Below are 55,981 nucleotides of genomic sequence, written 5' to 3'. Positions count from 1 at the left end.
TGCTCCAGCGACACGCCGGCGTCCCGGCCCCATTGCGCGTTGTACCACTGTGCCAGCTGCAGCCTTTCCGGCGCGTCAGCGGGTAGCACCCTGAATTCCATGGCGAAGCCTCAGTTCCGTTGTTGACCAAGGGGATCACGTACGGCGCCCGAAGGGAAGGAGCCGAGCATGGGACCGGATCTACGCCTGCGCGAAATCCTTCAGGATCTCGCCGACACCGCTGGGCGAGATCTCGAAGCCCAGCGTGGTGCCCGGGTTGATCACCACGCCGTAACCGCCCGGCACACGACGCAGCACATCCAGCATCAGCCAGCGGACCTGGTGTTCGGCCTGCTGGCTGTAGATGCCCACCCGCGCCGGATCGGTGAACACGGCCACGTGCAGGGTGCCCTGCTTGTCGAACAGCAGCGGGTCGAAGCCGCTGCCATCGGGGGTGACCAGGCTGCCGGTCAGCAGCACCACCTCGGAGGCGACGAAGGCCTCCATGAACGCGCGGATCGGCACTGTTCCATCCATCGCGGCCTTGAGCAGGGTTTCGATCGGGGTCTGCGGGGCAAGGTCGGTCATGGCGGTGCGGGCGCGGCGTCAGGGGTGCCCATTGTAGAGCCGAGCCCACGCTCGGCTGCCACCATCTGCAGTCCGGGGAAGCGCAGCCGAGCGCAGGTTCGGCTCTACAGCCGCCCGGCCCGGGTCTCCCAGCGCCCCAGACGCTGGTCCCGTGCCCGCTGATCGGCCACCGCCTTGTCCAGTTCAGCCTGCAGGGCCGGCTGCTGCACCGGTGCATCCAGCACGTACACCTTCACGCCGTGCGCCGGCACCTCCACCTTCAGCGCGCGCTTCACTTTCAGCTCGGCGCCGCCCAGCGCATCACGCCAGGTGCCCGCCTGCAGGTACCGGTCCACCTCGATGCTGCGCACAGTATCACCCTTGTTCAACAGCACCAGCGCAGTCTGCGCGACGTCGGCGTGCTGCAGCACGCGGAAAAACACCGCTTCGTCGCCCTGCAGTCGTTCGTTCACCTGCAGGCCACGCTGCAGCGCCGGCGTCGCTTCACGCAGCTTGGCGATGCGTTGCAGCGGCGCGAAGATCGGGCTCTGCGGGGCAGCATCCACCCGTGGCTGGCCGAAGTAGGCGCGGTTGCCGGCATGCTCCGCGCGGCCGCGCATGAAGCCGGTTTCCGAGCCGTAATAGACCACCGGAATGCCACGTGCGGTGAACAGCCAGTTGTGCGCGTCGATGAAGCCGTTGTCGCTGGCCTGCAGGCGCGGCATGTCATGGTTGTCGTAGAAGCTCATCAGCTCGTACGGGTTGGCGTACGGGCCACCGGTCAGGTGCAGCGGCTCAGCCAGGGTTTCAAACCCCTTGCCGGCAGTGCCGAAGGTCTGCTCCAGCGCACCGCGCAGCGGGAAGTCGAGCACGCTGACATTGGCATTGGCCGGCCAGGTATGTTCGGCGATGCTGGCGGCGTTGTAGTCGAACGCCTCGCCGAACATGAACATGCCCGGGTGCTGCGCGCGGATGCGGTTGACGAACGCGTGCCACCACGGATGCGGCAGCCAGCCGATGGTGTCGATGCGCAGCGCGTCCACGCCCTGCGCGGTCCACTGCAGGTAGGCCCCCACCAGGTAGTCCATCACTGCCGGGTTGTCCTGGTTGAAGTCGCTCAGCTCGGCCAGGTTGCCGTCGAAGATCGAGCCGTCCTTGCTGTCGACCGGGCCGATGTTGTTGTAGAACGCGTGCAGCGGATTGTGCTTCGGGTCCAGCTTCTGCGGCGGCAGGTTCTGGTGGTCGGCGATCAGCGTGCCGTCCTTGTCGAAGATCTGGCCGAACTGCGGCTGCCGCTTCGGCATGGTCCATGCGGGCGACCCGTGGTTGCCGACGATGTCCAGCACCACCTTCAGGCCTGCGCCGTGCAGGCCCTTGGTCAACCCGGCAAAGTCCAGGTCCCTGCTCGGCAGGTGTTCATCGAGTTTGTAGAAGTTGATGCCCCAGTAGCCGTGGTAGCCGGTCTTGCCACGGTCGGTCAGGGTGCTCGTGCAGCTGATCGGCTTGCTGCCGGTGAAGGCTTCATCCGGATTGTCGACGATGGGCGTGATCCACACCGCGCCGAAACCGAGGTTGCGGATGTAATCGGCGTTGTCGAGCACCCCGCGGAAATCACCACCGAGGTAGCCGATGTTGCCGTCCACCTTGTCCGGGCATGGCACCGGGATATCGAACGTACGGTGCTTGCCGCCCTGGTCGCGATGGTCGTTGGACGGATCACCGTTGACGAAGCGGTCGGTGACCACGAAGTACACCGCGTCGCTGGCGAACGGCTCGGTGGTGCCGACATAGGCCGGGCGTGGCGCAGCCGCAGCATGGCCAGCGAACAACACAAGGGATACAGCAACAGACAGAGCACCACGCATCACACCACCTCCGGACGGGACGGGACCCGCAACACGCACAGGCCGGCGGTCAACAGACTGCAGCCACCCAGCACCAGTACATGCATCGGCTGGCCCCCCAGCCATGCGCGCAGGGCGAAACCGAGTGCGCTGGCCGCGACCAGCTGCGGGATCACGATGAAGAAATTGAAGATGCCCATGTACACGCCCATCTTCGCCGCCGGCACGCTGTCCGACAGCAGCGCATAGGGCAACGACAGGATCGAGGCCCAGGCAAAACCCACGCCGACCATCGACAGCAGCAGCCACTGCGGATCGTCGATGAACATCATCGAGATCAGCCCTGCCCCGCCCAGCCACAGGTTGACCAGGTGGCTCCAGCGCAGGCCGATCGCCCGCACCATCGGCGGGATCAGCAGCGCGGCCAGTGCGGCGAAGCCGTTGTAGGCACCAAACAGCACGCCCACCCAGTTGGCGCCTTCGTTGTAGGCCGCCGATTCGACGTCGGTGGAACCGAAGTGCATGCCGGCCACCGCACGCGTGGTGAAGATCCACATCGCGAACAGGGCGAACCACGAGAAGAACTGCACCCAGGCCAGACGGCGCATGGTGATCGGCATCGCGCGCAGGTCACCGACGATGGCGGCCAGCATGTGCGTGCCCGGCAGTACCCGCGCCGCCGCGAGCAGTGCGCCATAGCCCGCGCACAGGCCGGCCAGCACGTACAGCATCTTGTCGCCCTGGCGCCACGCGATCAGCGCCGCCAGCAGCACGCCGAGACCGAGCCACAGCGCAACCTGCATCCACGGCGCTGGGCCAGTGACCGCAGTGCCGGCGTGGTGCGCCGGAGGTTCGGCGTCATCGAAGCTGGCCAGCTCGTCGGGCGAATACTCACGTGTGCTGACCACCGTCCAGGTAATCGCTGCCAGCAGCACCACCGCGCCGAAGTAGAACGCATAGCGCACGGTATCGGGCACCTCGCCCGCCGCTGCCGTGTTGGCAACGCCGAAGTGGGCCAGGATGAAGGGCAGGAAGCTGGCAACGATCGCGCCGACGCCGATGAAGAAGCTCTGCATCGCATAGCCGGCCGGCCGCTGACGCGGGGCCAGCTGATCGCCGACGAAGGCGCGGAACGGCTCCATCGATACGTTGATCGAGGCGTCCAGCACCCACAGCGTGCCGGCCGCGATCCACAGCGTCGGCGAGTTCGGCATCACCAGCAGGGCCAGCGTGGTCAGCACCGCGCCGATCATGAAGAACGGGCGGCGCCGTCCCCAGCGCGTCCAGGTGCGGTCGGACAGGTAGCCGATCACCGGCTGCACCAGCAGGCCGGTCAGCGGCGCGGCGATCCACAGTCCTGGCACCGCCTCCATGTCCGCACCCAGCGTTTCGAAGATGCGGCTGGCGTTGGCATTCTGCAGGGCGAAACCAAACTGGATGCCAAGGAAGCCGAAACACATGTTCCAGATCTGCCAGAACGACAACTGCGGCTTTGCAGGACGGCTCATCGTGCGTCCTCTGCTGCCGCCACCGGTGCGACCTTCAGCGCCTGTACCTGGGCCTGGTTGAGCACGCCGTCGCGCCCGCCCTTGCCGCCGGTGTAGTGCGCGAAGTGCTGCAGCGCGCTCATGTTGAAGCCCTCTTCCAAGGTGACCGTGCAGCGGCCCTTGGGCACCGCGAAGGTTGCAGCGGTCGAATCCTGAGCCGCCACGCTGTGCGGCAGAGTCACCGTGTGCCGCTGCGGCGGCTGGCCCTTGCACTGCACGGCCAGCTGTTTCACCGCCGCGGTCACACCGGTGTTGATGGGACCGTTCGGGTTGCTGTACTGCAGACGCAGGCGCACGTGGCCCGCCTTGGCGGCGTTGAACTGCCACTGCCGGCTGCCACGCAGCACCTGCTGCGGGCCGACGCAGACCATCGGACTGTGCAGCGATTCCAGCGAACCTTCGCGACGGGTCAGGCTCAGGCAGTGCTGTAGGCCATCATCACCGATGCGCACCATGCCCTTTGCGGCAGTGGCCGCGACACCGTCCTGCCACAGCACCTGGCCGGCGGCGACCGCGACGGTCCAGCCCTTGCCGCTGCGCTTTGCCTGCGGCGCCAGCGGCGTGGCCGGCGCACGCGCATTGGCATCCGCGCGCAGCGCATCACGGCTGGCTGCAGCTGGCGCGGCGACCAGCTGCACGGTCGTCGTGGCACCGCGCGTGCGCGTCTTTCCCGCGACCAGCAAGCCAGCGCCCACTTGCTTCGGGCGCTCCAGCACATAGCGCTTGCCGCCCGACTCCAGACTGATCCGCTTCTGCTTTCCGAACAGCTCCGGCACCAGTTCGGCCGGCAGCTTGGGCTGCACGCGACCGTCGTCCTGCACGCCGAACACACCCTCGGTCACCATCGACAGATAGCCGGCCACCGACCACAACTGGCGCTCGGAATTGACCACCGGGCCGCTCAAGGCACCTTCGTCCACGTGCACGGCCTGGGTGACCAGCTCGTAGTTCTCCATGTTGGAACCGGCCAACGCCGCCCCTTGCATCAACGAGCGGATCTCCGCGGCGATGCGTGGCGCGTCGTCCATCTTGCGCGCCGCGCGCAGCGAGTAGGCGCTGACGAACGGCCAGATCGCGCGGTTGTGGTAGATCGGCTGCTGCGCTTCCTGCGGCCACACTACCGGGCTGCCGGCAGCGCCTATCGGATAGCCCGCCAGTGCCCGCCGCGCGCGCTCGGCAGGCAGCACGTCGGCAAGGATGCCCAGCGACAGGCCAAGCAGATCGATCTTGGCGTACGGCACCGGGTGCGCCGCTTCGCCGATGTAACTCATGTACTGGCCCATGTCTTCACGCCAGAACCGTGCGTCGATCTGCACCGCCAGTGCGTCGGCCCAGGCCTTGTACTGTTCGCTGCGTTCGTCGCCCAGCTGCGCGGCCATCTGCTGCGCCAGGCGCAGCGCCCGGTAATGCAGCACGTTGGTGGACAGTGCATAGGAGTCGCCGATGAAGCGCACGTCCTCTCGTGTCCAGTCGGGATAAGTCTGCTCGCGCCAGTCGAGGAACGAGGTCTCGCCGCGATACAGGCCGATCTGCGCGTCGAACACCATCGCTCGATCCTGCGCCAGCGTGCCCTGCAGCGCCTGCCATACCTGCTCGGCAAACGCCGGATCATCCAGCAGGTGGCGTGCGGCCAGGAACCACACCACGCGGTCGCTGCTGATCGGCCAGCTGCCGCCGGAGCCGGTGTCCTGGGCCACGAACAGGCCAGGCGTATGCCCGTCGCGCGCCGCCGACAACTTGAACTGCAGCGACTGACGGGTGCGCTTCGGGTCCAGCTTGGCCAGCGCCAGGTCGGCAGCGAAGCTGACATCACGCGTCCACACGTACGGCCAGCGCGCGCCAGTCTGGAAGCACTCGCAGGGTACCGGACGGCCTTCATCGAAGGCCGGATCACGGATGGCATCCACCCGGTCCTGGTCCATTTCCTGCTGGGCCAATGCGAACAGCGCGTCGAACATCACGCTGCCGGTCTGGCTGCGCATGGGCGCAGCGGCGATACGTACCTCGCCCGTGGGGGCATGCAGGATGTAGCTGCCCTTGGCAGCGGCTTCGGCGCGCGCCTGGCGGCCGTCGAATGTCAGGTCGGCCGCGTGCGCGGTCGTCCCCAGCGCTGCCCCCAGGGCAGCGGTCAGGCAAATGATCTTCAGCATCGAAGCGGCAGACCGGCTTGCGCCCGTCGACCTCCCTCCCTCTCTGCACCGTTGTGGGTCCGCACTGCCGTTGCCGGCGTGCGGGCGCGGCACCTCCCTCAAGGTGCCCTGGCCCCATGGTAGACGCGGGGCTGTCGGCTGCGTCCAGCTGCATACGTATTCATGGCGTGCGGCACCGGCACGCCAGCCGCGCTGGCTTATGGTCCGGGTCTGTCAACGGCACCTTGGGAGGGGAAATGCCGACGTCACCCGCAAACGTGCGCGCAGTGATCGCGCACGCCTTCGGCCTGGCTCTGCTGGGATTGGCCACGCTTGCACAGGCGGCGGCACCGCAGATCGCCAGCGTCGAATCACCGGACAAGGTATTGAAGGTCAGCCTGGTGCTGGACGGTGGCACCGCGCGCTACCGCGTCGAGCGCCTCGGCCAGACCGTGGTGGCCGATTCGAAACTGGGTTTCGAACTGCGCGATGGTCGTCTCGACCGCGACTTCAGCCTGCTGGCGCAGGAAAGCCGCAGTGTCGACGACCGCTGGGAACAGCCCTGGGGCGAGCGCCGCCTCACCCGCAACCACTTCAACGAACTGACCGTGCACCTGGCTGAAACCACCGGCAGCAAACGCCGGCTGGACCTGGTGTTCCGCGTCTACGACGATGGCCTGGGCTTCCGCTACGTGTTCCCCGAGCAACCGAACCTGCGCGAAGCGATCATCGATGACGAACTGACCGAGTTCGCCATCGCGCCGGAGTCCACCGCATGGTGGATCCCCGCGGGCGAGCCGATCCACTACGAATACCTGTACCAGCGCACGCCACTGCGCGAAGTGCCGCTGGTACACACACCGATGACCCTGCGCAGCCACGACGGCCTGCACGTGGCCATCCATGAAGCGGCCCTGGTCGATTACGCGGGCATGTGGCTGCGCCGCACCGACGGTCAGCGCCTGCGCGCGCAGCTTTCGCCTTCGGCCGAAGGCTGGAAGGTACGCCGCGCCCTGCCCTTCGCCACACCATGGCGCACCCTGCAGATTGCCGACCGCGCCGGCGGGCTGGTCGAGTCCGATCTGATCCTCAACCTCAACGAGCCCAATGCGCTGGGCGATGTGAGCTGGGTGAAACCGGCCAAGTACCTGGGCGTGTGGTGGTCGATGCACCTGGATGAAGAGAGCTGGGCGACCGGCCCGAAGCATGCCGCCACAACCGCCAAGACGAAAAAGGTGATCGACTTCGCCGCCGCGCACGGATTCCGTGGCGTGCTGGTGGAAGGCTGGAATCCGGGCTGGGACGGCAACTGGGTCGGCAACGGTTACGACTTCGACTTCACCCGCGCCACGCCGGATTTCGACATCGAAGCACTGTCGGCGTACGGATTGAAGAAGGGCGTGCACCTGATCGGCCACCATGAAACCGGCTGCGCGATCGAACATTACGAAGACCAGCTGGATGCTGCGCTGGACCTGTATGCGCGGCTGGGCGTGGACCAGTTCAAGACCGGCTACGTCTGCGACGACGGCCAGGTCGATCGCCGCAATCCGGCCGGCGGCCCCCTGTGGCGCGAGTGGCACGACGGGCAGTTCATGGCCCGTCATCACCTGAAGGTGGTGCAGGAAGCCGCGCGCCGGCACCTGTCGGTGAATCCGCACGAGCCGATCAAGGACACCGGCCTGCGCCGCACCTACCCGAACTGGATCTCGCGCGAAGGCGCGCGCGGCATGGAGTACAACGCCTGGGGCCAGCCGCCGAACCCGCCCGAGCATGAGGTCAACCTGGTGTTCACCCGCATGCTGGCCGGGCCGATGGATTACACGCCAGGCATCCTCAGCCTGAAGGGCCGCCACGGCCAGGCCATTCCCAGCACGCTGGCCCGCCAGCTGGCCCTGTACGTGGTGCTGTACAGCCCGATCCAGATGGCCGCCGACCTGCCCGAGCACTACCTGCAGCACCGCGAAGCGTTCCGCTTCATCGAGGACGTGGCGGTGGACTGGGAGCAGAGCCGCGTGCTCGATGGCGAGATCGGCGACTACGTGACGATCGTGCGCCGCGACCGCAACAGCCGCGACTGGTTCCTCGGCAGCATCCCCGATGAGAACGGCCGCGTGCTGCCGGTGTCACTGGGCTTCCTGGAGCCGGGCGTGCGTTACCGCGCCGAGATGTACCGCGATGGCGACGGCGCGGATTTCCGCAGCAATCCCTTCGCCTTCAAGCGCGAAACCCGCGAGGTCAGCAGCACCGATTCACTCACCCTGGTGCTGGCGCCGGGTGGCGGCCAAGCCATCCGCTTCACACCGGTCGACTGAACGCTTGCCGGCCTGCGCGCCCCTGTAGCGCCCGAGCCCATGCTCGGGCGGCGGTGCGCAGCACCGGAACGCAGCCGAGCGTGGGCTCGGCTCTACGGAACAATGCACCTGAAAGCGATTACAACCCTGCAAACGCCATTGAATACGTATGCAGGGTGATTCCCACGAAGAACGCGCTGCCTACCATAGCGGCGACGACAGCGGCCACCGCGTCGCACGTCCTCGACAGCATCGGGACGACCACGAATCGCACTACAACATTGCCTGGGAGGGGAAAATGTTGAACCACAAGCGCAGTGCGCTGAGCATCGCGTTGGCCGTCGTGCTGACGCCGTCGCTGGCAGCAGCACAGTCCACGCAGACCACCACCACCCCGCCGACCGGCACCGCCGCCACCAACCTGGATACCGTGCAGGTCACCGGCATCCGTCGCGGCATCGAGAGCGCCATCGCGACCAAGCAGGACGCCACCTCGGTGGTCGAAGCCATCTCCGCCGAGGACATCGGCAAGCTGCCCGACGTCAGCATCGCCGAATCGATCTCGCGCCTGCCCGGCCTTGCCGCGCAGCGTGTGGCCGGTCGTGCGCAGGTGATCAGCGTGCGCGGCCTGTCGCCGGATTTCGCCACCACCCTGCTCAATGGGCGTGAAGTGGTCAGCACCGGCGACAACCGCGGCGTCGAGTTCGACCAGTACCCGTCCGAGCTGGTCAACGGCGTGACCGTGTACAAGACCCCGGATGCGGCACTGGTCGGCCAGGGCCTGTCGGGCACCATCGACATGCAGACCGCACGTCCGCTCAGCTTCCCCGACCGCGTCATCGCGATCAGCGGCCGCTACCAGAAGAGTTCGCTGGGCCGCGCCGCCGACACCGACCCGTACGGCAACCGCTTCAGCGCCAGCTACATCGATCAGTTCCTGGACAAGACCCTCGGCATCGCCATCGGCTACGCGCACAGCGACATGCCGATCCAGGAAAACCAGGTGGGCCTGTACGAACCGTGGACCACCGAGCACACCACCAACGGCAACCGCCCGGGCGTTGCCGCTGGCACCTACTTCACCGATGGCATCAAGGCGTTGCGCCGCACCGGCAACAACAAGCGCGACGGTGTGATGGCCACGATCCAGTTCCGGCCGAACAACAGCTGGACCAGCACCTTCGATGCGTTCCATACCGAAGCGGAGCAGATCGACACCGCCAACCAGTTCGAGCTCAACCTCAGCAACTACAACGGCAACTACACCCCGGGCCTGCTGGTCAGCAATCCGCAGGTCAATGCCAATGGCACCTTCACCGGTGGCACCGCCAGTGGCGTGTACCCGCTGGTGCGCGGCATGTACAACAAGCGCAAGGACAAGATCGATGCGTTCGGCTGGAACAACGAGTTCACCTTCGGCAGCGTCAAGCTGGTCGCCGACCTGAACTATTCCAAGGCCACCCGTGACGAGCTGAACCTGGAAAACAACCTGCAGCTGACCCCGATGCCGCAGCTGGATACGGTCGGTGTGCAGTTCCGCCAGGATGGCTTCTCGCAGATCAGCCCGGGCCTGAACTACTCCAATCCGGACGCGCTGTTCCTGACCAACACCATCTACGGTTCGGGTTACGGCAAGGTGCCGAAGGTGGAAGACCGCCTGAAGGGCGGCAAGCTGGCCGCGACCATCGCCCTGCCCGAAGCAATGGCGTCCTGGGCACCGGACCTCGACATCGGCGTGAACTATGCCGACCGCCGCAAGGTGAAGACGCAGTCTGAAGGCAACATCCTGCTGGGCGCGCAGGGCGATGCCAACATCGCGTCGGACCTGCAGTACCGCCCTGTCAACCTCGGCTTCGCCGGCCTGGGCACCATCCCGGCCTGGAACGTGCCGGGCGCAGTCGGTCGCTACATGACCTTCAATCCGGTCGACAACCTCGACTACCTGATTCCCAAGTCGTGGACGGTGCAGGAAAAGATCACCACCGCCTGGGCACGCCTGAACATCAACACCGACATCGGCGTGGTCGGCGTGCGCGGCAACATCGGCGTGCAGATGCAGCACACCGACCAGAGCTCGGACTCGCGTTACTGGGACAGCTCGCAGGCGGCCGGCAACAACATCCAGCCCTACTCCGATGGCCGCAAGTACAACGACTGGCTGCCGAGCTTGAACCTGGCCTTCATGTTCCCCCACGAACAGACCCTGCGTTTTGCCGCAGCCAAGCAGGTGGCACGCCCACGCGTGGACCAGATGCGGGCCGGCCTGGAGTTCGGCGTGGATACCGGCACCGGCCGCCCCGGTGGCAGTGGCGGCAATCCGCTGCTGGATCCGTGGCGCGCCACCGCGCTCGACCTGTCCTATGAGAAGTACTTCGGCGAAAAGGCCTACGTGGCCGCCGCGATCTTCTACAAGGACCTGAAGAGCTACGTCTACACCCAGTCGGTGGACAACTACGACTTCACCGGGCTGCTGGGCAACTATTTGCCGCCGCCGGGCATGGTGGTGCCGGTGCTGCCGACCGGCACGTTCTCGACCCCGGTCAACGGCAAGGGCGGTACGCTGAAGGGCCTGGAGCTGACCGCGTCGTTCCCGCTGGAGATGCTGACCGACAGCCTGCGTGGCTTCGGCGTGCAGGCCAGCGCGACCTTCAACAAGAGCGACATCCAGATCCTCGATCCGGAAAGCGCATCCAGCGTCGGCACCGATCCGATCAGCCTGCCCGGCCTGTCCAAGCGCGTGTACAACTTCACTGCCTATTACGAGCGTAGTGGCTTTGAAGCACGCGTCAGCCAGCGCCGTCGTTCGGACTTCATCGGCGAGATCGGCAACTTCAATGGCAACCGCACCCTGCGTTACGTAGTGGGCGAGAACGTGACCGATGCGCAGATCAGCTACACCTTCAGCGACAGCAGCAGCCTGCGCGGGCTGACCCTGCTGCTGCAGGGAAGCAACCTGACCAACGAGCCGTACCGCACCTACGCTGGCACCAAGGATCGCCCATTGGAGTACATCGAGTGGGGTCGCACCTACATGCTGGGCGTGAACTACAAGTTCTAGGATCAGGATCAGTAGTGCCAGGCCATGCCTGGCAACGACATCAATCGGCAGAACCGGAAACCCGCTGCACAGGCAGCGGGTTTTCCTTTGTGCGCACAACGCGCTGGCCAGTGAAGCGTGATCGGTACGGCCCCATCCACGCATGGCGTGGATCTACCACCGCATCGCATCCATGCATGACGGGGATCCTTTCGGCACACCCCAGGTAGATCCACGCCATGCGTGGATGCCCTGCACCGCAACCGCGCCCACAAAAAAGGGACGGGGCGCTTCGGCCCCGTCCCCGCAAGTACCGCCACCGGAGAAATCGGTCAGCTGCGTCGTGCGCAATACACCGCGCGCGGCGGCAGCTGGAGTTCATTGCCCTGTACCGTCCCCGCATCCGGGCCCGGTACGGTCACCTGCTGCCAGGTGCCCGCCGGCAGCGGATGGGTCACCGCCTCGGCCGACAGGTTGAAGGCCAGCAGGAGAGTTTCATCTGCAAGCATACGCTCGAACAGCAGCACTGGCTCGGCACTGTCCAGGAACCGGATGTCACCGTGCAGCAGGGCCGGCTGGGTACGGCGCCAGGCCAGGAAACCACGGAAGGCCGACAGCACCGACTGCGGATCCTGCGCCTGCACCGCCACGGCCGCCGCCTGGTGCTCGGCCGGGATCGGCAGCCACGGCTTGCCGGTGGTGAAGCCGGCCAACGGCGCGTCGATCCACGGCAGCGGCGTACGGCAGCCGTCACGCCCCTTGAAGTTCGGCCAGAAGGTGATGCCATACGGGTCCTGCAGCGCCTCGAACGGCACCTCGGCCTCGGCCAGGCCCAGCTCCTCGCCCTGGTACAGGCAGACCGAGCCGCGCAGTGAGCACAACAGCGCCACCAGCATCCGCGCCAGGCGCGGGTCGGCCGGATGGCCACCCCAGCGGCTGACCGCCCGCTCCACGTCGTGATTGGACACCGCCCAGCACGGCCAGCCCTGGGTCATCGCCGCTTCCAGGCGCGACACCGTGTCGCGGATGTAGGCCGCGCTGTAGTCGTTGACCAGCAGCTCGAAGCTGTAGCCCATGTGCAGGCGGCCATCCTGGGTGTATTCGGCGGTGGTCGCCAGCGAGTCCTCCGAAGAGATCTCGCCCAGGCTCACCGCCCCCGGGTACTCGTCCAGCAGGGCACGCAGCTGCTCGAGGAACGGCAGGTTCTCGGGCTGGGTGTTGTTGTAATAGTGGTACTGGTAGGCGTACGGGTTGTCCGCGCTGAAGCCGCGGCCGACGCGCTTGTCGGCCGGCTTGGGCGGGTTGTCGCGCAGCTGCGCGTCATGGAAGCAGAAGTTGATCGCATCCAGGCGGAAGCCATCCACGCCCCGGTCCAGCCAGAAGCGCACGTTGTCCAGGGTCGCCTGCTGCACCTCCGGATGGTGGAAATTCAGGTCCGGCTGGTCCACCAGGAAGTTGTGCAGGTAGTACTGCTCGCGGCGCGGTTCCCACTGCCAGGCGCCACCGCCGAACAGCGACAGCCAGTTGTTGGGCGGGGTGCCGTCCTCGCGCGGATCCACCCACACATACCAGTCCGCCTTCGGATTGCTGCGGTCCTGCCGGCTCTCGCGGAACCAGGCATGCTCGATCGAGGTATGGCTGAGCACCTGGTCGATCATCACCTTCAGGCCAAGACCATGCGCCTTGGCCAGCATCCGGTCGAAGTCGGCCAGGCTGCCGAACAGCGGATCGACATCGCGGTAGTCGGCGATGTCATAGCCGAAGTCGGCCATCGGCGAACGGAAGAACGGCGAGATCCAGATCGCATCCACGCCCAGCGCGGCGATGTGGTCCAGACGCTGGATGATGCCGGGCAGGTCGCCTACCCCGTCGCCGTTGGCGTCGAGGAAACTGCGCGGGTAGATCTGGTAGATGACGGCTCCGCGCCACCATGGATAGTGCGACATCGACAGCCCCCCTCCGGGCATGCGGGACCCGCTGCAAGCGGGCCGAAAACCAACTCCCGCAAGCTTAGCGGCGGCCCACGACGATGGCGCTGCCTGCATACGTATTCACGCCAGGCGCCGTGCTCGGCGGCACCCGCTGACGGCCTGGCACCCGGTTTCCTCCCCAATTCACAGGCAACGCCTATAATCAGGAATGAGCCTGAAAGCCTGATCGCATGACCATCACCGAAGACACCCGTCCCGCCCTGGGCCTGTCCCAGATCCAGTCGCTTGCCGCAGCCGACATGGCTGCCGTCGATGCCCTGATCCGCCGCCGGCTGTCCTCGGATGTGGTGCTGATCAACCAGATCGCCGACCACATCATTTCCGCGGGCGGCAAACGCCTGCGGCCGATGCTGGTGATGCTGGCCGGCCATGCCGTCGGCGGCGCCGGCCCCGAGCACCACCAGCTGGCCGCGATCATCGAGTTCATCCACACCTCCACCCTGCTGCACGACGACGTGGTGGACGAATCCAGCCTGCGCCGCGGCCGCAGCACCGCCAATGCGCTGTGGGGCAACGCGCCCAGCGTGCTGGTGGGCGACTTCCTGTACTCGCGCAGCTTCCAGTTGATGGTCGAGCTGGACCGGATGTCGGTGATGCAGATCCTGGCCGACACCACCAACCGCATCGCCGAAGGCGAAGTGCTGCAGCTGCTGCACGTGCACAACCCGGACACCGACGAAGCGGCCTACCTGCGTGTGATCGAGCGCAAGACCGCGGTGCTGTTCGCCGCCGGCACCCGCTTGGGCGCACTGGCCAGCGGCGTCGATGAAGCCACCCAGCAGGCCCTGTACGACTACGGCATGCACCTGGGCTACGCCTTCCAGATCGCCGATGACGTGCTGGATTACTCGGCCAACGCCGACGAGCTGGGCAAGAACCTCGGCGACGACCTGGCCGAGGGCAAGGCCACGCTGCCGTTGATCCACGCCATGGCCCATTCGGATGAAGCCACCCGCCAGCGCCTGCGCGAGATCGTGCAGAACGGTGACGCCTCGGCGATGCCGGAAGTGCTGGCCGCGATCCACGCCACCGGTGGCCTGGACTACAGCCGTCGCCGCGCCGAGGAATATGCCGAAGCCGCCGAACGCGCGCTCGACGGCCTGGCCGACAACGACGCCGTTGCCGCCCTGCGCGGCCTGGCCCGCTACGCGGTACAGCGTTCGCATTGACCGGTAGTGCCGACCAACGGTTGGCACCTACCAGGGCAGGTGGGCGCCGACCGTTGGTCGGCACGGAAACATCGGTGGGCGCCGACCGTTGGTCGGCACGGAAACATCGGTGGGTGCCGACCGTTGGTCGGCACGGAAACAACGGTGGGTGCCGACCGTTGGTCGGCACTACATGAAGCGCTCCTCGAAGAACTCATCCAGCGCCTTCCAGGCACGCTTCGCCGCACGCTCGTTGTACTGGCAGCCCGGCGGGCTGTTGGCATCGCGTTCGGCAAAGCAGTGCACCGCACCGCTGTAGTTGGTGAACTCCCAGTCCACCTTGGCCGCGTCCATTTCCTTCTGGAAGCTGCCGATATCCTCGGCGGTCACGCTCTTGTCGTCGGCGCCATTCAACACCAGCACCGAGGGATGGCTGCCGCCGGCCTGCGCCGGCAAGGGCGACCCGAGCCCGCCATGCAGGCTGACCACACCCGCCAGCGGCGCACCGGCACGGGCCAGTTCCAGCACCGTGGTGCCACCGAAGCAGAAGCCCACCGCGCCGATCCGGCTGGCGTCCAGCGGTGCCTTGCCCGCCTGCGCCTTCAGCACGTTGACCGCCTCCAGTGCCCGCGCCCGCAGCAGGGGGCGGTCGTTGCGCAGCTTGGTCGCCACCGGACCGGCCTCGGCATCGGTCTTCGGTCGCACGCCCTTGCCGTACACATCGGCCACCAGCACCACGTAGTCATCGCCAGCCAGCTGCTTGGCCTTCTCGATGGCCGACTCGTTCACGCCCTTCCAGTTCGGCACCATCACCAGGCCCGGGCGCTTGTCGTTGTCGCCATCGTCATAGACCAGCACGCCACTGAAGGTCGTGCCCTGGTGCTTCCACTCCACCGGCTGCGTCTTCATCGCCGCCCACGCTGGCATCGCCGCCAGCCCCAGTACCATCGCCACGCCGCAACGCCAACGGTTCATGCGCCTGCTCCAGAAAAAGGGGACGGAGGGGATTAAGCCGTAACTGCCCCTCCCGCATCGCATTCTGCATTGGCTGCGTGACGCAGGTATGGTTGGATACGACCTGATCCCCTCCGTCCCCTCTCTGCATGAATCTTGTTGATCGCTTTCTGTCTGGCCTGATCCCGCGCTTGCCCGAGGACGATGCCCCGCAATGGGCATGGACCGAAGGTGCCAGCGATGCCGATCTGCAACGCCTGCGCGCGCAGTGGCCGCAGGCTCCCGACAGCCTGGTGGAGCTGCTGTCGCGCGTGGATGGCACGCACTATCGCGAATACCCGAAAGGCAAGGTCTGTGTGCTGATGCTGGGTTCGGACGTGGGTGACTATCCGTACTACCTGCGCTCGGTGGCACAGATTTTCGAGGACCAGCAGCAGTGGGACGACAGCATCCGATCCATCTACGAAGAATGGCTGGATGACGAACCGGACATCCTCGGCGAAGGCATCGACGCCGACCTGCCGATGAATCGCCGCCTGTGCTTCTCGCACTGCATGAACAACGGCGGCACCTCGATGCTGTATCTGGATTTCGATCCTGCGCCGGGCGGCACCGTCGGCCAGGTGGTGCGCTATCTGCACGATCCGGACAGCTATGCAGTGATCGCACCCAGCTTCGATGCGTACCTGCAGCAGCTGATTGATCGCGATTACGCGTTCATCAACGAAGACGAATGAAGGCAGCCGAGCGTGGGCTCGGCTCTACAGTAGATCCACGCCTTGCGTGGATGGCGGTTTCACCCGCGCTCGATCCAATGCAACGTGCCCGGCGCGAACGCCAGCAGATCCTCCGCCTCCAGCTGATCCCGTGACCAATGACGTTCCGGCGGTTTCGGCTGCCGGGCGCCCACCGAACCGTCGTAGTCGCGTACCAGCAATCCAATGCGCGCGGCGCCGGACTGCAGCAGCGCGTCGATGCGCTGCAGCCATTGGCCGGCATCGCCCAGGGCTTCATCCCGGCGCCCCTGCTGATCCTGCTGATGCCGCGCCAGCTGCTCTGCCAGCGCGCGGTCGATCTTGGCCTCACTCCAGCCCTTTTTGCGCCAGCGTTCGGCATCGCCCTTCCACTCCGGTTCGGCCTGCGCCGAGGCCAGCGCCGTACCGCAATCGCAGTGGCCCGCGCTCAGCCAGGGCTGCCAGCCGGGGCCGACGGCCGCCCGCAGGCTGGGTGAATCCTGCACGAACAACCGCCGGCCGCTGCGTTCCATGATCGCGGCGGCATCAACGTGCGGCAACGAAGCAGGCAGGAACAGGGTAATGAAGGTGCACATGCGGTCCACCAAGCCAGTCCAGGAATCAACACATGGTAGATCCACGCCATGCCTGGATGGATGCATGCGGGGTCAATCCGGGGTCAGAGCCCTTTCCTGCGGAAAGGGATCCGACCCCGATCCCGCGGATCAGCCGATCCCGATCCCCGGGATCGCGCTGATCGTGTCCGGGTCGAACCCGGCCAGCTCGGCGAAATGCCGACCGCGCGCGACGTAATCGCGGTAGGCGCCATAGCTCGGCGCGCCCGGCGACAACAGCACCACCCCACCCTGCTCGCCCAGTGCGCGACGCGCCAGCGCCATCGCCTCGGGCAGATCGGCAGCGGCATGCAGGCCGAAACGGCCGGCGTCGGCCAACGGCTGCAGCATCGCGTGGATGCGCGGTCCGTTGCTGCCCATGGTCACGATCTCCACCGGCGGCACGTCGTGCGCCATGTGCTGCATGAAGTCGGTCCAGTCCAGGCCGCGATCATGCCCACCCACCAGCAGCGCGATGCGCTGGCCGGCGAAGCACTCCAGCGCGGCCAGGCTGGCATGCGGCGTGGTGCTGATCGAATCGTTGACGTAGGTGAGGCCATCGGCCTCGCCAATCCGCTGCAGGCGGTTCGGCAGTGGCCGGAAATCCTGCACGGCCGGCGCCAGCGCCACCGCATCCAGGCCCAGCGCCTCCAGCGCAGCCAGCACCGCGCACAGATTGCCGCGGTTGTGGCGGCCCGGCAGTGGCGTGTTACGGGTATCAAACACCGCCTGCTCACCGCGATGCACGACGTCGCCGCGCATGTGCCAGCCCTGCGGCTGGTTGAACCAGACCACCTCGCTGGCGGGCAGCGTCAGCGCGGCCAAGTGCGGGTCTGCGGCATTGAGCACGGCAACGCGCGGCGCGGCCCCGGTCACCAGCTGCAGCTTGTCTTCGATGTAGCGCTGCTCACTGCCGTGCCAGTCCAGGTGTTCCGGGAACAGGTTCAGCACCACGGCTACCTGTGGGTGCGCACCACTACGCGCAACCTCACTGGTCTGGTAGCTGGACAGCTCCACCGCCCAGTACGCGGGCGCCGGCTGCGGGTCCAGCACTTCCAGCAGCGGCAGGCCGATGTTGCCGACCAGGCCGGTGCGATGTCCGGCTGCCCGCAGCAGTTGCGCGACCAGCGCGGTGGTGGTGCTCTTGCCCTTGGTGCCGGTCACGCAGATCGTATCGCGCACGGTGCCATCGGCATCAGCATGTTCGGCGAACCACAACGCCGTGCCACCGATGAAGACGGTGCCCTGCCCGGCCGCCGCCAACGCGATCGGCAGATACGGGCTGATCCCTGGCGACTTGATCACCACCTCGAATGAAGCCAGTGCTTCGGCCGTGGGTTCGCCGCGCACGTCCAGCGCCCCCTTCGTTTCCGAACGCGCGGCCTCGACCTCGCTGGCCGGGCAGAACAGGCTCAGGCCAAGCGATGGCAGGCGCGCGCGCAGCACCGCAAACGCGGCACGCCCCTCACGTCCCCAGCCCCACAGCGCTATGCGCTTGCCTTCAAGCTGCGAAATCTTCACGCACCCGTTCCCACAGCGCCGCCGGAATACGATGTTCGCCCTGCAGCTGCATCAACGGTGCCAGCTCCAGCTCGGCCGCATCCAGCTGCGGCCGGATTTCATTGCAGAAGCGCTTCACCAGCACGTCTTCCTTCCACTCCGGGCGCTGCGCCAGGGTTGCCATCGCCGCACGCGATTCGCGGCCTTCGCCCACGCATTCGAAGGGTTTGTGGTCCTGGAATTCCAGCAGCGCGTCGAACCCACCGGCCTGCTCGATGTCGTCCAGCAGGTTGCGGCCGAAGATGCGCACCAGGCGGGTCTTCGGCATGAACGGGGCCAGCGCCAGGAACACGAAGTGGCACTTCGGGCAGACGCCGCACCAGCGGTTCACCGGGCGCTCGCCAAGGATGTGGAAATTGCGGTTGCAGCTGGAGAAATGCGCGTCGTAGAAATCGCTCTTGGCGAACTGGCGGGCCACCGCCAGCTCCGACATCGGCCGCAGCAGCGAGTAGTACTGCAGGTCGGCGGCCACGTACTTCCGCACATGGTTGCCGAAGGCCTGCTCGCAGGCCCAGCCCTTCGACCACTGGTGGTTGACCTCGCCGGTGCCCGGAATCTGGCTGCCGTAGCTGGCCGAGCGCTCGTTGGAGAACACCACCTGGTCCACACCGTGCAGCAGCGCCGCCAGCACCATGATCGCCGAGTTCACCACGGTGACCGGGATGTGGCCGTTCCAGGCGCCCTGGCGGTTGAGCTCGAACAGCTCCGGTGCCAGCGCGCGGCCGAGGTTCAGCGTAGGCAGGCCGGTGCGCTCGGCACAGGCCCGGATCAGCTGCGAACCGCCGATCCAGGTCACCGTCTCATCCACGCCGGCACGACGCAGCGCTTCGATGCTGACCAGCGAATCCTTGCCGCCGCCGATGGCGACCAGTGCATGTGATTGCAGGCCCAGCACCGGCGCCTGCACCGGCTGACCCTGCACCGGCAGGCGGAAGCGGCCGCGCAGGTTCAGGCCGTTGCGATAGGCGAATTCGCCCAGGCCGTTGAGGTAGATGGTTTCCACCAGCGCCGCGGTATCGGCATCGATGCTGTAGCTGTCGATGCTGACCGTATCGGGCACACCGGCCTTGTAGTAGCTCACACCGGCAATCAGGTGCAGCAGCCGCAGCGCGCGCTGCACAGCGTCGGCACGTGCCGGTTCCAGCACGAACGGGGCGCCGGGCACGGTCACGGTTTCCACCATCTCCGGGCCGTCATCGAAGGCGTAGACCAGCTTGGCCACGCCGGTGTCCGCGGCGAATTGGCAGCGGACGAAGCGGAAGCGGGAAACCTGGTGTTTATCGAAAGCAGTCATGGTGAATCCAGTTCAAGCACGGTCAGGCACGTGCCCGCGCGCAGGCGCGGGAGGTGTCGGTGGGCGGGTGCAGGGCGCGCAAGGCGGCAATCATTCGATCACGTCCTCGCGCGGCATCGCCCGCTGGTTGTAAGTGTTGGACATCACATAGCCGTACGCGCCGGCGTCGGCGATCAGCATCACATCATCCGGCGCGGTCGACACCGGCAGCTTGCGGCGCTTGCCGAACACATCGCTGGATTCGCAGATGGGACCGACCACATCGAACGCCGCTTCGGCGTAACCGCCCTGGCGGCTGAGGTTTTCGATGTCGTGCCAGGCGTCGTACAGTGCCGGGCGCATCAGCGTGTTCATACCGGCATCCAGGCCGACACGGCGTACGCCGTCCTTCTCCACCACCTGGGTGGCGTGGGTCAGCAGCACGCCCGATTCGGCCACCAGGAAGCGGCCCGGCTCGATCGCCAGGCGGAACGCCGGATGCAGCGCCTTGACCTCGGCCAGGCCCTCGGCCCAGGCCTCCAGGTCGAACGGTTCGTCTTCGTCGCTGTACGGGATCGGCAGGCCACCACCGATATCGATGGTGTGCACGCTGCCGATACGACGCGCAAAGCCCGCCAGCTCATCGCACATCAGGCGCCAGTGCTGGGCGGTTTCCACGCCGCTGCCCAGGTGCGCATGCAGACCGACCACGCGCGTGCCCAGCTCGGTGGCCGCGCGCACGAACTCGTCCACGCGCGCGATCGGCAGGCCGAACTTGGATTCCTTGCCACCGGTGCGGACCTTGGCGTGGTGGCCTTCGCCACGGCCCAGGTCCACGCGCAGCCACAGCTCGCGGTTGCGGAACAGGTCCGGCCAGCGCTGCAGGGCTTCGACGTTGTCGACAGTGACGGTCACGCCCAGCGCGAACGCCGCTTCGTACTCGCTGCGCGGGCAGAAGCTGGGAGTGAACAGCACGCGCTTGGGCGACAGTTCCGGAATAGCCTGGAACACATGCTTCAGCTCGCCGTGCGACACGCATTCCAGGCCGAAACCTTCGGCTTCCAGCAGCTGCAGGATGGCCGGATGGCTGTTGGCCTTGATCGCGTAGTAGCGCTGGTCGATCGGCTTGATCGCCGCCAGCGCACGGGCACGCGCCCGTACCGTCGGCAGGTGATAGACGTAGCGCGGCGTGCCGGCATCGGCCAGCTGCAGCAGGTGCGTACGCTGGCCGCGCCACCACGGCGTACCGCGCGGGCGCACGGTGCCGGCGATTTCGCGCCAGCGCGGGCCGAACACTTCGGTCTCTTCCACCGGCATCGCGCCGCTGTCGATCAGTTCGGCGTGCAGGATCGGCAGCAGGCCATCGGCATCGGCCTCGTCGATGACGAAGGTCAGGTTCAGGTCGTTGGACGACTGCGAGATCATGTGCACGCGCTCACGACCGAAGGTCGCCCACACATCCGACAGCTTGTGCAGCAGCGAGCGCATGCCCAGGCCGACCAGGGTGATCGCCGCGCACGGCACGATCACCTTGACCTTGCAGATCTGCGACAGGTCGGCCGACAGCGCGGCCAGCACATCGGTGTTGACCAGGTTCTCGGACGGATCCAGCGACACGGTGACGTTGGTCTCGGCCGAACCGATCAGGTCCACCGACAGGCCGTGCTTCTTGAACAGGCCGAATACATCGGCGAGGAAGCCGACCTGCTGCCACATGCCGATGCCTTCCATCGACACCAGCACGATGCCGTTGCGGCGGCTGATCGCCTTCACCCCCGGTACCGGCGCGGCGTTGCCGTCGATGCTGGTACCCGGCAGTTCCGGGCGCTCGGTATCGAGGATCGCCATCGGCACGCCGGCATCGCGGCACGGCTTGATCGAGCGCGGGTGCAGCACCTTGGCGCCGGTGGTGGCGATTTCCTGCGCTTCGTAATAATCCAGGCGGGTCAGCAGGCGCGCGTCCGGCACGTCCTTGGGATTGGCGCTGAACATGCCCGGCACATCGGTCCAGATCTCCACGCGGCTGGCGCCGAGCAGCGCACCGAAGTACGCCGCCGACGTATCCGAACCGCCGCGGCCGAGAATGGCCGTGCCACCGTCGGCATGACGCGAGATGAAACCCTGGGTGATCAGCAGGCGCGTGGGCTGCGCGCGGAAGCGCTGCGCCCACTCGGCATCGGCACGCCACTGGCAGTTCACCGACAGGCGCTGCGACCAGTCGCTCTGGTTCGGCTGCGGCGGCAGCGCGTCCAGCCACTGGCGCGCATCCATCCAGCCGAAATCCAGGCCGCTGGCACGCAGGTAAGCCGCGCCCAGGCTGGAAGACAGCAGTTCACCCTGGCCCAGCACTTCGGCCTGCCAGTCCAGCGGTCGGCTCGGCGCACGCGGGTCGTCAAGCAGGCCCTGCAGTGCGGCCAGGCGCTCGGCCAGCACTTCGGCGCCCAGGCCCAGTTCTTCCAGGAAGCCCTGGTGGCGCTCGACCAGCGCCGCCACGCGATCACGGCTGTCCGGCGCGCCATCGGCAATCGCGGTCAGTTCGTTGGTGACCCCGGACAGTGCCGAAACCACTACCAGCACGCGCGCGCCAGTCTCTTCCGACCGTTTTTTCGCCAGCTTCCCGATCGTGTCCCAGCGGTGGCGACGCGACACCGAGGTGCCGCCGAACTTCAGTACGATCCAACGATCGACAAGGGGGGAAGCTGACATGGATAGGCTATGTGTAATGTGGGGAAGCCGCCCTTGGGGGCGGAACCTTCGATTCTAAGCCCAATACACCCGTCAATGACCGCCTACCGCTACCTGCAGCTCGATGTCTTCGCCCATCACCCCGGTACCGGCAACCCGCTCGGTGTCGTGTTCGACGCGGATGGGCTGTCCACCGACCGCATGCAGGCCCTGGCTGCCTGGCTGAACCTGTCCGAGACCGTGTTCTTCCTGCGCCCCACCGCTGCCGGCGCCGACTACCACGTCCGCATCTTCACCCCCGCCAGCGAGCTGCCCTTCGCCGGCCATCCCAGCGTGGGCGCCGCCTGGGCCGCGGTCACCTGCGGCCTTGTGCAGCCACGCGACGGGACCCTGGTACAGCAGTGCGCGGCCGGCCTGCTGCCGGTGCAGGTCGCCGGCACGGCCAACGCGCCCACCATCCGCCTGGCCAGCCCAGCGGCGCGCCTGCTGCCGACAGCATCGGGTGCCGTCCCGGAAGCGCTGCGCGCCGTCATCGCCGAGGGCCAGGGCGCCGAACTCTGGGAAAACGGCCCGCGCTGGTGGCTGCTGCCGTTGCGCGATGCCGACGCCGTGCGCAAGCTGGTACCGGACATGGCGGCCCTGCGCGACTGGAGCATGGCCACCGATGCGCTCGGCGCAGCCGTGTTCGCGCTCGAACCCGGTGCCGACCATGATCTGGTGGTGCGTGCGTTCTGCCCTGCGGATGCGCCCAACGTGCCCGAGGATCCGGTGACCGGCAGCGTCAACGCGCTGATCGGCGCTTGGCTGCGGCAGCGCAATGCCCTGCCCGGCAAGAACGGGAGCTATGTAGCCAGCCAGGGCCGCGAGGTCGGTCGCGACGGCCGCGTCCAGGTCACCGTCGACGCGCAGGGCACGGTATGGATCGGTGGCCAGGTGCAGCCGGTGATCGACGGCCACATCCGCTGGTAGCGCCGGGCCACGCCCGCCGGCCTGCCGCGCTGCGCGCTCGCGGGGCATGGCCCCGCGCTACCCTATGCGGCCTGTTTCCTGGAGTTCCCGCCTGATGTCCGCACGCCGTTTCCTGCAGCTGGATGTGTTTTCCCCGCGCCCGGGCGCTGGCAATCCGCTGGCTGTCGTGCTTGATGCCGAAGGCCTGGACGATGCAGCGATGCAGGCCATCGCCCGCTGGACCCGCCTGCCCGAAACTACTTTCGTGTTCCCGGCACAGACGGCCGGCAGCAGCTATCGACTGCGCATGTTCAGCCCGCAGAAGGAAGTGCCGTTCGCGGGCCATCCCAGCGTCGGCACTGCCCATGCGGTGCTGCAGGCAGGCATCGCCGTGCCGGTTGACGGAGTACTGGTGCAGGACGGCATCGCCGGGGCGATGCCACTGCGCGTGACCGGCGAAGGCGCCCAGCAGCGCATCGCCATCCGTACGCCGCGTGCACAGCTGGCCGAGACCGCGGCAGCCGACGATCCGCGCCTGCAGCCTGCCTTGCAGGGCTGGCCGCTGGGTGCGCTGCCGCCGGCGCGCATGCAGGGCGGCCGCAGCTGGTGGGTCGTGCAGGTGGCGGACGAGGCCGCGTTGCGCGCCCTGCGCCCGGAGTGGGATGCGATCGCCACACTGGCTGAATCGACCGACAGCATGGGCGTGTTCGCCTACGCCTTTGCCGATGGCAGCGAAGGCTACGACCTGGCCGTGCGCGCCTTCGTTGGCAACGGACGCCGCTTCGAGGATGCGGCTTCCGGTGCCGCCAACGCCGTGCTGGCGGCCTGGCTGGACCTGCGCGATGCCCTGCCGCGCGGCCGCACGCCCTTCGAAGTCAGCCAAGGCCGCGAGGTCGGCCACGATGCGCGCCTGACCCTGCTCGTCGACGAAGACGGCGAAGTCTGGTCCGGTGGCCAGGTGCAGACGGTGATCACCGGCACCATCGACTGGTGATTGCCCGCACGCGGGGTAGCGCCGGGCCATGCCCGGCGCTAGCGCCTTCTCAGCCCAGCTCGGCTTCCAGGCTGATCGGCACTGCGCTCAGCGCCTTGGAAACCGGGCAGTTCTGCTTGGCGTCATCGGCGATCGCGCGGAACTGGGTCGCATCGATTCCCGGCACCACCGCCTTCACTTTCAGCCGGATCTGCGACAGCTGCGGGCCGCCTTCCATCGACAGATCGACCTTGGCTTCGGTATCCAGCGAGGTCGGGGTGAACCCGGCTTCGCCGAGCTTGGCCGACAGCGCCATGGTGAAACAACCGGCGTGCGCGGCGGCGATCAGTTCCTCGGGGTTGGTGCCCTTTTCATCACCGAAACGGCTGTTGAAACCGTAGCGGGTCTTGTCCAGCAGGCCGCTCTGTGGCGTGCTCAACTGGCCTTTGCCCGACTTCAGGTCGCCTTCCCAATGCGCGGTTGCGTGTCGCGAGATTCCCATGTCCTGCTCCGTTGTGGCTGCGATGAACCAATACCCTGGCACGCACCGCGTTAGCCCTGCGTCGCTCCGCCGCATGCGCCGCGCCTGTCCCGAGCCAGCGAGTGGACACTTCTTCGCCATCACCCCGGCGATTTCCCCCTTGTTTTCAGTCATTTCGCCAACCCGACCGAAAACAACAACAGCGCAATGCAGTGCACCACGGCCCCCGCTTCCCCCACTGCCAGCCATGTACTGAATCGGCCTGGATATGAAAAAACATGCACTTTCAGCGCTCCAGGCTATTGGCGGCGCCCAAGAGTTGCCCTACATTGCGCTTGCCGACGGGGTTCGGCGCCGACCAAACAACCAACCGTTCACGGAACAGGAAACCATGGCAAAGACCGCTAAGAAGGCTGCCCCGAAGAAGGCAGTGAAGAAAGTCGCGACGAAGGCTGCCGCCGCCAAGCCGGCCGCTCCGAAGCCGATCAAGGAAGTGCTGACCAAGTCGGGCCTGGTTGCACACATCGCTGAAGTCTCCGGCGTTGTCGCCAAGGACGTCCGCGCTGTGCTGGCCTCGCTGGAAGGCGCTGTCGCCGCTTCGGTGCACAAGAAGGGCGCCGGCTCGTTCACCCTGCCGGGCCTGCTGAAGATCAGCACCGTCAATGTGGCAGCCAAGCCGAAGCGCAAGGGCATCAACCCGTTCACCAAGGAAGAGCAGTGGTTCGCCGCCAAGCCGGCCACCACCAAGCTCAAGGTTCGCCCGCTGAAGAAGCTCAAGGACGCTGCGCTCTAAGCGCGCGCCCTGCAGCGGATACCTGGCGGGACGGCCTTGGCCGTCCCGTTTTTTTTTGCCCGCTCTCCAGTGAATCCACGCCACGCGTGGATGCCGCCCCCTGCGACCCCGCAACACAGCGTTTCCCGCGCCCGCGCAATCACCCGCACAGGCCCGCCGCCCATGGCCGCGCCGCTGTTTTTCCAGTGCAGGAACGAACCGGGTGGAACACTGCGTGCAGCCCCGGCCATCGCCGCCGACCGATGCCTTGCCTATGGTGGAGCCATTCCTCCCCACCAGTGCGAGCACCCCTCATGGCCAGCCCCTCCACCCGCTACCGGATCTCGGTGACCCCGATCGAAAAAGACGGGCACCAGTGCACCGGGCGCTGCACCATCGAACTGGAACACCGCGCCAGCCGCGACCTGATGCGCCTGCTGGAATCGGCACCGCGCACGGCCGGGCTGAGCGGCGACGACCGTGCCACCCTGGTGGTGGCGACCCAGCTGCTGCGTGACATCGTGCAGCGCCATGCGGACACCGACGGCCATGCACTGGCCGCGATCGCCGCACAGGTGCTGCCGGCGCTGGATGCGCTGGAGCAGCTTCCCTCTTCGCGCTGAGCCGGCCCCGGCCGCTACACTGCCGCCTTCCAGGTCGCCTCGGGGAGGAGGCAGACATGCGCGGTTCTCTTTGCTTGTTGATCCCGTTGCTTGTGGTGGGGTGTTCCAACCCGATGCCTCCAGCCGAGTCCAGCTCGTCGGAGCCAACCTCAACCGCAACTTCCCCTTCCGTGCCATCGACGAATACGGCACCGGAATCAGCTGCCCTCGACGCCGTCACCGTCGACCCGCTGTATGGCGCCGTTGCCAACGGCAGCGAAACGCCCGCAGCGATGCTCAACCGCTACATGCTCGATCTGCTCAACCAGAACAAGGCGCGCAGCAATGCGGCCTGGGCCCATGCCCCGGCCGACCCGCGCCATGCTGACGATGCCGTGCTGCGCCTGTTGCCCGATGTACGCAACCTGCGCCTGGACAGTGATGTGGCGGTGCCGCGCGACGATGGCCAGCCGCCGCGCCTGCTGGAGGTGCCGGTGAAGATCCGCGCGCTGACCGCCAGCGGCACCTTCCGTTACCACGGCTGGTACCGCGTACAACCCAGTGCCGATGGCCGCGCCTGGCAGATCCAGTCGGCCAGGCTGCAGCCAACGCTGGACTGAACCGTTGCAGCGGTGTGTACCCGCGATTCAGCGGGCAAAGCTACTCTGTAGACCTCTTTGATCCTTCTTCCGGTCACCGCCATGCGCCTGCGTTCCCTGATGACCCGCCTTGCCGCCTCGACCGTGCTGATCGCTGCCGCGATCGGTGCGCAGGCCGCCCCTTCGATCTCCGGTCGTGAACTGGCGGTTGGCGCCAGCGACGTGCAGCAGTACCTGGACGGCAGCTTCCCGCGCACCCAGGACGCACTGGGTGGCCTGATCGCGCTGACCATGAGCCACCCGCAGCTGAGCCTGCCGGCAGGCGAGCGATTGAACCTGGGCATGGACGTGGCGCTGGCCACCGCGGGCGGCAACCCGGCCAAGCTGGGCACGGTGAAGCTCAGCAGCGGCCTGCGCTATGACGCGCAGACCCAGGGCTTCCACCTGCAGCAACCGAGCGTGGATGACTTCACCCCGGCCAACCAGGGCGGCCGCCTCGACTCGCGTACGCGCAGCCTGCTCAACGCATGGCTGAGCGACTACGCCCAGCGCGAACCGATCTACAAGCTGGACCCGGCCGTAGCCGGTCTGCTCGGTGCGCTGCAGGTGCAGTCGGCGCAGGTGAAGAACGGCAAGCTGGTGGTGACCTTCAACCAGAACCTGGGCAACCTGGTGCCCGCCGGCGTGCTGGGCAAATAAGCCCCCGCCAAACGGTAGCGCCGGGCCATGCCCGGCGGCTTCTGCCCTTTCCGCGCTTCGCGCTCGCCGGGCATGACCCGGCGCTACCGCATCACCGCATCATGCGGCCAACGCCTTCACCAGCGCCTCGCTGAAAGCAGGAATGTCATCCGGCTTGCGGCTGGTGATCAGGTTGCCGTCCACCACCACTTCCGCGTCGCGCCAGCGCGCGCCGGCATTGGCCAGATCCTGCTGCAGCGACGGCCACGACGTCACCTCGTGTCCCTTCGCCAGCCCGCTGTTGATCAGCAACCAGGGGCCGTGGCAGATCGCCGCCACCGGCCTGCCGGCATCGGCCACGCCGCGGATGAAATTCAACGCCGCTTCGTCGGTACGCAGGGTGTCCGGATTGATCACGCCGCCGGGCAGCAACAGCGCATCGAAACGGCCGGCATCGGCTTCATCCAGCGGCAGATCCACGGCGACCGAATCGCCCCAGTCCTTGTCCTTCCAACCCTTGATGCTGGCCTCTTTGGCCGGCGACACCACGCTGACGCGCGCGCCCTCCGCTTCCAGCAGGCGCTTGGGCTCGATCAGTTCGGACTGCTCGAAACCGTGCGTGGCGAGGATGGCGATCTGCTTGCCGCGTAGGCGCTGTGTCATGTCGTGCTCCAGATGAGGGGGGAGCGGACAGGGTGGGCGACGGCGCATTGAACGACGGTGACCCGTTCGTGCACGGCAGGTGCAGAAACGCCCGGGTAAGCGCCGGGCCATGCCCGGCGGCTTCTGGTTCCGCCCGCGGTTCGCGCTCGCCGGGCATGGCCCGGCGCTACCGGATCAGCGCTTGGGCTGCAGCATCGTGCCGGTGCACTTGGGTGAGCCGCAGCGGCACTCCCAGATCTTCTTCAGCTTGGCGGTGTGACGCTCGGCCAGGGTGATGCCGTAGTTGTAGGTCAGCTCTTCGCCGGCCTTGATATCGCGCAGCGCCTCGATGAACACCTTGTCGCCGCGGCTGTCACCGTCCTCGTTTTCCTCGATCACCGCCTCGCAGTTCGGGTCGCAGCTGTGGTTGATCCAGCGCGCGTCGTTGCCCTTGTAGTTGGCATCGATCACCCAGTCATCGTTGAGGGTGAACAGGAAGGTATGGCCGCTTTCCACATCGCCACTGTCATCGGCATCGACATCGCCGTGGCTGCGCAGCAGGCCCTTGTACTGGATCACGCGCTCGCCCTGCTTGATCGGGGCCACGGAAAACACACCGTTGCCGTGGATGGCGGACTTGCGGGCTTGGATCTTCTTGGGCATCGGCAAGAGACGTTTGCAGCGAAAGGAACGTTGATTCTCGCCCATTCCGGGTGATTGCGAAAATCACCCCCATGCCCCAGCATGTCGCCCCGATGGCCGCCCTCGGCCGCCGACCCGCAGACGGCCCCAAGCGCCCGCTGAATGGCCGGGTTGGATGCCGGCGAATAAAAGCGTACAATTTCAGTCCGCTTTAAGAACCACTCGCATCCCATGTTGCGCGTCACCAAGCTCACCGATTACGCCACCGTCGTACTGACCGTGCTCGCCGCCCGTCCGGGCGAGGTGCTCAGTGCCACCGAACTGGCCGAATTCACCGGTCTGGAGCCGCCCACCGTCAGCAAGGTGCTCAAGCCACTGGCCCAGGCCGGCCTGGTCGAAGGCCTGCGCGGCGTCCGCGGCGGCTACCGGCTGACCCGCCCACCGATCGAGATCTCGCTGTTTGAAGTGGTCGAAGCCATGGAAGGGCCGTTGGCCCTGACCGAGTGCAGCCACGACCACCACCAGTGCGGCATGGCGCCCAAGTGCGGCGCGCGCAGCAGCTGGCGGCTGATCAACGACGTGGTCTCAGAGGCCCTGCGCGATGTCAGCCTGGCGCAGATCCTGCCCCCTCTTCCCCTTGTCGACGAAGAACAGCGCCGCACCATCGCTGTCGACGTCGTCTCCTGATCCGTAGGCAGCCCCCCATGGCCACCGAAACCATCGAAACCGTCGCCAGCGACGACACCCCCAACCGCGAGATCCACGAGCAGCTCGGCCGCAAGTATTCGGCCGGCTTCATCACGGACATCGAATCGGACTCTCTGCCGCCGGGCCTGGACGAGGACACCATCCGCGCCCTGTCGGCGAAGAAGGAAGAGCCGGAATGGATGACGCAGTGGCGCCTGGACGCCTACCGCCACTTCCTGACCATGCCGATGCCGAACTGGGCCAAGCTGCAGATCGCCCCGATCGACCTGCAGGCGCTCAGTTATTACTCCGCGCCGAAGGGCCCGAAGTACGCCTCGCTGGATGACGTGCCGAAGGAACTGCTGGACACCTACGACAAGCTGGGCGTGCCGCTGCACGAGCGCGCCAAGCTGGCCGGCGTAGCGGTGGACGCGGTGTTCGACTCGGTGTCCGTCGGTACCACCTTCCGCAAGGAACTGGCCGAAAAGGGCATCGTGTTCTGCTCGATGTCCGAAGCCATCAAGGAGCACCCGGAACTGGTCAAACAGTACCTCGGCACCGTGGTGCCGGTCGGCGACAACTATTTCGCCGCGCTGAACTCTGCGGTGTTCTCCGATGGCAGCTTCGTGTTCATTCCCAAGGGCGTGCGCTGCCCGATGGAACTGAGCACCTACTTCCGCATCAACGCCGGCCACACCGGCCAGTTCGAGCGCACGCTGATCATCTGCGAAGAGAAGGCGTACGTGTCCTACCTGGAAGGCTGCACCGCGCCGATGCGCGATGAGAACCAGCTGCATGCGGCGGTGGTCGAGCTGGTGACGCTGGACGATGCCGAGATCAAGTACTCCACCGTGCAGAACTGGTACCCGGGCGACGAGAACGGCGTCGGCGGCATCTACAACTTCGTCACCAAGCGTGCCGAATGCCGTGGCGCGCGCAGCAAGGTCACCTGGACCCAGGTCGAGACCGGCTCGGCGATCACCTGGAAGTACCCGTCCTGCGTGCTGCTGGGCGACGACTCGGTGGGTGAGTTCCACTCGGTGGCGCTGACCCATCATCGCCAGCAGGCCGACACCGGCACCAAGATGATCCACGTCGGCAAGCGCACCAAGAGCAAGATCATCAGCAAGGGCATCAGCGCCGGCCGCGGCCAGAACACCTACCGCGGCCTGGTGAAGGTCGACCGCAATGCCGACGGCGCGCGCAACTACACCCAGTGCGATTCGCTGCTGATCGGCAAGCAGTGCGGCGCCCACACCTTCCCCTACATCGAGGTGAAGAACCCGGGTGCCACCGTCGAGCACGAGGCCACCACCTCGAAGATCTCCGACGACCAGCTGTTCTACTGCCGCGCCCGTGGCATCAGCCAGGAAGACGCGGTGTCGATGATCGTCGACGGCTTCTGCAAGCAGGTGTTCCGCGAACTGCCGATGGAATTTGCAGTGGAAGCCAAGAAGCTGCTGGAAGTCTCGCTGGAAGGTTCGGTGGGCTGATCGCCCGCCCTGCCCTCGCACAACGCATTCTTTTTACCGGCGGGCCCCGGCCCGCACCACGGAAACCCCCACCATGCTGAAGATCGAAAACCTCCACGCCCGCATCGGCGACAAGGAAATCCTCAAGGGCCTGTCCCTGGACGTGAAGCCCGGCCAGGTGCACGCCATCATGGGCCCCAACGGCGCCGGCAAGTCCACCCTGGGCAATGTCCTGGCCGGCCGCGACGGCTATGAGGTCACCGAAGGCAGCGTGCAGTTCGAAGGCGTCGACCTGCTCGACCAGGACCCGGAGGCGCGCGCCGCTGCCGGCCTGTTCCTGGCGTTCCAGTACCCGGTGGAAATCCCCGGCGTGAACAACACCTACTTCCTGCGCGCCGCGCTGAATGCACAGCGCAAGGCACGCGGCGAGGAAGAGCTCGATTCCATGCAGTTCCTCAAGCTGGTTCGGCAGAAGCTGGCCGTGCTGCACCTGAAGGACGAACTGCTGCACCGTGGCGTCAACGAAGGCTTCTCCGGTGGCGAGAAGAAGCGCAACGAGATCTTCCAGCTGGCCGTGCTCGAGCCGAAGCTGGCGATCCTGGACGAAACCGATTCGGGCCTGGACATCGATGCGCTGAAGAGCGTGGCCGACGGCGTCAACGCACTGCGCAGCGCCGACCGCTCGTTCCTGGTCATCACCCACTACCAGCGCCTGCTGGACTACATCAAGCCGGACGTGGTGCACGTGCTGGCCGATGGCCGCATCGTCAAGAGCGGCGGCCCGGAACTGGCGCTGGAACTGGAAGCGCACGGCTATGACTTCCTGAAGGACCGGGTCGTGCCCGAGGCGGCGGTCTGATGAACGCCCTGCTCGACTCCATGGCCCAGGCCTTCTGCGGCAGCGATGCGCGCCGCGAAGTGCTCGACAGCGTGCTGCGCGACGGCCTGCCCGGCGCACGCAGCGAAAGCTGGAAGTACACCTCGCTGCGCCAGCTGGAGCGCCGCAGCTTCGCGGCCGCGCCGTTGGCCCCAGCGCTGCTGGATGCCGCCGCGCTGGAGGACATCCCGGCGCCGCGCCTGGTGTTCGTCAATGGCCGCCTCAACGACGCGCTGAGCGACGTGCAGGGCCTGCCGGCCGGCGTGCAGCTGGAAACGCTGTCTTCCGCACTGGCCGCTGGCGAGGACGCCGTGCGCTTCCTCGGCCGCCGCTACGAGCGCAGCGACGAAGTGTTCGCCCGCCTCAACGCTGCCCTCGCCGATGAAGGCGTGGTGCTGCGCGTGGACGACGGCGTGCAGGTCGAGGTGCCGCTGCAGCTGGTGTTCGCCAGCGTCGCCGGCGACACCGACCTGGCCTGGCATCACCGGCACCTGATCGAACTGCGTGCCGGCGCCAGCCTGGGTGTGGTCGAGCACCGCTTCAGCGTCGGTGACTCGGCGCATCTGGACAACACCGTGCTGCACGCCCACGTCGCCCGCGACGCTGTGCTCAAGCACGCCCGCGTGCAGGCCGGCAACTCGCGCCAGACCAGCTTCCTGCGCACCGACGCGGTACTGGCCAAGGACGCGCAGTACCACCGCGTGGACCTGGAGCTGGGTGCCGCGCTCAGCCGCCATGAACTGAACGTGCGTCTGGAAGGCGACAACGCCCAGCTGACCGCCAATGGCGTGCTGCTCGGCACCGGCCGTCGACACGTCGATACCCGTCTGGGCATCGACCATATCGCCCGCGACACCAGCGCCGAGCTGCAGTGGCGTGGCGTGGCCGCCAACCGCAGCCGCGTGGTGTTCCATGGCGGCATCCAGATCCGTGCCGGCGCCGATGGCACCGACGCCAACCTGTCCAACAAGAACCTGCTGCTGTCGGCCGACGCCGAGATCGATACCCAGCCGACGCTGGTGATCGACGCCGACGAAGTGAAGGCCGCACACGGTGCCACCGTCGGCCAGCTCGACGCCAACGCGTTGTTCTACCTGCGCTCGCGCGGCCTGCCGCAGGCCCAGGCGCAGGCGCTGCTGAGCGCCGCGTTCTGCCACGAGCCGCTGAAGGTGCTGCCCGAAGCGTTGCGCGAACAGCTGGCACGCCGGCTGGACAAGGCGCTGGCCGAGGCGGGCGTGGCATGAACCTGTCCACCCCGCGACCGATCGAAGCACCCGCCGACGCCCCCGACTGGGCGCGCGTGCGCCTGGACTTCCCGCTGCTGATGCGCGAAGTGCACGGCAAGCCGCTGGTCTATTTCGACAACGCCAACACCGGCCAGAAACCGGTGCAGGTGATCGGCGCGGTGGACGAGTTCTACCGCCGCTACAACGCCAACGTCAGCCGTGCCGTGCATGCGCTGGGTACCGAGGCCACCGACGCCTACGAGGGCGCGCGCAACAAGCTGGCGCGTTTCCTCAACGTGCGCAGCAACGACCTGGTGCTGTGCAGCGGCACCACCTTCGCGATCAATCTCGTTGCCTACTCCTGGGCCCTGCCCCGGCTCAAGGCCGGCGACGTGATCCTGGTTTCGCGCATGGAACACCACGCCAACATCGTGCCGTGGCAGTTGGTCGCCCAGCGCACAGGCGCGACCATCCGCGTGGCCGAGATCACCCCCGACGGCGCGCTGGACCTGGACGCACTGCGCGCGGCGATGACCGCCGAGGTCAAGCTGCTGGCCGTGGCCCATGTCTCCAACGTGCTCGGCACCATCAACCCGGTGCGCGAGATCTGCCGCGAAGCCCGCAAGCGCGGCATCGTCACCGTGGTCGACGGCTCGCAGGCGGCACCGCACCGCAAGGTCGACGTCACCGCGATCGGCTGCGACTTCTACGCCATCACCGGCCACAAGATGTGCGGCCCGACCGGTACCGGCGCGCTGTGGGCGCGTCGCGAGCACCTGGACGCGATGCCGCCGTTCCTGGGCGGCGGCGAGATGATCAAGGAAGTCAGCTTCGACGGTACCGTGTTCAACGACGCCCCGCACAAGTTTGAAGCCGGCACCCCCAACATCGCCGGCTTCATCGGCCTGGGCGTGGCGGCCGACTATCTGCAGAACGTCGGCCTGGACCATGTGGAAGCGCGCGAAGCCGAGCTGCTGGCTCACTTCACCGAAGAGCTGCGTCGGGTCGATGGCCTGCGCATCATCGGCGAGGCACCGGAAAAGGCCGCGGTGGTGTCGTTCCTGATCGACGGCGCCCACGCGCACGACCTGGCCACGCTGCTGGATCTGGAAGGTGTGGCCGTGCGCTCGGGCCAGCACTGCGCGCATCCGCTGCTGCAGTACTACGGCGTGGCGGCGACCTGCCGTGCGTCGTTGGCGTTCTACAACACGCATGAAGAGATCGAGCGGTTCATGACCGCGTTGACGAAGGTGCGGAAGTTGCTGGGGTGAGACCTCAGCCGGGGTCAGAGCCCTTTGCTCGCAAAGGGATCCGACCCCAGCAGAGCGGCAGACCGGGGTCAAATCCCTTTCGCACCGCGAAAGGGCTCTGACCCCATCAGCACCCCAGCCAATCGTCGCTGCGACTGCAGCGCTCCACGTATCTCCGCCAGATCACCCGCAGGAATACCCTGCTCGATGAACTCCGCGTAGCGTCTGCATCGTTCATCCGCATCAGAAGCAATGAGCTCGAATGCCGAATGCGGCACGAGCAGTGCGTTCGTCCTGCCCTGCGCATTGGCTCGATAGCTCGACCAGCGATAGTCCCCGGGATGCGCCACCATCCCCGCCCGCACCGGATTGAGCTCGATGTACCGCTGGCAGGCAAGCAGGTAGCGATCGGTATCCACCAACGTGGAATGAAAACGTCCCTCCCACAGGGATCCCGTGCGGCCGTGCCGATCATTCACACGGCGCACGTAGGCACGATTCACTGCCTGCATCATCCGCGACAGCCCGCCGGAAGCATCGGGCGTGACCAGCATATGGATATGGTTGTTCATCAATGCATAGGCGTGGACCCGGCACTGCTGCTGGTCGGCGTGATGACACAGCAGGCGCAGATAGGCGACCCGGTCGCCATCAGCGAGGAACACTACTTGGCGATTGTTGCCGCGCTGGACGACATGTTGTGGGTATCCGGGCGCATCGATCCGTCGCGGCCTTGGCATCGGCTTTTCCTCGAAACACGGGGTCAGAGCCCTTCGCTGCGCAAAGGGATCTGACCCCGAGCATCTGCCGATTCCGCGCCCGTACCAGTCGGTCCATGACCTGTCGTTGAGTCGGTAGACGCTGGGGTTAGAGCCCTTCTGCGCCGCAGAAGGGATCCGACCCCGGCAATCCCCCATTTGCGCCCGCCCCCGCCCCACCTAGAATGCCCCCATGATCACCCTGACCTTCCGCGCCGCCACGTCGGCCGACATCCCCGCCCTGATCACCCTGGTCACCTCGGCCTACCGCGGCGACGCCAGCCGCGTCGGCTGGACCACCGAAGCCGACCTGCTGGACGGCGCCCGCGTCGACGCCGCAGGCATCCAGGGCGACCTGGACCGCCCGCGCTCGACCATCCTGCTTGCCGAACGCGACGGCCAGCTGGTGGCCTGTGCCCACGTCGCCGACGTCGACGGCAAGGGCTACTTCGGCATGTTCTCGGTCGATCCGGCCCAGCAGGGCGGTGGCGTCGGCAAGCAGTTGATGGACGCCGCCGAAGCCCATGCCGCGCGCGAATGGAACGTGCCGGTGATGCAGATGACGGTGATCGACGTGCGCGACGAACTGATCGCCTTCTACGAGCGCCGCGGCTACCAGCGCACCGGCATCAAGAAGCCGTTCCCGTATGGCGACGAACGTTTCGGCATCCCCAAGCGCGACGACCTGCGCTTCGAGATCCTGGAAAAGCCGCTGGCCGGGGCAACGGCGTGAGCGAGGCCTGGACCTTTGTCTGCGCCGGCGCCGAACTGCTGCCGGGCGAAATGAAGAGCGTGTTCGACGAGGTCACCGGTACGCCGATCGTGGTGTTCAACCTCGACGGGGAACTGTATGCCCTGGAAGACCAATGCACGCATGAAGAGTTCGAGCTGTCCTCGGGCGAGTTCAACACCACCGAAGGCAGCATTGAATGCGTGCTGCATGGTGCGCGCTTCGACGTGCGCGATGGCCGCGCCCTGTGTGCGCCGGCCTATACCGCGGTGCCGAAGTTTCCGGTGAAGCGCGAGCACGACGCGGTGTGGACCCGCGACGACCGCGATTGAAGTTCAAGGCATCCACCCATGGGGTGGATCTACTGGAATAGCCTGAGGGGCCTGCCAGGGCCCTTCGGGACCGTCCGGCTGGCCTGCCGCATCGCGTACATGCGAATCATTATCGTTGATGTTATCCTACGTAACATCTTCGTAATGCCCCCGCCTGCGCCATGGCTTCGTCCGCGCCCACCGCCTCGCTGTGCCAGCTCGCCCGTCAGGGGTGGCCGCTGCTCGTGGCCGCGCTGCTGACGCTGCTGCTGGGCTGGTCGGCGCTGCACGAAGGACGCGGCGGTGGCCACGCCGCCAACGCAGGCTGGCAAGCGCATCTGCACGATATCGAGCAGGTCGCTCCGCTGCCGGCGCCTTCCGGCGACGAATGCCCACACCACGCCGCCCCCGCCCCGGAACCTCCGGCGGATGGTGAAGGCGGCACGCCCTGCGCCGGCACTGCCCCGCCGCGTGCTGCGCTGGTGGCCCACATCCCGTTGTGGCACTCCGATGCCCTGCGCTGGCAACTGCACGACCCCTCACTGCGCCTGAATCCCGGCCACGCACCTCCGGCACCGCACGCCATCTGAGGCGCCCTGCGGCCGTTGTCGCGCGCCTGATTGCGTTTCCGGCCAGCCGAGCATGGCTCGGCTCCATAGAACCCGCCTCCTGCCTGCCGCCGCGCGCCCAGCCGTGCTGGCCGGCGCTCGCTCATTCCCCATCCAAGCCACCGCCAACCTACCCATGACCCATATCAAGACCCGCAAGTACGCACCTCGCGTTTCGGTACTGGCCACCGCCACCCTCGCCGCCGGCTTCGCGCCGCTGGCCGTACAGGCGGCCGACGACGCCGGCGCCAGCAAGGCCACCGAACTGGACAAGGTCCAGGTGCGCGGCAGCTGGTTCAACCCGTCCTCGCCGAAGTTCACCGCTGCGCTGCTGGACACCCCGAAGTCGGTCTCGATCGTCTCGGAAAAGCTGATCGCCGAAACCGGTGCGACCAACCTGCAGGATGCGCTGCGCATGGTCCCGGGCATCACCTTCGGTGCCGGCGAAGGCGGCAACCCGACCGGTGACCGCCCCTTCATCCGCGGCTTCGACTCGCAGAGCAACATGTTCGTCGACGGCCTGCGCGACGTCGGCTCGCAGACCCGCGAAGTGTTCGACCTGGAGCAGGTGGAAGTGGTCAAGGGCCCGAGCTCGGCCTACGGCGGTCGTGACTCCGGTGGTGGCAGCCTCAACCTGGTCAGCAAGACCCCGAAGCTGAAGAACGAGACCACTGCCAGCATGGGCATCGGCACCGACAGCTACGCACGCGGCACAGTGGATGCCAACTACGTGCTGGGCGATGGCATCGCCGCGCGCCTGAACCTGATGAAGCACGAGTCGGACATCGCAGGTCGTGACGCGGCCAACGTCAGCCGCTGGGGCATCGCGCCGTCGATCGCGTTCGGCCTGAACGGCCCGGCGCAGCTGATCGCCAGCCACTACCACATGCAGAGCGACGACCTGCCCGACGCAGGCGGCTTCCCGTACGGCAATCCGAACGGCGCACCGGTGTCGAAGTGGGTCGACGGCCGCCCGATGGTGCCCGACCGCAACAACTATTACGGTCTGGTGGACCGCGATTTCCAGCGCACCCGCGCCGACATCAGCACCCTGGACGGCAGCTACGACTTCGGCAGCCACAAGCTGCGCAACATCGCGCGCCTGGGCAACACCAGCAACGATTACCTGTGGACCCAGCCGGACGACAGCCAGGGCAACCCGAACAACTACGGCACCTTGTGGCGCCGTACCAACAGCCGCGCCGTCGACGTCAAGAGCTTCGCCGACCAGCTGAGCCTGACCGGTGCGTTCCAGACCGGTGCGCTGAAGCACAGCTACAGCGCTGGCCTGGAATACAGCGATGAAAAGATGACCCGTGGCAGCTACCTGATGACCCCGGGCACCAACAACCCGCTGACCAACAGCAGCAAGTGCCCCACCACCGGCGCTGCCACCGGCTACAACTGCACCAGCTTCGACAACCCGAACCCGAACGATCCGTGGGCGGCCACCCATGCGGTGTACCGCAGCGACAAGGCGCTGGACGTCGAGCAGCGCACCAAGACCACGTCTGCCTACCTGTTCGACACCATCGAACTGAACGCGCAATGGATGATCAACGTCGGCCTGCGTTACGACGACTTCTCCACCACCCTGACCACCCCGGTGGCCGGCAAGGCGCCGACCCGCGTGCGCAACGACAACGACTTCCTGAACTACCAGGCCGGCATCGTCTTCAAGCCGGCTGCCAACGGCAGCATCTACCTGTCCTACGGCACCTCCTCCACCCCGCCGGGCATGGACGGTGGCGATGGTTCCGATGGCCTCAGCGCGGCCGTGGCCGACCTCAAGCCGCAGGACACCAAGAATCTCGAACTGGGCACCAAGTGGGACCTGTTTGACAACCGCCTGAACCTGACCGCGGCGATCTTCCACACCGTGATGGACAACGCGCGCGTGACCGTGGACAACGGCACCAGCCAGAACGCCGGCAAGAAGGAAATCAACGGTGTGGAACTGGGCTTCACCGGCCAGCTGACCGACGCCTGGAGCCTGTACGGCGGCTACACCTACCTGGATTCGGAACTGAAGGACAACGGCTTCGTCTGCGCCGTGTCCGGCCGTACCTGCCCGTCCAACGTCTACGTGCCCTCGCCCTACAACGGCAACGTGTTCCCGAACACCGCCAAGCACAGCGCCACGCTGTGGACCACCTATCGCTTCCCGTTCGGCCTGACCGTCGGCGCCGGTGCCAACTACTCCGACAAGCAGTACGGTGATGTGGCCAACACCAAGTGGATCCCCAGCTACACCCGCTTCGATGCGATGGCCAGCTACGCGATCCAGGACAACATCAGCCTGCAGTTGAACGTGCAGAACCTGACCGACAAGACCTACTTCACCAAGGCCTATGCGTCGCACTACGCGAGCATCGCTCCGGGTCGTTCGGCCACCCTGGCACTGAACGTAAAGTTCTGATGTAACCCGCAGCACCCGCACGGCGGCAGGATCTCCTGCCGCCGTTTTTGTTTCCGGCGATACTCCGCGCATGGCTTCCAACACCCCGTTTGATTCCGACGTCCTGGCAGACCTGCTGCTGCACGACCCGCAGGCCGCCTTTGCGCGCGTGCGCGATGCGGCACAGGCCGGGCAGGTCGAGGCGCAGCTGCTGCTCGCGCAGATGCACATGGAAGGCAAAGGCACGCCGGAAGATGCTGCTGCGGCCCTGCTCTGGTACGAGACCGCAGCCAATAACGGCGCGCCGATGGCGATGAACATGCTCGGCCGCTGCCACGAGCTGGGCCAGGGCACCGCCGCCAATCCTTCGCTTGCCGCGGTCTGGTACCGGCGCGCGGCCGACACCGGTCTGGACTGGGGCCTATACAACCTGGCCAACCTGCTGGCCACCGGCCGTGGCGTGCCGCAGGACCGTGCGCAGGCACTGGCGCTGTATACCCGCGCGGCGCATCTGGGCCACGCCAAGTCAATGAACCTGCTGGCCCGACACTTGGAAGATGGACTGGACACCGGACGCGATCCGCAGGCCGCGCTGGCCTGGTATCGACGCGCGGCCGAGGCCGGCGATTTCCGCGGCCAGGCCAACTACGCCTCGATCCTGCTGCAGGCCGGTGAAATCGAACAGGCCGTGTATTGGCTGCGGTTGGCGCTGCAGCACGGCAGTCCCGCCTTCATGGCGCATATCGTGCCCGAGCTGGCCGCCTCACCCCACCCGCAGGTGCGCGCCCTGGTCGCACCATCCGCTTGCTGAGGACTTCCGCATGCTGCTGCACATCCCCGACATCCTTCCTGCCGAACAGGTCGCTGATATCCGCCGCAGGCTCGATGCGGCCGACTGGACCGATGGCCGCGAGACCGTCGGCCACCTCGGCGCGCAGGCCAAGCACAACCAGCAGCTGCCGGAAGCTTCGCCGCTGCGCCGCGAACTGGGCGAAACCATTCTGGTGGCACTGGCACGACACCCGCTGTTCTTCAGCGCGGCGCTGCCTTTGAAGTACCTGCCGCCGCGCTTCAACCGCTACAGCGGCGGCGGCACCTACGGCTTCCACGTCGATGGCGCGGTAATGAACCTGGCCAACGGCGAGCAGCTGCGCTCGGACATCTCCTGCACACTGTTCCTGTCCAACCCGGACGAGTATGACGGCGGCGAACTGATCATCAGTGACACCTACGGCGAGCATGAAGTGAAACTGCCGGCCGGTGATCTGATCGTGTATCCCTCCAGCAGCCTGCACAAGGTCAACCCGGTCATCCGAGGCGCGCGCGTGGCCTCGTTCTTCTGGGTGCAGAGCATGATCCGCGACGATGTGCAGCGGCGCCTCCTGTGGGAGATGGATACTTCCATCGAGCGCCTGCGGCAGACCGATGGCGATGCCGACGCGGTGCTGCAGCTGACCGGCGTGTACCACAACCTGCTGCGACGCTGGAGCGAGGTCTGAGCCGATCAGGCCACCCCTGCGGCAACTTAGCAATCATTCTCATTTGCAACAGCTAACGGGTCTCATTACAATCACGCCCCGTTGACGCCGGATGTTCCGGCCAGCCAGGGATTTCCGCTTGCGTCGCCCGTTCCGCTCTCGCCCGCTTCGGCTTGTACAGCTCGGCACCGCCATGCGCGGCCGTCGGCCTGCGCTGGCCAGCCTGCTGGCGTGGGTGGCGATGTTGACGCTGTTGCTCGGCACCCTGCCGCTGCTGCCGGGGGCCCATGCGGCTGCAACCCAGGCGCTGCAGCAGCCGCTGGAAGAGCGCGGCGGCGAAGGCCCCCTGCAGGAAGAAGCGCCTGCCAAGCTGCGGCGCTGCGCATCGGCACCGGCCAAGTCCACTGACAAGCCGGCGCCGCCGCTGCTGCTGGCCAGCCACTGGCTGCGCACCGAACTTGATCTGGTTCCCTCCGCGTCGGCTCCATCCAGCGCGCGTTCGCACTGGCCATTGGCTGCACCAGACATGCCCTGGGCCGATGCGCCCGGGCGTCGCCAGCAACGCGGCCAAGCGCCGCCGCTCGCCTGATCCACGGCACGCTGTGACCGCCTGAGCGGTTGCACCGGCTCGCCGCTGCCTGCTTCACCTCTGCCGCCCCTGACCGGGCCATCCCTGCCCTGCCGCGCGCGCTCCGCGCCCGGCATCGCGCTGTCCTGCATCCTTCGAGGTATCTGCCATGGCCCAGCGCCATCGTGTCCGTTCGTCCCTGTCCCGCCACCTGTTGACCAGCGCCGTGCTGGCCGCCGTCGCAGCTCCTGCCTACGCCAGCGGTGCCGCCAGCGGCGCGCCGCAGACGCTGGACAAGGTGGTGGTGACCGCCTCCGGCTTCGAGCAGAAGGTGGTCGATGCACCGGCCAGCATCAGCGTGGTCAGCCGCGAAGAGCTGAGCAAGCGCCCCTACACCAGCCTGGTCGACGCCCTGCGCGACGTAGAGGGCATCGACGTCGGCCTGGAAGCCACCGACAAGAACGGCCGCGCCACCATCTCCATGCGCGGCCTGCCGTCCGAATACACCCTGGTGCTGATCGACGGCCGTCGCCAGAGCAACGCCGGCCAGCTGTATCCGAACAACTTCGGCGGTGGCCAGTTCGCCTACCTGCCGCCACTGGATGCGATCGAGCGCATTGAAGTAGTGCGTGGCCCGATGTCCACGCTGTACGGCTCGGATGCGATGGGTGGCGTCATCAACATCATCACCCGCCGCAACCAGGACAGCTGGCACGGCGCAGTCACCCAGGGCTTCACCGTGCAACAGGACGATCAGTTCGGCGATGCGCGCAGCACCGACGTGTACCTGAGCGGCCCGCTGGTCAAGGATCGCCTGGGTCTGGCCGTGCGCGGCAGCTACTACGACGCCAAGGCATCCAATCCCGAATGGGACGCACTGACCCTGCCCGACGGCACGCTGTGGGAACGCAGCATCGGCTTCGGTGGCGGCGGCAAGTCGGTGGCCAACACCAACTGGAACACCGGCGTGCGCCTGAACTTCCACGTCAACGACGATCACGAGCTGTGGCTGGACTACGACGTCTCACGCCAGAAGTACGACAACAGCGAGGGCCAGACCGGCACGCTGGACAGCCTGGCCAGTCTGTGGCGCGTGGGCAACGCGGTGGTCCCGAACCCGAATGGCAACGGCACCGTCACCCGCCGCGTGGTGCAGCCGCGCGTGGGCTACACCACCTACCAGCGCTATGAGCGCGACCAGCTGTCGCTGACCCATCAGGGTCGCTACAGCTTCGGCACCTGGCAGACCTCGCTGACCCACAGCAAGAGCAACAACCTCGGCCGCTCGCTGCCGCTGACGCTGGACGAGCGCGCCGGCCTGCAGGCCCTGTGGAACGACGTCTGCCGCCGCACCGGTGCCGCCAACAACTGTGCCGCCGGCCGCAACAACGCGCTGGGCGCACTCAACGCCAGCGAACAGGCACGCCTGCAGGCGTTCCTGCCGCGTCCGCTGCGCACCATGGAGCTGGAAGGCTACGTGCTGGACACGATGCTCGACCTGGACTTCGGCGCGCACAAGCTGACCGTGGGCGGCCAGTACAACGACACCGACATGGTGGACGGCGTGTTCGGCATGGACGGTGCCGGCTACCGCAGCAACACCAAGCAGAAGCACCGCATGTGGGCGTTGTTCGCCGAGGACAACTGGTCGCTGACCGACACCCTGACCGCCACCTTCGGCCTGCGCTACGACGACCACAACATCTTCGGCAGCCACCTCAGCCCGCGCGGCTACCTGGTCTGGAACGCGACCGATGCCTGGACCTTCAAAGGCGGCGTCAGCACCGGCTACAAGACCCCGCGTCCGGACCAGCTGTTCCCCGGCATCACCGGCTTCGGCGGCCAGGGCGTGCTGCCGCTGGTGGGTTCGCCCAACCTGAAGCCGGAAACCAGCACCAACTACGAGCTGGCTGCGTACTACGAGGGCCAGCGCTGGGGCTTCAACGTCACCGGCTTCATCAACAAGTTCGAAGACAAGATCGCCAGCGGCGGCACGTTCCCCAACTGCGAGGTGGCACCTGCAGGCAGCGGCTACTGCGTGGACATCGGTCCGGGCTGGGCCTCGCTGGGCTACAGCACCTTCACCCAGAGCGTGAACATCGACAAGGCCGAAACGCGCGGCGCGGAACTGGCCGGCTACGTCGACCTGCTGGACAACCTGCAGCTGCGCGGCAACTACACCTGGACCAAGAGCGAGCAGACCGCCGGTTCCGGCAAGGGCCTGCCGATCACCGGTACCATGCCGGCCAAGCACATGGCCAACGCCAGCCTCAACTGGCAGCTCAACGATGCGATCAGCCTGTCGTTGATCGGCGAAGGCCGCTACGACCGCTACCGCGACACGATCCTCGATGCCGCCGGCGCCAGCCACACCCGTTACTACGAGGACTACACCATCTTCCACCTCGGTGGCAGCTGGAAGGCCACGCAGTGGCTGACGGTCAACGCGCGGGTCAACAACCTGTTCGACAAGAACTTCGTCTCGCAGTCGTGCCTGCTGACCAGCCCCAGCGAATACAACTGCGTGGACGACTACGCCACCAAGGACCAGCGCCGCAGCTACTGGATCTCGCTCAACGCGAAGTTCTGAGGCCGCGACCAACCGGTAGTGCCGGCCGCTGGCCGGCACCGCCCTGCCCTGGTAGATGCCGACCTTGGTCGGCACCGCCCGGCCTTGGTGGGTGCCTACCTTGGTCGGCACCGCTCCATCCACGCATGGCGTGGATCTACTGCCCATACCGACCTTGGTCGGCATTTGATCCACGCATGGCGTGGATCTACCGGTCCGCACTACCCCTTCAGAGATACACAACGACATCTAATTGCGAGCAATTCTCAACAATGATGTAATGACCAGTATTCATCCGTTCCGAACCGTGCCGTGAGCCGTCCCGCATCCTCCACCGTGCAGCAGCAGCAGAGCCGCGGCTTCTGGCTGCGTACCCTGCACCAGTGGCACTGGATCAGCTCGGCGGTCTGCCTGATCGGCATGCTGCTGTTCGCGGTGACCGGGCTGACGCTGAACCATGCGGCGAAGATCGAGGCCAAGCCGCAGGTGCAGAACCAGCATCTGGAACTGCCGGCCGACGTGCGCGGCCAGCTCGGCACACGCGAGGACGGTAACGCGCCCATCCCGCGCCCGGCCCGGCAATGGCTGGATGAGCAGCTGGGCATCTCCATCGGCGGCCGACCCGCCGAATGGTCAGCCGAGGAAATCTATCTGTCGCTGCCGCGCCCCGGCGGTGACGCCTGGCTGAGCATCGACCGCGAAACCGGCGCAGTCGAGTACGAATCGACCTCGCGCGGCGCGGTGTCCTACCTCAATGACCTGCACAAGGGGCGTAATGCCGGCCCCGCGTGGGGCTGGTTCCTGGACGTGTTCGCCGTGGCCTGCCTGGTGTTCTGCATCACCGGCCTGTTTCTGCTGCACCTGCATGCGCGGCAGCGACGCATGACCTGGCCGCTGGTCGGCCTGGGCCTGATGATCCCGCTGCTGATCGCCCTGCTGCTGATCCACTGAACTTCCACCGTGATTTCCATCCGTTTTTCCGGAGCCGCCCCATGCGCGTCACCCTGACCATCGCCCTCAGCGGCCTGCTGGCCACCTCGCCGGCCTACGCCACCACCCTCGACATCAACGTCGAAGTACCCAAGCTCAACGTGGCCGAGTACCACCGCCCGTATGTGGCAGTGTGGCTGGAAGGCGCCGACCAGAAGGTCGCCGCCAACCTGTCGGTCTGGTACCAGCAGACCAGCAACAGCGAAGGCCATGGCACCAAGTGGCTGCCCGACCTGCGCCAGTGGTGGCGCAAGAGCGGCCGCACCCTGCAGGTACCGGTGGACGGTGTGACCGGCCCGACCCGACCCGCCGGCAAGCACGCGCTGTCGTTCAACGACAAGCAGCCGGCGCTGAAGCAGCTGGCCCCGGGCAGCTACACCCTGGTGGTGGAAGCGGTGCGCGAAGTCGGCGGCCGTGAACTGCTGAAGATTCCCTTCACCTGGCCGGCCACCGCCGCGCAGAACGGCAAGGCGCAGGGCGCCACCGAACTGGGCCAGGTCACCCTCGCCGTCAAACCCTGATTTCCTGACCAGGGTCGGATCCCTTCCGCAGGAAGGGCTCTGACCCGATCGCCATATCCTCGGGGTCAGAGCCCTTTCCTTTGGAAAGGGATCCGCCCCCTTCCAACTGGAGTCTTCCGCATGAAGCGCACGCTCGTCCTCGCCGCCGCTCTGGCCGCTGCCCTTCCCTTCTCTGCCCTGGCCCACAAGGCCTGGCTGCTGCCCTCGCAGACCGTGATCGCCGGCAACGCGCCGTGGATCACCGTCGATGGTGCGGTCTCCAACGACCTGTTCTATTTCAACCACGTGCCGCTGCGCCTGGAATCGGTGGTGATCACCGCCCCGGATGGCAGCACCGTGCAGGCGCAGAACGCGGCCACCGGCAAATACCGCAGCGTGTTCGACGTCGAGCTGAAGCAGCAGGGCACCTACCGCATTGCTTCGGTCAATGACGGCCTGTCGGCCACCTATGAACTGAATGGCGAGCGCAAGCGCTGGCGCGGCACCGCCGCCACTTTCGGCGAACTGCCCAAGGATGCGAAGAAGCTGGAAGTGAGCCAGTCGGTCGGCCGCGTGGAGACCTTTGTCACCAACGGCGCGCCGAATGACACCGCGCTGAAGCCGACCAACCGCGGCATCGAGCTGGTGGCCGTCGGCCATCCGAACGACCTGTTCGCCGGTGAGGAAGCCACTTTCCGCGTACTGGTCGACGGCAAGCCGACCGCAGGCCTGGAGTTCGAGATCGTGCGCGGTGGCACCCGCTACCGCAATGCGCAGGACGAGCAGAAACTGACCAGCGACGCCAAGGGCGAGATCAAGGTGACCTGGCCGGAAGCCGGCATGTACTGGCTGGAAACCGGCACCGAAGACAACAAGACGTCGGTCAAGCAGGCTGCCAAGCGCCGCCTCAGCTACGTTGCCACGCTGGAAGTACTGCCGCAGTAAACGCTTCGCTGCGATACCCGGCGCGCCCGGGTATCGCAGCCTGCCACGCATGCCCATGACCTCAACCGCACTCGACATCGCCCGGCTGGGTGGCACCACCATGGGCACCACCTGGAGCGTGTCACTGGTGGCACCGCGCCAGCGCGACCTGCATCCGCTGCATGCTGGCATCCAGGCACGTCTGGATGAAGTGGTCGCACAGATGAGCACGTGGGAGGCGGGCTCCGACCTGAGCCGCTACAACCGTGCCGACGCAGGGCGCTACTGCGCGCTGCCTGCCGAAACACGCCATGTGCTGACCTGCGCGCAGGCCATCGCCGCCGCCAGCGGCGGTGCCTTCGACCCCACCATCGGCCCACTGGTGGCGCTGTGGGGCTTCGGTGCGCATGCCGGTGAACGACGTGCGCCCGATGCCATCACGCTGCAGGCAACCCGTGCACGCTGCGGCTGGCAACGCCTGCACTGGCAGGACGATGCGCTGCTGCAACCCGGCGGCCTGGAACTGGATCTCTCGGCGATCGCCAAGGGCTTCGGTGTCGACCACGTCGCCGCCTGGCTGCGCAGCCAAGGTGTCGATGCCGCACTGATTGAAGTCGGTGGCGAGCTGGCGGGCTACGGCCGCAAGCCCGACAGCCAGCCGTGGCGCGTGCTGGTGGAGTCGGCGCCGGAAGAAGATGCGCACACCGATACGCCACCGCGTGTACTCGCGCTGGAAGGGAAGGCAGTGGCCACCTCCGGCGATCGCTGGCACCAGTATCAGGACGATGGCGTTGCCTACAGTCACAGCCTCGACCCACGCAGCGGCACGCCGGTGCGACAGGTCGCAGCCGCCGTCACCGTGGTCGCCAACGACGCGATGCACGCCGACGCCTGGGCCACCGCGCTGACCGTGCTCGGTCGCGACGCGGGTATCGCGCTGGCGGAGCGCGAAGGGCTGGCAGCGCGCTACCTCGAACGCGCCGCCGATGGCCCACGCGAAACCCTCAGCAGCGCCTTCCAGCGGCTGCTGGATGAGCAGGCCGCATGAGCACTCGTTTCTCGCGCGCAACCCTTGGCAACGTCGTGGTGCTGGTCCTGCTGGCAGTGATCGGCGGCGCCCTGCTGCGCCTGCACCTGGGCGAAGCCTGGTGGCAGGGTGCGCCGCCGTCTCGGCAGTGGGGCATCGCACTGGCCGCTACCGCGCTGTATTCACTGGCGTGCGCCGTAGTGTGGTGGCGCAGCCGTCCACGCGATGACACCACCGAAGGCGAAAGCCAACCGATGCTGCTGGTCTGGTCCAGCCAGACCGGCTTCGCCCGCGAACTGGCCAAGCGCAGTGCGCAGGCCCTGCGCTCGGCCGGCGTGCCGGTGCGCCTGCGTGGTCTGCACGACGTGGATGCGCACCTGCTTGCGGACAGCGCGCGTGCACTGTTCATCGTCAGCACCACCGGCGAAGGCGATGCACCCGACCACGCCCTGCCCTTCCTGCGCCGGGTGATGACCACGCCGCCGCCCCTGGGCCACCTGCAGTACGGCGTGCTCGCGCTGGGTGATCGCAGCTACGGCCACTTCTGCGCATTCGGCCACCAGCTGCACGACTGGCTGCGCCAGCACGGTGCGCATCCGCTGTTTGATGCCATTGAAGTCGACAACGCCGACCCGGCCGCCCTGCGCCACTGGCAGCAGCTGCTCGGCCAGCTCGGCGGCGGCGCCAGCGAACTGCCCGATTGGACACCGGCCGAGTACCATCCGTGGACGCTGCTGCAGCGCATCCACCTCAACCCCGGCAGCGTCGGTGGTCCGGTCTATTGGCTGCGTCTGCAGCCACCGATAGACGGCAGCGCGCACTGGCAGGCGGGCGACATCGCTGAGGTCGGTCCGCAGCACGCCGAGCAGAGCACGCGCGACTGGCTGCATGCGCAGGGCTTCGATGCGGATACCGTGTTGGACGACGGCAACACGCTGCTCGCCCGCGTCGCCCGCTCGCATCTGCCGTCCTTGGTTGCTGCGGGCGACCTGCCTGGATTGTTGGCGGCACTGCAGCCACTGCCGCATCGCGAGTACTCCATCGCCTCGGTGATGGACGACGGCGCGGTAGAGCTTCTGCTGCGCCGTCAGCTGCGTGCCGATGGCACACCGGGCATCGGCAGTGGCTGGCTGTGCGATCACGCCGCCATTGGCGATCCGGTGCAGATGCGATTGCGGCGCAACGAGAATTTCCACGGCGTCGCCATCGATGTTCCGCTGCTGCTGATCGGCAACGGCACCGGTATCGCCGGCCTGCGTGCACACCTGCACGAGCGCGCACGTGCTGGCGGCGGTCGCACCTGGTTGTTGTTCGGCGAACGCTCAGCCGCGCATGATTTCCACTTCGGCGATGAGCTGCAGGCGATGCTCGCCAACGGCACGCTGACCCGCCTGGATACGGTATTCAGCCGTGATGGCGGCGCACACCGCTACGTACAGGATCGCCTGCTGGCCGAAGCGGCCACGCTGCGGCAGTGGGTCGGTGAAGGCGCAACGATTCTGGTCTGCGGCAGCCTGCAGGGCATGGCCCCGGCGGTGGATGCGGTGATCGAGCAGGTGCTCGGTGCCGATGGCAAGGAAGCACTGCTTTTGGCCGGTCGTTACCGGCGCGACGTGTATTGAGCGAACCATCGGGGTCGGATCCCTTTCCGCAGGAAAGGGCTCTGACCCCAACCGCAGCCGAACATGGGCTCGGCTCTACACAACCGCATCCACGCCATGCGTGGATGATTGCCTCCGCGCGCCGACCATGGCTCAACCGCCCGCAGCGCTCACCCGTATCGCCAGCAACTCCCCGCCGCCCTGCAGCGCATGCCGCTGACGCTCACCGGCGGCCAACCACGCGGTATCGCCGGCCTGCATCGCAGGCAATCCACTGTCCGCGCCAAACGTGGCCTGCCCACCCAACAGGTGCAGTGCCCACGCCACACCCGGCTCGCAGAAGAAGAACATCGGCCCGACCAACGGCCGATGCAGCAGCTCGGCCTGCAGCAGCTCGCGCTTCCACATCAGGTTGAAATCGTGGGTGGTGCCGTCGACCAGCTCGCCGTGCAACGCTGCTTCGCCGGCAAAACGCACGCGCCCATGCGGTGGCAGCACCTCGGCGACCCGGCCATCCTCGAAACGCAGGCGCACGCCATTGCCCTGCAACAACACCAGTTCGCGCTCGACACCGGGGAACGCGGAAAACGCGGCGTCCTGCTCGATTTCGGCCACTGACAGGCGCAACGCCCAGTCATCGCCCTGCGCCGGCAACCGCAGGATCTCCCGGGTCCAGCCGAGGCCGTTGCGCCAACGCTCGCGGCGGTAATCCAGGCTGGAAATCACCTGGCTCGGGGTCTGCAGCAGGGAGTCGATGTTCATGCACGCATTGCATCATGCCGCGCGCCACAACGCATCACCGCGTTGCAAGACCCGAGGCCGTACCGCAATCGCCACCCAGCAACTGCGAGTGCTTGAGCCAATCCTGGTCGGGGTAGTACGCGAACACCATCGTGCCGCCCCGCAGCGCGTCGATCAGCGGCTTGGCCACCGACAACCGCACCGCAGGACAGCCGAGACTGCGCCCCAATCGTCCCTGCAACTGTGCGGTGGAGGGATTCACATACGGCGCCCCGTGGATGACGATGGCGCGCTCGCGTGCACGATCATTGAAACCCGGCTCCAATCCCGCCAGGCGCAGCGAATAGCCATTGCCGCCCATGTAGGTTTCCTGCGCGGTGAACGCGCCGAGGCTGGACATGAAGCTGCCATCGCGGTTGGAGAAATGCTCGGTGCGGTTCTCGCCGCTGTTGCGGCCATGCGCCACCCACTCCTCGAACAGCAGCCGCTGGCGGGCCAGGTCGAAGACCCACATCCGTGGCTCGGTGGATGGCCGCGAGTAGTCGATCACGCTCAGGCGTTCGCCGCTGACACCCAGTTCCGGCCGCTGCAACGCGCAGCGCATGGCGTGGGCGGCCAACTGCAGCACCCGGCGGTCAGCCTTGGGCGCGCTGCGGGCCAGCTGCGCAGCGAGATCATCGGCGCTGATCGCGGCAACAGGCGTCTGTGCCCCGGCCGGGGCGCTGGCAGTGGTCGCCAGCAGGCCAAGGGCGGCCAGCCGGCACAGGCGGAAAGCAGACATGGGCACGTAGGGAGGGCTCAGGATCCCTTGAGGGTGGACGCTGGCGGCTCCGATTCCAAGACCGGCTGCATTCCCGATTCAGCCGCGCTTGGGCGCACCGCCGGCAGCGAGGTCACCAGCAGGGTCGTGCCCGGCACCAGCACCTGGTACAGCTGGCGGGCGAAATCGGCTGGCAGCGCCATCGGCAGCGATGGCGTGGCCAGCAGGTCCGGCGTGGCCTGGGCGCGGTCCTGGCCCAGCAGCGGATAGGCCGTCCACTGGTGCAGGCGCTGCTGCGCATCAAGCGGGCTGGGCGTATCGCTGTAGCCCTGGCCCATCACGAACAGGGTGGTGCCCTGGAACGCGGGCAGCGCGTCGGCCTTCAACGGCGACTCGCCGATCATCACACCGTCGCGCAGTACGTACAGGCGCTGGTCGTGCAGGCTGACCAGGATGCCGACCTGCCCGCTGGGGGCGGCCGCATCATCCCACCACGCCTTGTCCGGGGCGCCAGCCTCGCCTTCCGGCAGGGCCTGTCCGCGTGCATTCACCGGCGCCAGTACCGCCGGATAGGCCAGCGTCATCGGCGCGCTCTTGGCATCGGCCACGACCACCGTATCGCCCCGCTTGGTTTCGCTGAACAGCTTCTGGGCGAAGGCCTGTGGCAGGCGCACGCAGCCATGCGAGGCAGGGTGCCCGGGCAGACTGCCGCCGTGCAGCGCGATGCCGTCCCAGGTCAACCGCTGCATGTACGGCATGGGTGCGCTGTTGTAGAGGTTGGAGCGGTGGTCCTTGTCCTTCTGCAGGATGGTGAACACACCGGTCGGCGTCTCATGGCCGGTCTTGCCCGAGCTGATCGTGGTCAGGCCGATGGCGATGCCGTTGCGGTACACATAGGCGCGTTGCTCATCCAGGCTCACCACCAGCACGATCGGCCCGGCCGGCGAAACTTCCGGATGCCACAGGTACTCGCCGGGCTTGAGGTCGGTCGGCCCGCGCACTTCGGAAGTCGTCGCCGCGACCGGCTTGGAGGGTGCGGCCGCGTGCGCGGCGCAGGGCAGTGCCAGCGCGGCGGCGAGCATCAGGGTCAAACGGTGCAGGTGCATCCAGCCGGTTCCATTCCATGCGAAGGCCTCACCGTACACCATGGGCGCGTCGTGGCTGCGCCAAAAGAAATTGCCCGGCGACACAGCCATGTGTCGTACCGGGCAATCGTCACGTCCTTGTCGGCCTGCTGCCACCCCCTCGCGTCCTGCGAAGCGGGGGCGGCGTTGCATCCTGCACGCGGCCGCGTCTGTCCTGTTTGTATCTCAGCCCCTTCCACAGGTCTGTGATGCCACCATCCTGGTGATTGGTGCCGCATCCCTGCGACGGTCGGTGGTTACGGGCATCCTGTCCGCAGCCAATGGACCTGCATCCTGCCGGTCCCGACGTTTCCTGTTGTCAGCGCCTGGGTACGGTTCGTACCGGTACCGATCCGGGTACCGGATCCGCGGGCAACATCGTGTTGCCAACGGTGATCCGCCGTCGATTCCGTTCGACGATCGATGTCCCTATCCCCTTCACCTGCGTCAGGTCCTCGACGCGGTGAAACGGGCCGTGTCTGCGCCGGTGCTCGACGATCGCCGCAGCCTTGGTGGCCCCGACCATCGTCAATCCCTGCTGCAGCGCCTGGGCATCGGCCCGGTTGATGTCGATCGGCTCGGCAGCTTGCGCCCCCGCGATCCACACTCCCAGCACCAGCGCCCTAAACACGACAAACCAAGGCACGACGTGTATCTCCTTGTGGTTCTGACCGTCCCGACCGGCAATCCCGTCGGTCGAAACAGTGTCCGTCACCACATGCACACAGCGTATAGGGTTCACGGATTTCTAAAAGCCAGCCAAATACCCGACGTGATGTAGGGAAAACCCTACCCTTGGCCGAGGCGTAGAATGGGCGGATCAGCCATGCAACCGGAGTTTCAGATGGACAGCGCCAAGCTCGGCCAATTCGTCAATGACAAGTGGGACAGCGAAATCGTCCCGCAGTTGGTCGACTACATCCGCATCCCCAACAAGTCGCCGATGTTCGACGCCAATTGGGTGCAGAACGGCTACATGGAGCAGGCGGTCACCCTGATGGAAACTTGGGCCAAGGCGCAGGAACTGCCCGGCCTGAAGGTCGAGGTGGTGCGCCTGGAAGGTCGTACCCCGCTGATTCTGCTGGAAATTCCGGCTACCGGCGCCGAAACCGGCGACGACACCATCCTGCTCTACGGCCACCTGGACAAGCAGCCGGAGATGACCGGCTGGGACGACGACCTTGGCCCGTGGACCCCGGTCCTGCGCGGCGACAAGCTGTATGGCCGTGGCGGCGCCGATGATGGTTACGCCATCTTCGGCTCGCTGGCCGCCGTGCTGGCGCTGCAGGCCCAGGGCCTGCCGCACGCCCGCTGCGTGGTACTGATCGAAGCCTGTGAAGAATCGGGCAGCTACGACCTGCCGGCCTACGTCGACCATCTGGCTGACCGCATCGGCAAGCCGTCGCTGGTGGTCTGCCTGGATTCGGGCTGCGCCAACTACGACCAGCTGTGGTGCACCACCTCGCTGCGCGGCCTGACCGGCGGCAACTTCTCGGTGAAGGTGCTCAACGAAGGCGTGCACTCCGGTGATGCCTCCGGCGTGGTGCCGTCGAGCTTCCGCCTGCTGCGCCAGCTGCTGTCGCGCATCGAAGACCAGGACACCGGCCGCATCCTGATCGAGGGCATGAACGTGGAGATTCCGGCCGAGCGCCTGGAACAGGCCAAGCGCGCCGCCGACGTGGTCGATACCGCGATCTTCGAGAAATTCCCGCTGGTCGATGGCCTCAAGCCGATGAACGACGACCTGACCGAGCTGGTGCTCAACCGTACCTGGCGCCCTGCCCTGTCGGTGACCGGCATCGGCGGCATGCCGCCGCTGGAATCGGCCGGCAACGTGCTGCGTCCGCATACCGCGGTGAAGCTGTCGCTGCGCCTGCCGCCGACCGCCGATGGCAAGACCTGCGGCGAACTGCTGAAGGAAGCACTGCTGCGTGACCCGCCGAACGGCGCGCAGGTCACCCTGGACCTGGAAAAGGCCTCCACCGGCTGGAATGCGCCGGCGATGGCACCGTGGCTGACCAAGGCCATCGACGATGCCAGCCAGACCTTCTTCGGCAAGCCGGCGATGTACATGGGCGAAGGCGGCTCGATCCCGTTCATGGGCATGCTGGGCGAGAAGTTCCCGGGCGCCCAGTTCATGATCACCGGCGTGCTCGGCCCGCACTCCAACGCCCACGGCCCGAACGAGTTCCTGCACATTCCGATGGGCAAGAAGGTCACCTCGTGCGTGTCCAAGGTGATCAGCGAGCACTACGCGGCCAGCCTGCGTGGCGAGACCAGCGGTTCGCCGGTGGCCGCCGACAGCGGCACCCGCCACGGCGACCACGGCTGCTGCTGATCCAGCACGCAGTGACGGACGCAGCCCGGCCTTGCTAGGCTGCGTCCATCCTTCGAGGGCACTGATTGCATGAACGGTCTGTTTGGCAGCACCAGCTGGCTCTACATCATCTTGGTCGGCTTCTTCGTCGGCCTGCTGGGACGCTTCTTCATGCCCGGCAACAACCGCATGGGCTGCCTGCTGACCATCGTGCTGGGCATCATCGGCGCGCTGCTGGCCGGCTGGTTCGGCCAGTACATGGGCTGGTACGCGCCCGGTGAACCGGCCGGCTTCCTTGGCGCGGTCGTCGGCGCGGTCGTCGTGCTGGCGATCCTGCGCCTGTTCAGCGGCCGCCGCTGAGCCGCTACCTCCTTTTTCATTCTGCCCCGACGTTGGCGCGCCCGGCGCGCCCGGATATGCCTGCATGACCGAACCCGCCTCTGATCCCCAGCGCAGCGCACAGCGCCTGCAGTGGGCCCGTACCCAGCTCGACGACGGCAACGCCGTGGTCGAACGCGCCTCGGTCGACGCCGGCATGCGCAGCTACTGGCGCACCACCAGCCAGCGCGGCAGCCACATCGTGATGGACGCACCGCCGGGGCTGGAAGACCCCACGCCGTGGCTGCGCATGCGCGGCCTGCTGCACGATCACGGCCTGCGCGTGCCCGCCCTGCTTGCCCAGGATCTCGACGCCGGCTTCCTGCTGCTGGAAGACCTGGGCGGCCCGACGCTGGCGAAGATCCTCGACGAACGCAATGCCGACACGTGGTTCAGCCGCTCCATCGAACAGCTGCTGCGCCTGCAGGCCATCCCGTTGCCGGCCGATTTCGGCCAGTTCGGCGAAGCGCTGCTGCAGCGTGACGCCGGCCTGTTCGATGAGTGGTTCCTGCAACGCCATCTTGGCCTTGAACTGGACTGCGGCGAGATCGAAGGCCTGCAGCTGGTCCACCGCCGGCTGATGGACAACGCGCTGGGCCAGGCCCAGCTGATGACCCACCGCGACTACATGCCGCGCAACCTGATGCCGGTGGACGGCGGCCCGGCCGTGCTGGATTTCCAGGATCTGGTGCGTGGTCCGATCGCCTACGACGCGGTGAGTCTGTTCAAGGATGCGTTCCTGAGCTGGCCGCTGCAGCGCGTGGACGACTGGCTGGCGCAGTATCACCAGCGCGCGCGCGACGCCGGCCTGCCGGTACCCGACCGTGCCACCTTCCTGCGCGATGCCGACTGGATGGGCATCCAGCGCCACGTGAAGATCCTCGGCCTGTTCTGCCGCCTGCGCTACCGCGATAACAAGGGCCATTACCTCGACGACGCGCCGCGCTTCATCGCTTACCTGGATGAAGTGCTGCCACGCTACCGCGAACTGGCGCCGCTGCAGCAGCTGCTGGAAATGCGGATCAAACCGGCACTGGCCGAATTGGGCGCGCCGATGCGCGTGCTGCGCTGAAGGTCGCGTCGATGAAGGCACTGATTTTCGCCGCCGGCCTGGGCGAGCGCATGCGTCCACTGACCCTGCACACGCCCAAACCGCTGCTGGCAGTGGCCGGCAAACCACTGATCGTGTGGCACCTGGAGCGGTTGGCTGCGCTCGGCATCCGCGACGTGGTGATCAACACCGCATGGCTCGCCGAGCAGTTCCCGGCCACATTGGGCGATGGCAGCCACTGGGGCCTGCGCCTGCATTTCATGCACGAAGGCGATACCCCGCTGGAAACCGGTGGCGGCATCCTCAATGCATTGCCGGCGCTGGGGGACGATCCGTTCCTGGTGGTGAACGGCGATATCTGGACCGATTTCGATTTCGCCACGCTGCCGCGTGAACCGGCCGGCGAAGCGCATCTGGTGCTGGTCGACAACCCCGCGCAGCACCCCGCCGGCGACTACCGGCTGGACGCACACGGCGTACTGCACCATGACCGCGAAGGTCCCTGCCTGACCTATGCGGGCATCGGCGTCTATCGTCCGTCGATCGTGGCCGACTGGCGCGCGGTGATCGGCGATACAGCGGGCAGCGAGCGCGTACCACCGAAGTTCTCGGTGGTGCCGTTGCAGAAGCATTTCATGGCACAGGGGCGGATCAGCGGTCAGCATTATCGCGGTCGCTGGACGGATGTCGGGACCGTTGATCGCCTGCGTGCGCTGGACGTTGAGTTGGCGGCGAACGGCTGAGCCCCTCGTGGTTGGTCGCTCAAATCAAAAGCCCTGCTTGGCCGGACGGGATGGGTTCGCGGGGGACGCCGTGAACCTGTGGTGGTCAAGTACTTCTGGACACTCTCAAGGGGCGTTCAGGCCACCTGCGCTTCGTGGAGCGCAGGTGGCACAAGGCCGTTGGCACTGTGCAGCCGACGGTGGTTGTACCAGTTCACAAA

At 66.8% G+C, this 55,981-nt stretch carries 52 protein-coding genes (1 of these 52 cut by a window edge); 33 read left to right on the top strand and 19 right to left on the bottom strand.

All coding sequences use genetic code 11. The features are described from left to right. From MRBLST15_RS18075 to MRBLST15_RS18055, 5 genes are all read right to left on the bottom strand, one after another. Window positions 1–101 carry the start of a GNAT family N-acetyltransferase gene (locus MRBLST15_RS18075; RefSeq protein WP_367787186.1) on the bottom strand. The gene continues 364 nt to the left of window position 1, outside the view, so only the first 101 of its 465 coding nucleotides appear in the window; its start codon is at window positions 99–101; the stop codon falls past the left edge of the window. Between the two features lie 79 nt (window positions 102–180). After that, window positions 181–567: an SseB family protein gene (locus tag MRBLST15_RS18070; RefSeq protein ID WP_312704503.1), complete on the bottom strand. Its 387-nt coding sequence runs from the start codon at window positions 565–567 to the stop codon at window positions 181–183. A 104-nt stretch (window positions 568–671) separates the two neighbouring features. After that, on the bottom strand, window positions 672–2,411 hold the full coding sequence (locus MRBLST15_RS18065; RefSeq protein ID WP_265953765.1) for an alpha-amylase family glycosyl hydrolase: 1,740 nt from the start codon (window positions 2,409–2,411) through the stop codon (window positions 672–674). Continuing rightward, window positions 2,411–3,898: an MFS transporter gene (locus MRBLST15_RS18060; protein WP_367787183.1), complete on the bottom strand. Its 1,488-nt coding sequence runs from the start codon at window positions 3,896–3,898 to the stop codon at window positions 2,411–2,413. The genes MRBLST15_RS18065 and MRBLST15_RS18060 overlap by 1 nt, the downstream gene beginning before the upstream one ends. Continuing rightward, a complete protein-coding gene (locus MRBLST15_RS18055; protein ID WP_367787181.1) occupies window positions 3,895–6,087 on the bottom strand; it encodes a Six-hairpin glycosidase-like protein in 2,193 nt (730 codons plus the stop codon). Before MRBLST15_RS18055 ends, MRBLST15_RS18060 begins: the two co-directional genes overlap by 4 nt. 236 nt (window positions 6,088–6,323) lie before the next feature. Between MRBLST15_RS18055 and MRBLST15_RS18050 the strand changes: the two genes are divergently transcribed. Next, entirely contained in the window at window positions 6,324–8,381 is a 2,058-nt protein-coding gene (locus MRBLST15_RS18050) for a glycoside hydrolase family 97 protein (protein ID WP_367787179.1), read from the top strand. A gap of 277 nt (window positions 8,382–8,658) precedes the next feature. Continuing rightward, window positions 8,659–11,418, top strand: coding sequence for a TonB-dependent receptor (locus MRBLST15_RS18045; RefSeq protein ID WP_367787177.1), 2,760 nt, complete (start codon window positions 8,659–8,661; stop codon window positions 11,416–11,418). Window positions 11,419–11,729: 311 nt separating this feature from the next. Here the strand turns inward: MRBLST15_RS18045 and MRBLST15_RS18040 are convergent, their stop codons facing one another. Next, on the bottom strand, window positions 11,730–13,343 hold the full coding sequence (locus MRBLST15_RS18040; protein WP_367787175.1) for an alpha-glucosidase family protein: 1,614 nt from the start codon (window positions 13,341–13,343) through the stop codon (window positions 11,730–11,732). Window positions 13,344–13,558: 215 nt separating this feature from the next. On the opposite strand from MRBLST15_RS18040, the gene MRBLST15_RS18035 reads away from it, so the two are divergent. Next, window positions 13,559–14,557 carry a polyprenyl synthetase family protein gene (locus MRBLST15_RS18035; RefSeq protein WP_099819306.1) on the top strand — a complete coding sequence of 333 codons (999 nt, stop codon included), beginning with the start codon at window positions 13,559–13,561 and terminating at the stop codon, window positions 14,555–14,557. A 168-nt stretch (window positions 14,558–14,725) separates the two neighbouring features. On the opposite strand, the gene MRBLST15_RS18030 is transcribed toward MRBLST15_RS18035, so the two are convergent. Beyond that, on the bottom strand, window positions 14,726–15,511 hold the full coding sequence (locus tag MRBLST15_RS18030) for a dienelactone hydrolase family protein (protein WP_265952654.1): 786 nt from the start codon (window positions 15,509–15,511) through the stop codon (window positions 14,726–14,728). Window positions 15,512–15,639: 128 nt separating this feature from the next. Here MRBLST15_RS18030 and MRBLST15_RS18025 point away from each other — a divergent pair, with 128 nt between their 5' ends. Then, complete coding sequence (locus MRBLST15_RS18025; protein WP_265952653.1) at window positions 15,640–16,227, top strand: SMI1/KNR4 family protein; 588 nt, start codon at window positions 15,640–15,642, stop codon at window positions 16,225–16,227. A 59-nt stretch (window positions 16,228–16,286) separates the two neighbouring features. Here MRBLST15_RS18025 and MRBLST15_RS18020 read toward each other — a convergent pair whose 3' ends face one another. From MRBLST15_RS18020 to MRBLST15_RS18005, 4 genes are all read right to left on the bottom strand, one after another. Beyond that, on the bottom strand, window positions 16,287–16,820 hold the full coding sequence (locus MRBLST15_RS18020) for a hypothetical protein (protein ID WP_265952652.1): 534 nt from the start codon (window positions 16,818–16,820) through the stop codon (window positions 16,287–16,289). A gap of 129 nt (window positions 16,821–16,949) precedes the next feature. Continuing rightward, window positions 16,950–18,359, bottom strand: a complete 1,410-nt coding sequence (gene murD, locus MRBLST15_RS18015) for a UDP-N-acetylmuramoyl-L-alanine--D-glutamate ligase (RefSeq protein ID WP_367787172.1) — start codon at window positions 18,357–18,359, stop codon at window positions 16,950–16,952. Continuing rightward, the gene (gene murL / locus MRBLST15_RS18010; RefSeq protein ID WP_367787170.1) at window positions 18,340–19,692 is read right to left on the bottom strand and encodes a UDP-N-acetyl-alpha-D-muramoyl-L-alanyl-L-glutamate epimerase; all 1,353 of its coding nucleotides are present in this window, start codon (window positions 19,690–19,692) and stop codon (window positions 18,340–18,342) included. Before murL ends, murD begins: the two co-directional genes overlap by 20 nt. Window positions 19,693–19,782: 90 nt before the next feature. Further along, entirely contained in the window at window positions 19,783–22,377 is a 2,595-nt protein-coding gene (locus MRBLST15_RS18005; protein ID WP_265952648.1) for a bifunctional aspartate kinase/diaminopimelate decarboxylase, read from the bottom strand. A 75-nt stretch (window positions 22,378–22,452) separates the two neighbouring features. Here MRBLST15_RS18005 and MRBLST15_RS18000 point away from each other — a divergent pair, with 75 nt between their 5' ends. Together MRBLST15_RS18000 and MRBLST15_RS17995 are read left to right on the top strand one after the other, a co-directional pair. Next, window positions 22,453–23,325, top strand: a complete 873-nt coding sequence (locus MRBLST15_RS18000; protein WP_367787168.1) for a PhzF family phenazine biosynthesis protein — start codon at window positions 22,453–22,455, stop codon at window positions 23,323–23,325. 94 nt (window positions 23,326–23,419) lie between these two features. Beyond that, the gene (locus tag MRBLST15_RS17995) at window positions 23,420–24,298 is read left to right on the top strand and encodes a PhzF family phenazine biosynthesis protein (RefSeq protein WP_367787166.1); all 879 of its coding nucleotides are present in this window, start codon (window positions 23,420–23,422) and stop codon (window positions 24,296–24,298) included. A gap of 49 nt (window positions 24,299–24,347) precedes the next feature. Here MRBLST15_RS17995 and MRBLST15_RS17990 read toward each other — a convergent pair whose 3' ends face one another. Continuing rightward, window positions 24,348–24,779, bottom strand: a complete 432-nt coding sequence (locus MRBLST15_RS17990; RefSeq protein ID WP_019659396.1) for an OsmC family protein — start codon at window positions 24,777–24,779, stop codon at window positions 24,348–24,350. Window positions 24,780–25,149: 370 nt separating this feature from the next. On the opposite strand from MRBLST15_RS17990, the gene MRBLST15_RS17985 reads away from it, so the two are divergent. From MRBLST15_RS17985 to MRBLST15_RS17970, 4 genes are all read left to right on the top strand, one after another. After that, the gene (locus tag MRBLST15_RS17985; protein WP_089239384.1) at window positions 25,150–25,551 is read left to right on the top strand and encodes an HU family DNA-binding protein; all 402 of its coding nucleotides are present in this window, start codon (window positions 25,150–25,152) and stop codon (window positions 25,549–25,551) included. Window positions 25,552–25,844: 293 nt separating this feature from the next. Beyond that, complete coding sequence (locus MRBLST15_RS17980; RefSeq protein WP_367787163.1) at window positions 25,845–26,153, top strand: DUF3861 family protein; 309 nt, start codon at window positions 25,845–25,847, stop codon at window positions 26,151–26,153. 170 nt (window positions 26,154–26,323) lie between these two features. Beyond that, entirely contained in the window at window positions 26,324–26,752 is a 429-nt protein-coding gene (locus MRBLST15_RS17975; RefSeq protein WP_367787161.1) for a hypothetical protein, read from the top strand. A gap of 81 nt (window positions 26,753–26,833) precedes the next feature. After that, complete coding sequence (locus MRBLST15_RS17970) at window positions 26,834–27,430, top strand: DUF1439 domain-containing protein (RefSeq protein ID WP_265952642.1); 597 nt, start codon at window positions 26,834–26,836, stop codon at window positions 27,428–27,430. Between the two features lie 99 nt (window positions 27,431–27,529). On the opposite strand, the gene MRBLST15_RS17965 is transcribed toward MRBLST15_RS17970, so the two are convergent. Continuing rightward, window positions 27,530–28,072 (bottom strand): type 1 glutamine amidotransferase domain-containing protein, encoded by a 543-nt coding sequence (locus tag MRBLST15_RS17965; RefSeq protein WP_367787159.1) that lies wholly within the window; start codon window positions 28,070–28,072, stop codon window positions 27,530–27,532. A gap of 174 nt (window positions 28,073–28,246) precedes the next feature. Further along, a complete protein-coding gene (locus MRBLST15_RS17960) occupies window positions 28,247–28,714 on the bottom strand; it encodes an SET domain-containing protein (RefSeq protein ID WP_089239376.1) in 468 nt (155 codons plus the stop codon). Window positions 28,715–28,924: 210 nt separating this feature from the next. Here MRBLST15_RS17960 and MRBLST15_RS17955 point away from each other — a divergent pair, with 210 nt between their 5' ends. The 5 genes from MRBLST15_RS17955 to MRBLST15_RS17935 all read left to right on the top strand — a co-directional run bounded on the left by MRBLST15_RS17955 (window position 28,925) and on the right by MRBLST15_RS17935 (window position 34,226). Then, window positions 28,925–29,380: an SUF system Fe-S cluster assembly regulator gene (locus tag MRBLST15_RS17955; protein WP_265952640.1), complete on the top strand. Its 456-nt coding sequence runs from the start codon at window positions 28,925–28,927 to the stop codon at window positions 29,378–29,380. Between the two features lie 17 nt (window positions 29,381–29,397). Beyond that, a complete protein-coding gene (gene sufB, locus MRBLST15_RS17950; protein ID WP_265952639.1) occupies window positions 29,398–30,873 on the top strand; it encodes a Fe-S cluster assembly protein SufB in 1,476 nt (491 codons plus the stop codon). Between the two features lie 73 nt (window positions 30,874–30,946). After that, window positions 30,947–31,711, top strand: coding sequence for a Fe-S cluster assembly ATPase SufC (gene sufC, locus MRBLST15_RS17945; protein ID WP_100551762.1), 765 nt, complete (start codon window positions 30,947–30,949; stop codon window positions 31,709–31,711). Next, on the top strand, window positions 31,711–32,973 hold the full coding sequence (sufD, locus tag MRBLST15_RS17940) for a Fe-S cluster assembly protein SufD (RefSeq protein ID WP_367787156.1): 1,263 nt from the start codon (window positions 31,711–31,713) through the stop codon (window positions 32,971–32,973). The genes sufC and sufD overlap by 1 nt, the downstream gene beginning before the upstream one ends. Then, window positions 32,970–34,226: a cysteine desulfurase gene (locus tag MRBLST15_RS17935; RefSeq protein ID WP_025873982.1), complete on the top strand. Its 1,257-nt coding sequence runs from the start codon at window positions 32,970–32,972 to the stop codon at window positions 34,224–34,226. The genes sufD and MRBLST15_RS17935 overlap by 4 nt, the downstream gene beginning before the upstream one ends. A gap of 68 nt (window positions 34,227–34,294) precedes the next feature. Here MRBLST15_RS17935 and MRBLST15_RS17930 read toward each other — a convergent pair whose 3' ends face one another. Continuing rightward, window positions 34,295–34,870, bottom strand: coding sequence for a transposase (locus tag MRBLST15_RS17930; protein ID WP_367787338.1), 576 nt, complete (start codon window positions 34,868–34,870; stop codon window positions 34,295–34,297). Between MRBLST15_RS17930 and MRBLST15_RS17925 the strand changes: the two genes are divergently transcribed. The 14 genes from MRBLST15_RS17925 (at window position 34,790) to MRBLST15_RS17860 (ending at window position 48,688) form a co-directional block, all read left to right on the top strand. After that, on the top strand, window positions 34,790–34,999 hold the full coding sequence (locus MRBLST15_RS17925) for a hypothetical protein (protein WP_367787351.1): 210 nt from the start codon (window positions 34,790–34,792) through the stop codon (window positions 34,997–34,999). The two genes, MRBLST15_RS17930 and MRBLST15_RS17925, sit on opposite strands and share 81 nt — an antisense overlap. 157 nt (window positions 35,000–35,156) lie before the next feature. Next, on the top strand, window positions 35,157–35,696 hold the full coding sequence (locus tag MRBLST15_RS17920) for a GNAT family N-acetyltransferase (RefSeq protein ID WP_367787154.1): 540 nt from the start codon (window positions 35,157–35,159) through the stop codon (window positions 35,694–35,696). Then, window positions 35,693–36,025 (top strand): non-heme iron oxygenase ferredoxin subunit, encoded by a 333-nt coding sequence (locus MRBLST15_RS17915; RefSeq protein ID WP_265953382.1) that lies wholly within the window; start codon window positions 35,693–35,695, stop codon window positions 36,023–36,025. Before MRBLST15_RS17920 ends, MRBLST15_RS17915 begins: the two co-directional genes overlap by 4 nt. Window positions 36,026–36,186: 161 nt before the next feature. Continuing rightward, window positions 36,187–36,594, top strand: a complete 408-nt coding sequence (locus MRBLST15_RS17910; protein WP_265953381.1) for a hypothetical protein — start codon at window positions 36,187–36,189, stop codon at window positions 36,592–36,594. Between the two features lie 154 nt (window positions 36,595–36,748). Beyond that, window positions 36,749–39,031 carry a TonB-dependent receptor gene (locus MRBLST15_RS17905; RefSeq protein ID WP_367787151.1) on the top strand — a complete coding sequence of 761 codons (2,283 nt, stop codon included), beginning with the start codon at window positions 36,749–36,751 and terminating at the stop codon, window positions 39,029–39,031. A 70-nt stretch (window positions 39,032–39,101) separates the two neighbouring features. Then, on the top strand, window positions 39,102–39,821 hold the full coding sequence (locus tag MRBLST15_RS17900; protein WP_367787149.1) for a tetratricopeptide repeat protein: 720 nt from the start codon (window positions 39,102–39,104) through the stop codon (window positions 39,819–39,821). Between the two features lie 10 nt (window positions 39,822–39,831). Continuing rightward, window positions 39,832–40,509, top strand: coding sequence for a Fe2+-dependent dioxygenase (locus MRBLST15_RS17895; RefSeq protein WP_367787147.1), 678 nt, complete (start codon window positions 39,832–39,834; stop codon window positions 40,507–40,509). 172 nt (window positions 40,510–40,681) lie between these two features. After that, a complete protein-coding gene (locus tag MRBLST15_RS17890) occupies window positions 40,682–41,077 on the top strand; it encodes a hypothetical protein (RefSeq protein WP_367787145.1) in 396 nt (131 codons plus the stop codon). Window positions 41,078–41,225: 148 nt separating this feature from the next. Then, on the top strand, window positions 41,226–43,646 hold the full coding sequence (locus MRBLST15_RS17885) for a TonB-dependent receptor domain-containing protein (protein WP_367787143.1): 2,421 nt from the start codon (window positions 41,226–41,228) through the stop codon (window positions 43,644–43,646). 291 nt (window positions 43,647–43,937) lie between these two features. Then, entirely contained in the window at window positions 43,938–44,576 is a 639-nt protein-coding gene (locus tag MRBLST15_RS17880) for a PepSY-associated TM helix domain-containing protein (RefSeq protein WP_100551751.1), read from the top strand. A gap of 41 nt (window positions 44,577–44,617) precedes the next feature. After that, complete coding sequence (locus MRBLST15_RS17875) at window positions 44,618–45,136, top strand: DUF2271 domain-containing protein (RefSeq protein WP_265953375.1); 519 nt, start codon at window positions 44,618–44,620, stop codon at window positions 45,134–45,136. A gap of 120 nt (window positions 45,137–45,256) precedes the next feature. Then, entirely contained in the window at window positions 45,257–46,060 is an 804-nt protein-coding gene (locus MRBLST15_RS17870) for a DUF4198 domain-containing protein (protein ID WP_251471940.1), read from the top strand. A gap of 55 nt (window positions 46,061–46,115) precedes the next feature. Further along, entirely contained in the window at window positions 46,116–47,087 is a 972-nt protein-coding gene (locus tag MRBLST15_RS17865) for an FAD:protein FMN transferase (protein ID WP_265953374.1), read from the top strand. After that, window positions 47,084–48,688: a sulfite reductase subunit alpha gene (locus MRBLST15_RS17860; RefSeq protein ID WP_367787140.1), complete on the top strand. Its 1,605-nt coding sequence runs from the start codon at window positions 47,084–47,086 to the stop codon at window positions 48,686–48,688. Before MRBLST15_RS17865 ends, MRBLST15_RS17860 begins: the two co-directional genes overlap by 4 nt. A 132-nt stretch (window positions 48,689–48,820) precedes the next feature. On the opposite strand, the gene MRBLST15_RS17855 is transcribed toward MRBLST15_RS17860, so the two are convergent. From MRBLST15_RS17855 to MRBLST15_RS17840, 4 genes are all read right to left on the bottom strand, one after another. Then, window positions 48,821–49,429 carry a HutD family protein gene (locus tag MRBLST15_RS17855; protein WP_265953372.1) on the bottom strand — a complete coding sequence of 203 codons (609 nt, stop codon included), beginning with the start codon at window positions 49,427–49,429 and terminating at the stop codon, window positions 48,821–48,823. A gap of 34 nt (window positions 49,430–49,463) precedes the next feature. Next, window positions 49,464–50,189, bottom strand: a complete 726-nt coding sequence (locus MRBLST15_RS17850; RefSeq protein ID WP_099819278.1) for a murein L,D-transpeptidase catalytic domain family protein — start codon at window positions 50,187–50,189, stop codon at window positions 49,464–49,466. A 17-nt stretch (window positions 50,190–50,206) separates the two neighbouring features. Further along, window positions 50,207–51,274 (bottom strand): L,D-transpeptidase, encoded by a 1,068-nt coding sequence (locus MRBLST15_RS17845; RefSeq protein ID WP_100463589.1) that lies wholly within the window; start codon window positions 51,272–51,274, stop codon window positions 50,207–50,209. A 337-nt stretch (window positions 51,275–51,611) separates the two neighbouring features. After that, complete coding sequence (locus MRBLST15_RS17840) at window positions 51,612–51,938, bottom strand: ComEA family DNA-binding protein (RefSeq protein ID WP_265953371.1); 327 nt, start codon at window positions 51,936–51,938, stop codon at window positions 51,612–51,614. A 198-nt stretch (window positions 51,939–52,136) separates the two neighbouring features. Between MRBLST15_RS17840 and MRBLST15_RS17835 the strand changes: the two genes are divergently transcribed. The 4 genes from MRBLST15_RS17835 to murU all read left to right on the top strand — a co-directional run bounded on the left by MRBLST15_RS17835 (window position 52,137) and on the right by murU (window position 55,781). Further along, complete coding sequence (locus MRBLST15_RS17835; protein WP_265953370.1) at window positions 52,137–53,630, top strand: M20 family metallopeptidase; 1,494 nt, start codon at window positions 52,137–52,139, stop codon at window positions 53,628–53,630. Window positions 53,631–53,699: 69 nt separating this feature from the next. Continuing rightward, window positions 53,700–53,969: a GlsB/YeaQ/YmgE family stress response membrane protein gene (locus tag MRBLST15_RS17830; protein ID WP_089239335.1), complete on the top strand. Its 270-nt coding sequence runs from the start codon at window positions 53,700–53,702 to the stop codon at window positions 53,967–53,969. 64 nt (window positions 53,970–54,033) lie between these two features. Continuing rightward, the gene (locus MRBLST15_RS17825; RefSeq protein WP_367787136.1) at window positions 54,034–55,059 is read left to right on the top strand and encodes an aminoglycoside phosphotransferase family protein; all 1,026 of its coding nucleotides are present in this window, start codon (window positions 54,034–54,036) and stop codon (window positions 55,057–55,059) included. Between the two features lie 11 nt (window positions 55,060–55,070). Next, window positions 55,071–55,781: an N-acetylmuramate alpha-1-phosphate uridylyltransferase MurU gene (gene murU / locus MRBLST15_RS17820; protein ID WP_367787134.1), complete on the top strand. Its 711-nt coding sequence runs from the start codon at window positions 55,071–55,073 to the stop codon at window positions 55,779–55,781. Window positions 55,782–55,981: the final 200 nt, after the last annotated feature.

Source organism: Stenotrophomonas sp. LST15-1-1.1 (genome assembly GCF_040815575.1).
In the GTDB taxonomy this organism is placed as follows: Bacteria; Pseudomonadota; Gammaproteobacteria; order Xanthomonadales; family Xanthomonadaceae; genus Stenotrophomonas; species Stenotrophomonas lactitubi_B.
The sequence above is the reverse complement of the archived record's forward strand: the minus strand, read 5'-3'. Positions and strand labels throughout refer to the sequence as shown.

What these genes read in the sequence shown, in the direction of transcription:
- MRBLST15_RS18070 (WP_312704503.1), bottom strand. Translation starts at nt 567, where the DNA reads ATGACCGACCTTGCCCCGCAGACCCCGATCGAAACCCTGCTCAAGGCC.
- MRBLST15_RS18065 (WP_265953765.1), bottom strand. Translation starts at nt 2,411, where the DNA reads ATGCGTGGTGCTCTGTCTGTTGCTGTATCCCTTGTGTTGTTCGCTGGC.
- MRBLST15_RS18060 (WP_367787183.1), bottom strand. Translation starts at nt 3,898, where the DNA reads ATGAGCCGTCCTGCAAAGCCGCAGTTGTCGTTCTGGCAGATCTGGAAC.
- MRBLST15_RS18055 (WP_367787181.1), bottom strand. Translation starts at nt 6,087, where the DNA reads ATGCTGAAGATCATTTGCCTGACCGCTGCCCTGGGGGCAGCGCTGGGG.
- MRBLST15_RS18050 (WP_367787179.1), top strand. Translation starts at nt 6,324, where the DNA reads ATGCCGACGTCACCCGCAAACGTGCGCGCAGTGATCGCGCACGCCTTC.
- MRBLST15_RS18045 (WP_367787177.1), top strand. Translation starts at nt 8,659, where the DNA reads ATGTTGAACCACAAGCGCAGTGCGCTGAGCATCGCGTTGGCCGTCGTG.
- MRBLST15_RS18040 (WP_367787175.1), bottom strand. Translation starts at nt 13,343, where the DNA reads ATGTCGCACTATCCATGGTGGCGCGGAGCCGTCATCTACCAGATCTAC.
- MRBLST15_RS18035 (WP_099819306.1), top strand. Translation starts at nt 13,559, where the DNA reads ATGACCATCACCGAAGACACCCGTCCCGCCCTGGGCCTGTCCCAGATC.
- MRBLST15_RS18030 (WP_265952654.1), bottom strand. Translation starts at nt 15,511, where the DNA reads ATGAACCGTTGGCGTTGCGGCGTGGCGATGGTACTGGGGCTGGCGGCG.
- MRBLST15_RS18025 (WP_265952653.1), top strand. Translation starts at nt 15,640, where the DNA reads ATGAATCTTGTTGATCGCTTTCTGTCTGGCCTGATCCCGCGCTTGCCC.
- MRBLST15_RS18020 (WP_265952652.1), bottom strand. Translation starts at nt 16,820, where the DNA reads ATGTGCACCTTCATTACCCTGTTCCTGCCTGCTTCGTTGCCGCACGTT.
- murL (WP_367787170.1), bottom strand. Translation starts at nt 19,692, where the DNA reads ATGACTGCTTTCGATAAACACCAGGTTTCCCGCTTCCGCTTCGTCCGC.
- MRBLST15_RS18005 (WP_265952648.1), bottom strand. Translation starts at nt 22,377, where the DNA reads ATGTCAGCTTCCCCCCTTGTCGATCGTTGGATCGTACTGAAGTTCGGC.
- MRBLST15_RS18000 (WP_367787168.1), top strand. Translation starts at nt 22,453, where the DNA reads ATGACCGCCTACCGCTACCTGCAGCTCGATGTCTTCGCCCATCACCCC.
- MRBLST15_RS17995 (WP_367787166.1), top strand. Translation starts at nt 23,420, where the DNA reads ATGTCCGCACGCCGTTTCCTGCAGCTGGATGTGTTTTCCCCGCGCCCG.
- MRBLST15_RS17990 (WP_019659396.1), bottom strand. Translation starts at nt 24,779, where the DNA reads ATGGGAATCTCGCGACACGCAACCGCGCATTGGGAAGGCGACCTGAAG.
- MRBLST15_RS17985 (WP_089239384.1), top strand. Translation starts at nt 25,150, where the DNA reads ATGGCAAAGACCGCTAAGAAGGCTGCCCCGAAGAAGGCAGTGAAGAAA.
- MRBLST15_RS17980 (WP_367787163.1), top strand. Translation starts at nt 25,845, where the DNA reads ATGGCCAGCCCCTCCACCCGCTACCGGATCTCGGTGACCCCGATCGAA.
- MRBLST15_RS17970 (WP_265952642.1), top strand. Translation starts at nt 26,834, where the DNA reads ATGCGCCTGCGTTCCCTGATGACCCGCCTTGCCGCCTCGACCGTGCTG.
- MRBLST15_RS17965 (WP_367787159.1), bottom strand. Translation starts at nt 28,072, where the DNA reads ATGACACAGCGCCTACGCGGCAAGCAGATCGCCATCCTCGCCACGCAC.
- MRBLST15_RS17960 (WP_089239376.1), bottom strand. Translation starts at nt 28,714, where the DNA reads ATGCCCAAGAAGATCCAAGCCCGCAAGTCCGCCATCCACGGCAACGGT.
- MRBLST15_RS17955 (WP_265952640.1), top strand. Translation starts at nt 28,925, where the DNA reads ATGTTGCGCGTCACCAAGCTCACCGATTACGCCACCGTCGTACTGACC.
- sufB (WP_265952639.1), top strand. Translation starts at nt 29,398, where the DNA reads ATGGCCACCGAAACCATCGAAACCGTCGCCAGCGACGACACCCCCAAC.
- sufC (WP_100551762.1), top strand. Translation starts at nt 30,947, where the DNA reads ATGCTGAAGATCGAAAACCTCCACGCCCGCATCGGCGACAAGGAAATC.
- sufD (WP_367787156.1), top strand. Translation starts at nt 31,711, where the DNA reads ATGAACGCCCTGCTCGACTCCATGGCCCAGGCCTTCTGCGGCAGCGAT.
- MRBLST15_RS17935 (WP_025873982.1), top strand. Translation starts at nt 32,970, where the DNA reads ATGAACCTGTCCACCCCGCGACCGATCGAAGCACCCGCCGACGCCCCC.
- MRBLST15_RS17920 (WP_367787154.1), top strand. Translation starts at nt 35,157, where the DNA reads ATGATCACCCTGACCTTCCGCGCCGCCACGTCGGCCGACATCCCCGCC.
- MRBLST15_RS17910 (WP_265953381.1), top strand. Translation starts at nt 36,187, where the DNA reads ATGGCTTCGTCCGCGCCCACCGCCTCGCTGTGCCAGCTCGCCCGTCAG.
- MRBLST15_RS17905 (WP_367787151.1), top strand. Translation starts at nt 36,749, where the DNA reads ATGACCCATATCAAGACCCGCAAGTACGCACCTCGCGTTTCGGTACTG.
- MRBLST15_RS17900 (WP_367787149.1), top strand. Translation starts at nt 39,102, where the DNA reads ATGGCTTCCAACACCCCGTTTGATTCCGACGTCCTGGCAGACCTGCTG.
- MRBLST15_RS17895 (WP_367787147.1), top strand. Translation starts at nt 39,832, where the DNA reads ATGCTGCTGCACATCCCCGACATCCTTCCTGCCGAACAGGTCGCTGAT.
- MRBLST15_RS17890 (WP_367787145.1), top strand. Translation starts at nt 40,682, where the DNA reads ATGCGCGGCCGTCGGCCTGCGCTGGCCAGCCTGCTGGCGTGGGTGGCG.
- MRBLST15_RS17885 (WP_367787143.1), top strand. Translation starts at nt 41,226, where the DNA reads ATGGCCCAGCGCCATCGTGTCCGTTCGTCCCTGTCCCGCCACCTGTTG.
- MRBLST15_RS17875 (WP_265953375.1), top strand. Translation starts at nt 44,618, where the DNA reads ATGCGCGTCACCCTGACCATCGCCCTCAGCGGCCTGCTGGCCACCTCG.
- MRBLST15_RS17870 (WP_251471940.1), top strand. Translation starts at nt 45,257, where the DNA reads ATGAAGCGCACGCTCGTCCTCGCCGCCGCTCTGGCCGCTGCCCTTCCC.
- MRBLST15_RS17865 (WP_265953374.1), top strand. Translation starts at nt 46,116, where the DNA reads ATGACCTCAACCGCACTCGACATCGCCCGGCTGGGTGGCACCACCATG.
- MRBLST15_RS17860 (WP_367787140.1), top strand. Translation starts at nt 47,084, where the DNA reads ATGAGCACTCGTTTCTCGCGCGCAACCCTTGGCAACGTCGTGGTGCTG.
- MRBLST15_RS17855 (WP_265953372.1), bottom strand. Translation starts at nt 49,429, where the DNA reads ATGAACATCGACTCCCTGCTGCAGACCCCGAGCCAGGTGATTTCCAGC.
- MRBLST15_RS17850 (WP_099819278.1), bottom strand. Translation starts at nt 50,189, where the DNA reads ATGTCTGCTTTCCGCCTGTGCCGGCTGGCCGCCCTTGGCCTGCTGGCG.
- MRBLST15_RS17845 (WP_100463589.1), bottom strand. Translation starts at nt 51,274, where the DNA reads ATGCACCTGCACCGTTTGACCCTGATGCTCGCCGCCGCGCTGGCACTG.
- MRBLST15_RS17835 (WP_265953370.1), top strand. Translation starts at nt 52,137, where the DNA reads ATGGACAGCGCCAAGCTCGGCCAATTCGTCAATGACAAGTGGGACAGC.
- MRBLST15_RS17830 (WP_089239335.1), top strand. Translation starts at nt 53,700, where the DNA reads ATGAACGGTCTGTTTGGCAGCACCAGCTGGCTCTACATCATCTTGGTC.
- MRBLST15_RS17825 (WP_367787136.1), top strand. Translation starts at nt 54,034, where the DNA reads ATGACCGAACCCGCCTCTGATCCCCAGCGCAGCGCACAGCGCCTGCAG.
- murU (WP_367787134.1), top strand. Translation starts at nt 55,071, where the DNA reads ATGAAGGCACTGATTTTCGCCGCCGGCCTGGGCGAGCGCATGCGTCCA.